Annotated in this window: 18 protein-coding genes, 1 tRNA gene and 1 pseudogene (1 of these 20 running past the window's edge); 11 read left to right on the forward strand and 9 right to left on the reverse strand. The window is 61.1% G+C overall.

Going from position 1 to position 57,671, the window contains the following annotated elements; translation table 11 throughout:
- The first annotated feature begins 96 nt into the window (after positions 1-96).
- Both BMZ40_RS17345 and BMZ40_RS17350 read left to right on the forward strand, forming a co-directional pair.
- Complete coding sequence (locus tag BMZ40_RS17345; RefSeq protein ID WP_092378891.1) at positions 97-798, forward strand: head maturation protease, ClpP-related; 702 nt, start codon at positions 97-99, stop codon at positions 796-798.
- 25 nt (positions 799-823) lie between these two features.
- Positions 824-2,116: a phage major capsid protein gene (locus BMZ40_RS17350; RefSeq protein ID WP_092378894.1), complete on the forward strand. Its 1,293-nt coding sequence runs from the start codon at positions 824-826 to the stop codon at positions 2,114-2,116.
- A gap of 481 nt (positions 2,117-2,597) precedes the next feature.
- Here BMZ40_RS17350 and BMZ40_RS17355 read toward each other — a convergent pair.
- From BMZ40_RS17355 to BMZ40_RS17365, 3 genes are all read right to left on the reverse strand, one after another.
- Positions 2,598-2,674 (reverse strand) — tRNA-Arg (locus BMZ40_RS17355).
- A 241-nt stretch (positions 2,675-2,915) separates the two neighbouring features.
- Positions 2,916-4,445 (reverse strand): DNA recombination protein RmuC, encoded by a 1,530-nt coding sequence (locus BMZ40_RS17360; protein ID WP_177193248.1) that lies wholly within the window; start codon positions 4,443-4,445, stop codon positions 2,916-2,918.
- Between the two features lie 378 nt (positions 4,446-4,823).
- Positions 4,824-5,405: a class I SAM-dependent methyltransferase gene (locus BMZ40_RS17365; RefSeq protein WP_177193249.1), complete on the reverse strand. Its 582-nt coding sequence runs from the start codon at positions 5,403-5,405 to the stop codon at positions 4,824-4,826.
- Positions 5,406-5,671: 266 nt separating this feature from the next.
- Between BMZ40_RS17365 and BMZ40_RS17370 the strand changes: the two genes are divergently transcribed.
- Entirely contained in the window at positions 5,672-6,922 is a 1,251-nt protein-coding gene (locus tag BMZ40_RS17370) for a NupC/NupG family nucleoside CNT transporter (RefSeq protein ID WP_092378902.1), read from the forward strand.
- 14 nt (positions 6,923-6,936) lie between these two features.
- Complete coding sequence (locus BMZ40_RS17375; protein ID WP_092378905.1) at positions 6,937-8,511, forward strand: bifunctional UDP-sugar hydrolase/5'-nucleotidase; 1,575 nt, start codon at positions 6,937-6,939, stop codon at positions 8,509-8,511.
- A gap of 179 nt (positions 8,512-8,690) precedes the next feature.
- Here BMZ40_RS17375 and katG read toward each other — a convergent pair whose 3' ends face one another.
- Complete coding sequence (gene katG / locus BMZ40_RS17380; RefSeq protein ID WP_092378908.1) at positions 8,691-10,901, reverse strand: catalase/peroxidase HPI; 2,211 nt, start codon at positions 10,899-10,901, stop codon at positions 8,691-8,693.
- A 966-nt stretch (positions 10,902-11,867) separates the two neighbouring features.
- Here katG and BMZ40_RS17385 point away from each other — a divergent pair.
- Positions 11,868-13,274 (forward strand): methyl-accepting chemotaxis protein, encoded by a 1,407-nt coding sequence (locus BMZ40_RS17385; protein WP_177193250.1) that lies wholly within the window; start codon positions 11,868-11,870, stop codon positions 13,272-13,274.
- Positions 13,275-13,393: 119 nt separating this feature from the next.
- Here BMZ40_RS17385 and BMZ40_RS17390 read toward each other — a convergent pair whose 3' ends face one another.
- The 5 genes and pseudogenes from BMZ40_RS17390 to BMZ40_RS19390 form a co-directional block, all read right to left on the reverse strand.
- Positions 13,394-14,278: a Tim44 domain-containing protein gene (locus BMZ40_RS17390; RefSeq protein WP_092378913.1), complete on the reverse strand. Its 885-nt coding sequence runs from the start codon at positions 14,276-14,278 to the stop codon at positions 13,394-13,396.
- 295 nt (positions 14,279-14,573) lie between these two features.
- Complete coding sequence (locus tag BMZ40_RS17395) at positions 14,574-15,308, reverse strand: gamma-glutamyl-gamma-aminobutyrate hydrolase family protein (RefSeq protein WP_092378916.1); 735 nt, start codon at positions 15,306-15,308, stop codon at positions 14,574-14,576.
- On the reverse strand, positions 15,293-16,291 hold the full coding sequence (locus BMZ40_RS17400; protein WP_092378919.1) for an amidoligase family protein: 999 nt from the start codon (positions 16,289-16,291) through the stop codon (positions 15,293-15,295). The genes BMZ40_RS17395 and BMZ40_RS17400 overlap by 16 nt, the downstream gene beginning before the upstream one ends.
- Before the next feature lie 23 nt (positions 16,292-16,314).
- Positions 16,315-22,434 carry a PAS domain S-box protein gene (locus BMZ40_RS17405; RefSeq protein ID WP_177193251.1) on the reverse strand — a complete coding sequence of 2,040 codons (6,120 nt, stop codon included), beginning with the start codon at positions 22,432-22,434 and terminating at the stop codon, positions 16,315-16,317.
- Positions 22,435-22,870: 436 nt separating this feature from the next.
- Positions 22,871-23,017 (reverse strand): annotated as a pseudogene (locus BMZ40_RS19390) (IS256 family transposase); the annotation flags it as partial.
- A 772-nt stretch (positions 23,018-23,789) separates the two neighbouring features.
- Here BMZ40_RS19390 and BMZ40_RS17415 point away from each other — a divergent pair.
- From BMZ40_RS17415 to BMZ40_RS17440, 6 genes are all read left to right on the forward strand, one after another.
- Entirely contained in the window at positions 23,790-25,097 is a 1,308-nt protein-coding gene (locus BMZ40_RS17415) for a TolC family outer membrane protein (protein ID WP_245751136.1), read from the forward strand.
- 37 nt (positions 25,098-25,134) lie between these two features.
- Entirely contained in the window at positions 25,135-52,893 is a 27,759-nt protein-coding gene (locus BMZ40_RS17420; protein WP_177193252.1) for a DUF4347 domain-containing protein, read from the forward strand.
- 52 nt (positions 52,894-52,945) lie between these two features.
- Positions 52,946-53,254 carry a DUF3467 domain-containing protein gene (locus BMZ40_RS17425; RefSeq protein WP_245751139.1) on the forward strand — a complete coding sequence of 103 codons (309 nt, stop codon included), beginning with the start codon at positions 52,946-52,948 and terminating at the stop codon, positions 53,252-53,254.
- A 177-nt stretch (positions 53,255-53,431) separates the two neighbouring features.
- Positions 53,432-55,270: a GAF domain-containing protein gene (locus BMZ40_RS17430; RefSeq protein WP_092378941.1), complete on the forward strand. Its 1,839-nt coding sequence runs from the start codon at positions 53,432-53,434 to the stop codon at positions 55,268-55,270.
- Positions 55,271-55,292: 22 nt separating this feature from the next.
- Positions 55,293-57,437 carry an HlyD family efflux transporter periplasmic adaptor subunit gene (locus tag BMZ40_RS17435; RefSeq protein WP_092378943.1) on the forward strand — a complete coding sequence of 715 codons (2,145 nt, stop codon included), beginning with the start codon at positions 55,293-55,295 and terminating at the stop codon, positions 57,435-57,437.
- Positions 57,438-57,608: 171 nt separating this feature from the next.
- Positions 57,609-57,671: the beginning of a preprotein translocase subunit SecA gene (locus tag BMZ40_RS17440; protein ID WP_092378945.1), read on the forward strand. 1,920 nt of this gene lie beyond the right edge of the window; 63 of the gene's 1,983 nt are visible here — the first part of the coding sequence; the start codon lies at positions 57,609-57,611; the stop codon falls past the right edge of the window.

Below are 57,671 nucleotides of genomic sequence, written 5' to 3' on the forward strand. Positions count from 1 at the left end.
AATGAACCGCGACGGGCGATTGACCGATGAGGAATTTACCCGAGCACTGCGCGACCATCACATGCGCAGCTACAGCCTTCCGCAAGGCGGCATCCGATGAGTGCCATGCACATTTCCGCGCGTGAGCTGCTGGCCAAGGCCGAGTCCGAAGCCAGGGAGCGCGTCAAGGCCGGGAAGCCCGTGCAGCTCTCCCCCTCCCCGGTCTTCAATGCGGCCAAGAGTGAGGCCACGCTCTACCTCTACGATGCCATAGGCGCGTGGTACGGAATTGACCCCCGCGAGTGGGTGCCCGCCTTCGCGGCCATCACCGCAAAAACCATCCATTTGCGCATCAACTCCCCAGGCGGCGCGGTGCTCGACGCCGAAGCCATGCGAGTGGCTATTGCGCAGCATCCCAGCAAAGTAATTGCCCACATTGACGGGCTCTGCGCATCCGCAGCAACGGGCCTGGCTATCGCGGCCAATGAGGTGGAAATGGCGTCCGGTGGCGCGTTCATGATTCACAACGCTTGGGGCATTTGCGCAGGCGGCGAACAGGAAATGCTCGATTACGCCGCCCTGCTCCGACAGACCACGGGCAACATCGTGGCGACCTATCAGCGCAGGACCGGGAAGCCCGCCGCGCAGATCCGCAAGTGGATGGACGCAGAGACATGGTTCACCGCCGAAGAGGCCAAGAGCCACGGATTCGTGGACCGGATCTTCACGCCCGGCCAGGCATCGAACGCAGCGGACCCGGGCAAGGCCAAGCGGGCGCGCGCCCTGGCCCTGGCTGAAATTTCCCTCAAACAAATTTAAACCGACCCCGACAGGAGTTTACATCATGAATTACAGTGACATCATTGCCCAACAGACCGGAATCCTCGACGAGTGCCGCGAGTTGCAGGCCCGGGACGATTTTTCCGATGCCGACCAGCGCAAGTTCGACAGCCTTATGTCGAAGGCCAATTTGCTTGCCAAGCAGGCGGCCAACTATCGTCGGCTGAATGGTCTCTCCGACCCCGCCGACGCCATGGCCGTGGCCAACAGCGCCAACAACTTTGACGGGCACGTCAGCATCGTCTCTCAGCCGAGCGTCTACAAGAACCTTGGCGAACAGCTCATGGACGTTGTGGCCTTGACCACGGGGAACGACCTTCGGGCCAAGAGCGCAGCGGCCGAACGCTATCAGAAGGTCATGAACGCGGCCTCCGGTGCCAACACTGGCATTGATTCCGATGGTGGCTATTTGGTCGAAACCGACAAGGCCGCTGACATCATGACCACGGCGATAGAAACCGGCGTTCTGGCTTCTCGTTGCACCCGGCAGCCGATTGGCGCGAATTCCGACGGATTTTCCTACCTGGCCGCCGATGATCGCGACCGTTCCGACGGCAAAATCAACGGGATCTCGATTTATCGCAAGGGCGAAGCGGACGAAATGCTGGCCGGTGGCAAGGCCAAGCTCAAGGATCGCGAACTGCGCTTGGAAGACATGTATGGCCTGGTCTATGTGACTGGCCGGATGCTCCGGGACGCGGCGGCCATGGGTGCCTATGTGAAGCGAAATTTGAGGCAGCAGCTCGCGTTCAAGCTGGATAAGGAAATCTGGTCCGGCAACGGCGCGGGTGAATGTCTCGGAATCATCAACTCCGACTTGCCCGTTTCCGTGGCCAAGGAGACCAGCCAGGCCGCCGGAACCATCGTGGCGGAAAACGTCGTCAAGATGCTTGGCCGGTTCCGTGGCGATCTGACAAAAGCCGCGTGGTATGTGAACCAGGACTGTTTGCCGCAACTGCCTTTGCTGAAGATCGCAGATCAGCCCATCTACGCCCTCGACTTCCGGAAGTTCCCCCTCGGTGGCCTGTTTGGCCTGCCCGTCGTGCCCACTGAGTTCTGCTCCACCATCGGCTCGAAGTGGGACATTATGCTGGGTGACTTCAGCGAGTACATGTTGATCGAAAAGGGTGGAGTCGAAGAGGCGGAAAGCATTCATGTGCGTTTCCTGCACGATGAAGTGGCCTTCCGGTTCATTACCCGGAACAACGGCCAGCCGATCCACGACGCGCCCATCATTCCGCTGAACGGCAGCAACACTCTCTCCCCGTTCGTGACCTTGGACGAACGCGCCGAGTGATAACATAAATTTCTGCGCGGTTTCCCCGCAGTTCCTGCGCAGAAATGTCCTACCTCCTCATGGGACCACAATCAAAACGAGTGAGGCGCTTGTAGCAAATCACGGAGTTTTGGACCCGCCCTGGATGAGAGCCGTCTGGGGCGGGTTTTTTTTTCGGAAGCTGACCGCGATGGACCAGACGCGTGAGGCTGGACCCGCTCTCGATGTGAGGGCGGGTTTTTTATTCGGTGGAGATTGCGCGGAAGATTGAGGAGGCCATGGCGGGGCGGCACGGAAGCAACCAGTACGCTGCAAAAGAGGACGTGCAACACGTTGCACCTGCGTCTCAAGGTGAAAAATCACGCGACATCGCCGCCGCCGTAGGCATGAGCGGGGTTTTTTAAGCAAGTGGACGAAAAAATAAAACTGGGAGAGGACTGGGAGAGGGACGCCGAGGCAAACAAAAAGGGGCTAGACTTTTACATCTAACCCCTTGATTTCGTGGCGCGCCCGGCATGATTCGAACATGCGACCTACTGATTCGTAGTCAGGCACTCTATCCAACTGAGCTACGGGCGCGTCGAGAAGTCGGTGTTTAGGGGCAAGCTACCCGAATGTCAACAGTTTTTCTTGCCGTAATCACGAATGCGCTCTTTTTTTCAATTTGCCCCGCCACATCGCCCCAAATCCAGCACATTCGGCTTTGCAGGCCGCCTTTACTCAGCGGCGCAGTCCGGCGTGAGTCCTATCCTGCCGAAGCGTTCGGGCACCATGCGGTATCGGCTGAATTCCGGTGCCGGTCATGGACCCGGGGCGCATTTCAGTTCGTGGTCGCGGACACTTCCTCGTCTTCTTCAATCTCGACAGGCAATGAAAGAAGGACCGCTGAGTCGGCAATGGGCATCTCCTGGACGCTTTGCAGCTTGCGGCCGATGACCCGCGTTCTGACCTTGGCCTTCTCGATGGTCTCGGATGCCTGATGGATTTTTTTCTGCACCGCATCCAGGATTTCTCCGTACTTGCCCCACTCGGTCTTGACGGCTCCCAGCAGATTCCAGACTTCGCTCGATCGTTTCTGGATGGCCAGGGTGCGAAAGCCCATCTGCAGGCTGTTCAGGATGGACCACAGGGTCGTGGGTCCGGCAATGACGATCCGAAAATCGCGCTGAATGCTCTCGCTCAGGCCCGGCCTCCGGATGACCTCCGCGAAAAGGCCCTCGATGGGCAGGAACAGGATACCGAAATCGGTCGTGTGCGGCGGGCTTACGTATTTGTCGCGGATGTCCTTGGCGCAGGCCTTGACCCGTGTCTCAAGCTGTTTTCCGGCAATTTCCAAAGCTTCCACGTCGCCGCGATCCTGTGCTTCGAGCAGGCGCTGGTAGTCCTCGATGGGAAATTTCGCGTCGATGGGCAGCAGCACGGGCGCCTCACTGTCCTGGCCCGGCAGCCGGATCGCGAACTCCACCCGTTCCGCGCCTCCTTTCGTGGCGACGTTTTTCGCATACTGCTCGGCGCTGAGCACTTGCTCCAAAAGGGCGCCGAGTTGCACCTCGCCCCAGGTTCCGCGCGTCTTCACGTTGGTCAGGACTTTTTTCAGATCGCCCACGCCCGTGGCCAGGGACTGCATCTCCCCGAGGCCCTTGTGGACCTGTTCGAGGCGTTCACTGACCTGCTTGAAGGATTCGCCCAGCCGTTTTTCCAACGTACCCTGAAGTTTTTCATCGACGGTCTGGCGCATGGTTTCGAGCTGCCTGGCGTTGTCGGTCTGGAGCATGTGCAGCTTTGTCTCCACGGTGCTGCGAACCGTTTCAAGCTTGGCGGCGTTGGTTTCAGAGAGGCTTGCGATGGCCGCGACCATGGCGTCGAGCTGCTTTTTCTGCGTTTGACCCAGGTCGCCGACGGTCCTGGTTGAAGTTTCTGAAATGCCGTTCAGGGTGGCCAGTATCTCCTCCCGTAGAGCCTTGGAGCTGGCTGCGGACTGCTGCCCGAGGCTGTCCAGCTGAGCCAGGTTGGAGGCTGCGAAGGATGCGAAATTCTGCGCGAGCGTGTCCAGCTGTCTTGATTGCGCGCAGCCGGCGTCGGAGACCCTGTGCATGAGGCCGCCGCCCAGCTCCTTGAATGCGGCGACCACCTCGCGACGTTGTTCGAGCAGGAGGCGTCCGGTTTCATCCCGGTTCCGGGTGATCTCGTCGTGCAGAATCCGCTCGGTCCTCTCCAGGGATTTTTCGACCGCTTCCAGGCGCGCGCCAAGGAGCAGGGTGTTTTTTGAAGTGCGCAGCATGATGGTCAGCAGCAGGAGGATGGTCAGAGCGGGGAGCGCGATGGGGCCGTAGAGAAGAATTTCGTGCATGAGGACCTCGGAAATTTATTGCCGGATAAAGGAAAATGACCGCGAAACCATTTTAAGCCGTCCCTCAGCGGCAGTCTTCGCCAACGGGCTGCTTGAGGGCTGAACCGGAGCGGCTTGTAACCGCCTTGGTATCAGTCTCCAGGGGACCGAGCCCGGGCTTTTTCGGGGATGGTCCCGCCATGCCGGGACCATGGGCCTGCCGCATGGGCGCGCCATGGCCGGTTGCGGTTCGCGGGCGAGGATGAAGGCAAAAGTGCTGGAAATCAATGATGATGGGTGGGTATTTTTCGGTAGATTCGTCTTGGTCTCGCGCCAGACGCGGTCAATCGTCCCTGGCGGAAGAGGTCGCCCGGGGCGTGAGATATCCGGGATGGGACGTCATTGGCCGGATTTAAGGATATATCCGAGCCAGACGTCGCGGTTGCCCAGCAGGGAACGGCTGCGCGTATGTTCAAGAATGGTCAGTTCCTGCCGTCCGAACTCCCGCCGCAACTCCGAATCCGACCAGAGCTGGAAAACCCGCCCGTCCTCGCTCTTTTCGCTTCCGCCCCAGGCCTTCATGCTCAGAAGCATGATCCCTCCGGCTTTCAGCATGCGCATGACGCTGCGCAGCGCCTGCGGGAACTCGGGCTTGGCGAGGTGGACCAGCGTGCCGATGAGCAGGATGCAGTCGTAATGGATGGGGGGCTGGTATTCGAACAGGTCCGCGATGGAGACCGGACAGTCCGAATGCTCGCTGGCCATGATGGCCAGGGTCGGGGAGCGCTCCAGCCCCGATGGCTTGAAGCCCTTGCCCTTGAGCCACTTGAGGTCACGCCCCGAGCCGCAGCCGATGTCGAGGATCGTGCTGCCCGCGCGCAAATGGCGCAGCAGGGGAGTGAGGATGGGAGCCGGATCGATGCGGTTGGTGCGTTCGAAGTAGGCCCGGGCGTTGATCTCGTAGTAGTCGGTCGTGGGCAAGTGGTTCAGCTCCGCAAGGTTCGGGTTGCGTGTCGAAATTGTCCGGTGCGCCGGGTGCCAGAGTCCTTCTAGCGTTGTCGGCGGTAAAAGTCACCTTGCGTCCTGCCGCAGTGGCCTCGAAAGCCGGGGCCATGTTCTTGGTTTTCGTTTTCGGGGAGTGACGACGCTCAAAAAGGCTTCCAGTCCGGTTCGTGTGCGTGTAAGGAAATCGAGGGGTTGGCAATGCGCATTTGTCACGGTTTTCATCTTCCACAGGAGCGACGTTCATGTCTTTTGCCGTTTTACAGAGCGCGTTTGGGCTGGTGGCCTTTGTGCTCATCGCCTGGATTTTGTCCGAGAACCGCCGGGGCGTGCGCTTGCGGCTTGTCGTCATCGGGCTTGCGCTGCAGTTCGCGCTGGCGGTGATGCTGCTCAAGCTGCCCATGTTCCGGGATGTGTTTCTGGCGCTGAACCGGGCCGCGCAGGCGCTGGAGGAGGGGACACGGGCCGGGACGGGCTTCGTTTTCGGATATCTCGGGGGCGGGCCGCTGCCTTTCGCGGAGCCGTATCCGGGCGCGGCCTATGTCTTCGCCTTTCGCGGACTGCCCGTCATCGTGGTCACGGCGGCGTTGTCGGCGCTGCTCTATCACTGGAAGATCATCCCCGTGCTGGTCCGGGGCGTGTCGTTCGCCCTGCAGCGGACCATGGGCATTGGCGGAGCGCTGGGCATCGGATGCGCGGCCAACATCTTCGCGGGCATGGTCGAGTCTCCGCTTTTCGTGCGCCCCTATGTCGCCTCCATGACGCGCAGCGAACTCTTCACCCTGATGACCTGCGGCATGGCCACCATCGCCGGGACCGTGCTCGTCCTCTACGCCGGGATTATCGGTCCGGTCCTGCCGGGCGCCCTTGGGCACATCCTGACCGCCTCGCTGATCAGCGTGCCCGCGTCCATTCTCATCGCGGGAGTCATGATTCCCGAATCCGGGCAGCCCACGCTGGGCAAGGTTTCGCCGCCCTCGGAAAGTCGCGGCTCCATGGACGCCGTGGTGCAGGGCACGACTCTCGGCGTGAAAGTCTTCATCAGCGTCGCGGCGCTGCTGGTGGTGCTGCTGGCCCTGGTCAGCATGTTCAACCAGATTCTAGGGCTGCTGCCCGCCGCCGGAGGCGAGGCGCTGACCCTGCAACGAATCCTCGGTTATCTCATGAGCCCGCTGGTCTGGCTGACCGGCATTCCCTGGAGCGAAGCGCACGCGGCCGGGGGCCTCATGGGCACCAAGATCGTGCTCAATGAGCTTCTGGCCTATCTGGATCTGGCGGCGCTCCCGGCCGGAACCCTGTCCGAGCGCAGCATTCTGATCATGACCTATTCCATGTGCGGGTTCGCCAATGTCGGCAGCCTGGGAATTCTCATCGGCGGGCTGAGCCGTGTCGCCCCGGAGCGGGCCGCCGAGATCGTCGAGCTTGGCCCCCGGTCCATCCTGGCCGGAGTTCTGGCCACGTTGATGACCGGCGCCATGGTCGGCGTGCTGGTCTGAAAAGGAGGAAGGCAATGCGATTTCAAAAGCTGATCCGGTTCATTCCGGTCCTGGTCATCCTGCTGCTGTGCGGATGCGCCTCGCTGTCCCATGTCGGGCACACAGGCCCCCAGGCTCTGACCATCCTGCACACCAACGACCATCATGGCCGATTCTGGAAGAATTCCGCCGGCGAGTACGGGCTTGCCGCCCGCAAGACTCTGGCCGACGCCGTGCGAGCCGAGGTGCTGGTAGGGGGCGGACATGTGCTCCTGCTCGATGCCGGGGACGTCAACACCGGCGTGCCCGAGTCCGACATGCTGGACGCCGAACCGGACATCCAGGGCATGAACGCCATGGGCTACGACGCCATGGTCGTGGGCAACCACGAGTTCGACAATCCCCTTGCCGTCCTGCGTAAGCAGGAGCGCTGGATGAATTTTCCGCTGCTCGCGGCCAACATCTACGATTCGTCGGGGCAGCGCCTTTTTGCGCCCTGGCATCTGTTCCGGCTGCGCGGACTGACCGTGGCCGTATTTGGCCTGACCACCGAAAGCACGGCCATTGTCGGCAATCCGGAGCATGTCAAAGGGCTCGTTTTTCGCCCGGCCATCGACGAGGCGCGCGAACTGGTTCCGCGACTGCGCAATCAGGCCGACGTGGTCATTGCCCTGACCCATCTGGGCTTCGCCGAAAGCGAAATTCCCGGCGTCCCGCAGACGGGGTCCAGGGCACTGGCCCGGGCCGTGCCCGGCATCGACCTCATCGTGGACGGTCATTCGCACACGCAGCTTGACGCCCCGGTGCTTGAGAGCGGGACTGTCATTGTCCAGGCCGGGGAATACGGCAAACATCTGGGCCGGGTCGATCTGCTCTGGACCGGGAGGCAGGTGCGTCTGACCGGCGGGACTCTCTTACCCGTGAACCTGACCAAGAAGGTGGACGGGCAGACCGTGCCGCCGACTGTGCCGCTGGCCGAGGACCCGGCCCTGCTGGCCCTGCTCACGCCCTTCCAGGAAAAGGGGGGCGAGGCCCTGCAAAGCGTGATCGGTCACGGCAACGGCAATTTCACCGCCGACCGCGCCGTGACCCGTTCCTCCCAGACCGCGCTTGGCACACTGGCCTGCCTTGCGCTCATGGAGAAGACCGGGGCGGATGCGGCGGTGATGAATTCAGGTGGCCTCCGCGCCGGGCTGCCGTCCGGGCCCATCACCTACAAGGACGTGCTGACAGTCAAACCCTTCGGCAACACCATCTGCACCGTGGATATGACCGGGGAGGAACTGGCCGAATACCTGCGGCAGACAGCGAGCTTCGAGCCCGGAACCGGCGCTTTCGCGCAGTTTGGCGGGGTCCGGTTCGTGTTCCGGGAAGGGGTTGTGAGCGATGTGTTCGTGGGCGACAAGCCTCTGGATGCCGGGCGGATGTACACCGTGGTCATGGAAAGCTATCTGGCCGGGGGCGGTGACGGGTACCCGGCGGTTAAAGGGCGGCAAGGCTTTGTGGATACGGGATTCGTGGACGCGGATGTGCTGCGCGAATACATCGCGCGTCATTCCCCGCTCGATCCGGCCGATTATGACTCCACCGGGGCCGTGCGCCGGGAATGAGCCCGGGAGCTGCAACGCCTTCTTGATCTGCATCTGATTTTTGGGAGCCGCGCCCTGCATGCGTAGCGATGCAAAGGCCCGTTTCAGCGAAAAAGGCGTGATGCCTATTTCGCTGAAACGGGCCTTTTGTTGATGTTTTTTCAGGTCGCGGCCGGAAATCCATGCCGCGACGTTTGAAATCAGGCCAGATCGAAACGGTCGAGGTTCATGACCTTGGTCCAGGCCGCGACGAAATCCTGCAGGAATTTTTCCTGGGAATCACTGCAACCATAGACTTCGGCGATGGCCCTGAGCTGGGAATTGTAGCCGAAGAGGAGATCTACGCGCGAGGCCGTCCATTTCAGCTCGCCCGTCGCGCGGTCGCGCCCCTCGAACACTCCTTCCGCGCCCTTGGCGGGTTTCCATTCCGTGCCCATGTCGAGCAGGTTCACGAAGAAGTCGTTGGTCAGCGCTTCCGGATGTTTGGTGAAGACGCCGAGCGCGGACTGGCCGACGTTGGCGTTCAGGGCGCGCATGCCGCCGACGAGCACCGTCATCTCCGGCGCGGTCAGCGTCAGCAGCTGCGCCCGGTCGAGCAGCAGCTCTTCCGTCGAAATGGTGAATCTGGCCCGCTGGAAGTTGCGGAAGCCGTCCGCGGCCGGCTCCAGAACCGCGAAGCCTTCCACGTCGGTCTGTTCCTGCGTGGCGTCCGTTCGCCCGGGACTGAAAGGCACGGTCAGCTTGTGCCCGGCGTTCTTGGCGGCCTGTTCAACGCCCGCGCAACCGCCCAGGACGATGAGGTCGGCCAGGGACACCTTCTTGCCGCCGGTCTGCGCCTTGTTGAAGTCATCCCGGATCTTTTCCAGGGTCTGCAGGACGGTCTGGAGCTGATCCGGCTGGTTCACCGCCCAGTCCTTCTGCGGCGCGAGGCGGATACGCGCGCCGTTGGCCCCGCCGCGTTTGTCGGAGCCCCGGAAGGTGGACGCGGACGCCCAGGCCGTGGTGACCAGCTGGGGCACGGTCAGTCCCGAAGCCAGGATCTTGTTCTTGAGGGCGGCCGTGTCCTGCGCGTCGATCAGCTTGTGATCGACCGCTGGCACAGGGTCCTGCCAGATCAGGTCCTCGGCCGGGACGTCCGGACCGAGATAGCGCGAGCGCGGGCCCATGTCCCTGTGCGTCAGCTTGAACCAGCCCCGGGCAAAGGCATCGGCGAATTCCTCGGGGTTGGCCAGGAAGCGCCGCGAGATGGGTTCGTAGATCGGGTCGAAGCGCAGGGACAGATCCGCAGTGGTCATCATCGGCCGCACTTTTTTGGAGGGGTCGTGAGCATCGACGACCATGTCCTCGGGTTCCACGTCCTTGGCCAGCCACTGATTGGCTCCGGCCGGGCTCTTGACCAGCTCCCACTCGTATTTGAAGAGCACCTTCAGGTAGCCCATGTCCCATTTGGTCGGGTTCGGCTTCCAGGCGCCCTCGATGCCGCTGCCGATGGTGTCGCCGCCCTTGCCGCTGCCGAAACTGCTCTTCCAGCCCAGGCCCTGCTCCTCGATGGGCGCAGCCTCGGGCTCGGGGCCGACATGCGTGGCCGGGCCCGCGCCGTGGCATTTGCCGAAGGTGTGCCCGCCGGCCACGAGCGCCACGGTCTCCTCGTCGTTCATGGCCATGCGCGCGAAGGTTTCCCGCACGTCATGGCCGGAGGCGATGGGGTCCGGGTTGCCGTCCGGGCCTTCAGGGTTGACGTAGATGAGGCCCATCTGCACGGCGGCCAACGGATTTTCCAGGTCCCGCTCGCCGGAGTAGCGGCTGTCGGGCTTGTCGCTCGTGGCCAGCCATTCCTGTTCCGCGCCCCAGTAGATGTCCTGCTCCGGCTCCCAGACATCCTCGCGTCCGCCGCCGAAGCCGAAGGGCTTGAGTCCCATGGATTCAATGGCGCAGTTTCCGGCGAGGATCATGAGATCCGCCCAGGAGATCTTGCGCCCGTATTTCTGCTTGATGGGCCAGAGCAGCCTGCGGGCCTTGTCGAGGTTGACGTTGTCCGGCCAGCTGTTCAGTGGCGCCAGACGCTGCGACCCGGACCCGGCCCCGCCCCGGCCGTCGCCGGTGCGATAGGTGCCCGCGCTGTGCCAGGCCATGCGGATGAAAAGCGGGCCATAGTGGCCGTAATCGGCAGGCCACCAGTCCTGTGAATCGGTCATCAGGGCGATGAGGTCCTTTTTGATCGCGTCGAGGTCAAGGGATTTGAACTCTTCGGCGTAATTGAACTTTTCGCCCATGGGGTTGGAAAGATTTGATTGCTGGTGCAGGATATTGAGGTTCACCTGGTTCGGCCACCAGTCACGATTCGTCCTGCCGCCTCCGCCCGCTGCGGGGTTGGTTCTTCCGGTCACGGGGCACTTGCTGCCATCACTCATTGTCGCACTCCTAGAGGGTTCGGGTTTATACTATGATAGGCTTTTTCAATATAATGCTGTCCGAAGCGCTCGACACGCTTGAAGGTACGTAACCATCGAGAAATCAATGATTCGAATTCCTATTAGCAACTTCTGAAAAAAAAGTCTTCATCAGAGTCTCGCCCATGTCATAATGATACACTTTTGAGGTGTTGTTTTGGCGGGATGGTTCGGAGTGGAGCCGTGACGTCGGGGAGGGTCCACACCATATTAAAAGGGCTCCTCGGTAAAAGCAGATAACCGAATTCTCAACTATATAGGAATCTAAAAAAAACAATCCTCGCATCGGCTCTCCAATAAGGTCCGACTAATCATATTTTCTGACTTATTTATGTAAATGGAATTTTTAAGTGCAAAATTATCACTAAAAAAATAAATTCCATTTTAGACATATAAATAATGTCATACATACAGGAAATCTATATAGTGATTGACTGGTCTCGTCATACGGTTTTGATAAAATATTTGCCCTGTCAATTACAAATATGTATGAGATCGACAAAAATGGAATCATCCAGGGCGCATTAAAAATGATGATTTTGTAATAATAATTATTTCTAATAAAAGTGTTCTTATATTTTTAATTGCATGAATAAATTTTATGAAGATGATTTTTTTTTTATTCCTCCAACAATTCAACAAACGATCATGAACATGAATATCAGAAACAAGCTCGTTATCATCGTATTTTCCATGTGGATTTTAGGGTCTGTTTTGCTTGTCTTGCTCTCCTATCATACTGCAAGCAATCAGCAGATTGAAAGTATTCGCGCCAGGGTTCGTGACTATGCTGCACTTGGTGTCATGAGCATTCCTGTTGAAGATCATGTATTATTGAAAAATTCAGAAGATGAAGGTTCAGATTCATACGCGAGTGTAGTTGAAGCATTGCGCCGAATTCGAGACAATAGTTCTGGTCTCCACTTTGTGTACACGGTACGCAAGGGGGAAAACGGCGAAGTGATCTTTGTCGGTGATGCGGAGGAGAGCGAGGAGGATAAATCCCATATCGGAGAGGTTTACGAAGACGTTTCGCCACTGATGAAAAAGGCCGTGATGGGAGGGCTGCCCGGTCCAGCCGTGGAGAACGAATTCTACGAGGATCAATGGGGTACGTTTCTGAGCGCTTACGCTCCCATATTCACGGCTGACGGGCAAATGGACGGAGTGCTGGGAGTGGACATCTCCTTGGAGGACGTCAATATCATGTCCCGCGCCTTGCTGGGACGCATGGGCCTGTCTTTCACGGTCATCACCGCCATCATGATACCAGCCATCCTCCTTTTTTCACGAGGCATGGTCCGGCCGATCAAGACTTGCGTGGCCTTCACCGACCATTTGGCCCATGGTGATTTTTCCCGCGAAGTGCCAGAAGAATTGCGGCGACGAGGCGACGAACTGGGCGATCTGGCGCGTTCGTATCAGACCATGATCGGTAACAATCGTAACCTTATCCAGAGTCTGAACGTCGGAATACAGACGGTCTCGGCTTCAGTCGAGAGTCTCACGGCCTTTAGCGAAAAATCGAGCCACAGCGTTCACACCCTCGCGGAAAAAAGCTCCACCGCAACGGCGGCGGCCGATGAGTTGAGCAAGGATACCGTTGCCGTGGCAGGCAGCATGCAACAAACCTCCGCGAATCTGGACAGTGTGGCGGCGGCTACGGAAGAGATGACTTCCACCATAGCCGAGATCGCGGAAAATACAGAGCACGCCCGCACTACCACGGATCAGTTTTCGCGCCAGGTAGAAAGCTTCGCCACCCTGTTACACGATCTAGGCGCTTCGGCCCAGGACATAGGCAAGGTCACCGAAGCCATCTCCGGCATATCTTCCCAAACCAATCTTCTGGCCCTGAACGCGACCATTGAAGCCGCCCGGGCCGGTGAAGCCGGGCGTGGATTCGCCGTGGTTGCCAACGAAATCAAGGAACTGGCCAAGCAGACCGCCGAAGCCACCGACGACATCAGGATCAAGATTGGCGGTATTCAGAATGTGGCGGGAAACGCCGTTCAGGACATGGACGAAATCGTTCTGGCCATTCGCGAACTCAGTACATTCGTGTCCACCATTGCGGCCGCCATCGAACAGCAGTCCGCCGTGACCCGCGAACTGGCCGCCAACATCTCCGAGGCCACAGGCGGCGTGCAGGATACCAACGCCCTGGCGTCGGAAATGTCCCAGGCATCCGAAAGAATCGCGGCTGACATCGCCGGGGTGGATGCCGTGGCCGTCGTCATACGTTCCGGTTGCCTGGAGTTGCAGAATAACGTCGGGGATCTCTCCACGCTGGCCGGACAGTTGCAGGCTCTGATGGGGCGTTTCAAGGCTTGAGAACAGGGGGGGATGGACTCCCTTAAGGATGACGGACACGGCGTGCGAGGTGGACCGCGCCTCTTCTTCCGCAAGAAAAAAGAGCCGGGGCGGTCATTCGCCCCGGCTCTTTTTTCGCCTTACACTTCAAGCTGCTGTATCCCTTCCAGCGTCCACTGCGCGGAGGCCGAGCTTTCGTCGCGGCGGATGTGCCACATCTCGCGGATTTGTTCCGAAGGCGCGCCCGGGCCGTCTTCGCGGAGCAGGGCGTCGAAGAGGACGCTGATTACGGTTTCCTGGCCTTCGGTGCGGGATTCCAGGATGCGCGCGTCGACCATCAGGATTTCCGTGCGGCCCGGGGTGGGGTCGTCCGTGGCCTGGCGGGCGATTTCCGCGTGCACCTCGGGGCTTGTGAACTGGCGGATGTCGTCGATGTCGCGGCGGTCCCAGGAACCTTGCAGGCGGACGTAGAGGGCCTTGGCGCCCGACAGGAATTCCTGCTCGTCAATATCCTTCGGCAGCACGGGGGCTTGCTGGGCCTGGGGCTCCAGGCGCTGGCCCCAGCCGCCGCCGGATGCCGTCGTGTGCTCGGTCCCGGCCCCCTGGAAGGCGTACGGGGCGGAGTTTGCCGTGGCGGCGCGTCTCGATCTGATGAACTTGAAGAGCAGGAAGCCGCCTGCGGCCAGGAGCAGCATGTCGAGCATGCCGGGGCCGGCGAAGCCGCCGCCGAAGAGCATGGAACCGAGCAGTCCGCCCATCAGCAGGCCGCCGAACATGCCTCCGAGGCCGCCGAAACGCGAAGGCGAGGCGGGCGTGGCCTGCTGCGTCATGCCGGGGCTTTTATCCGCTGGTTTCGCGTAGCTCTTGTTGTACGAGGACTTGCTGCCGAAGGAGCCGCCTCCGCCCATTCGTTTGGCATCCGCAATGTCGGGCCAGGCGAAGCAGAGTGCCAGGGCGAAGAGGGGAAAAAAGAGATAGGCCAGGGGGAAAGGCAGGGCAGCGGCGCTGCTGGAATTGCTGTTCATGGAACCTCCGGGGTTTGGCTGGAGGTCCAAAAAAAGACCTCCAGCATGTTTGTCATGCTGAAGGTCTGGCTCATCGGTGGAAACCGACGACAGGGCCAAGCGCGTGAGCGCCAGTATTGTTGACCTTGCCTCGTGGAGCTACTCCCCTTCAAGGTTGGTAGCTAGGGTTGTTACGGTCCGTTTGTCAAGAATTTTCGGACAGAAATAATCCGAAATCATTGTCCCGAGGTCGTGGCGGTGAGGTGCGCCCTCTCTGAAAATCCGCCAAAACAGGCTCTTTCGTCGCGACCTTGCGTTACGGCGCACGTTCCGTGCGAGGATGATCCCCTTCGTTTGTCGTGTCTTTGCAGAGGGTGCGCGCGCTTTTGACCAGTTCCCGGAACAGGCCGCGCTGGCTGCCCAGATAGAGCAGGAATTCGGGATGCCATTGCACGCCGACCAGAAAGCATTGGGACGGATCTTCCACGGCCTGCACGATTCCGTCGAGGTCGCGACCGGTCACCAGAAGGCCCGTGCCCACGCGGTCGATGCCCTGGTTGTGCAGGCTGTTGATGCGCGAACATCCACGTCCGAGCAGTCTGGCCACCACGCTTTGCGCGATGGTCGGATCCTGTGGGACGCACAGGGTCTTGAGCGGCAACAGGGTCCGGCGGTGGGAGGTTTTGTGGCGCAGGAAGCGCAGGTCCTGAAACAGCGATCCGCCCCGGCAGACGTTGAGCAATTGCGCTCCGCGACAAATGCCGAGCAGGGGAAGCCCGCGCCTCAGCGCGTCACGGATCACTGCGGTTTCCAGCGCGTCGCGTGCGGTGTCGTAGTTGGGCTCGACCTCCGGTTCGGCGGCATAGAGCACCGGCTCGATGTCATGACCGCCGGTGACCACCACGCCATGATACTCGTGGCGGCGTTCTTCGTCCCCCGGACGCAATTGAAGCGGGCGTCCGCCGTACAGACGAATCGCCAGGGCCGCCAGGGTTCGGGGACCAACGGCGCCGCGCCGTGGACCCGTGATGGCGATCATCGGCCCAGCCATTCTCTTTCCACGGTCGCGGGCCAGTCGCCGAAGAGGCGCTGGAGCGGGTCATCGAGATATTCGAGATAGGCGGCGCAGCAGGCTTCAAGGCGCTGGTTATCGGCGGCCAGGCGCTCGACCTCCACCCAGTCGTTCCAGGCGACATAAAGCCCCCATTCGGGCTTGTGGATGTCGCAATCCGGCAACCGGTAATGAAAGGTGGGGCGGGCCTTGATCAGCACGTCGTCGGCCTTGGCGCGGACGCGTTTTTCGTCGAGAAACATGAACAGCGGCAGCATGTCGAGGGCGCGGTTTCGAGTCGGGTTGTAGGCGAGATAGTCGTCGATCAGGGTCGCAAGGCCGGGCAGGTAGTCTGCCGCGATGACCTTTTCGACATATCCTGCGGGGAACGGGTTGACGTAGCTGGTTACACGGCGCGAGAGGTCGATGTCGGCGCGCTCGAACAACCAGTCGTAAAGGCACAGAAAGGCCTTGAGGCTTGCCGTTATCAGTTCGGGTTCAAAGCTGGGCAGTTCGGGATTGAACTGCATGCCAAAAGCGTTGACGATGCTGTCGGATGTGCCCTTGGCGCCCGCTGCACGCAAACGCACGATGAGCGCTTCGACCTCGTGCAGCCTGGTCAGGGGGAGCGGCGGGCTGATGATTTCAAGCGGCACGAGCAATTCGGCTGCCCACGCCAGGACGTCCTCGGCGGTGCGGCCGAAATCCACAACTGGAGCGCCTGCCATGTGGGGCTCGCGGCCGAGTTTTTTGAGCAGGTCGAAATCGAGTTCGACCACCCAGTCACCGGCCGCATCACCCGTCAGAAGGCGCTCGTAACGCCCCGTGGCTTCCATCCGCAGCCCAAGGAATTCCGCCACGCATCCGGCCAGCGCATCAAGTTCGAGTCCGCTGATCTCCAGCTCGACCCCGACCCGGCGCATCTGTCCCTCGGCGTTTTTCAGCCATGGCGGCTGTTTGAGTTTGTGCTTTTCGTCATGCATTCATGATCCTTCCCAGGCGTATGTTATCCTTTTTTTGTCATGAAGCGCCGTATCGCCTCCGCAAGCTGGTTGGTCTGCGTCGGCTTGCTGATGTAGTCGTTCATCCCGGCGGCCAGGAATTTTTCCTTGTCTCCTGAAAGCGCGTAGGCCGTCAGCGCGATGATCCACACGTCGGAACGTCCCTTGGGCTCCTTGATCTTGCGGATGTTTTCCGTTGCTTCCAGACCGCTCATCACAGGCATCTGGATATCCATGAAAACGCAGTCAAAGGAGTGGCGGCGCACGGCCTCGACCGCTTCTCGACCGTCCCCGACACATGTCACCTCATGGCCCATGCGCTTCAGCAGGGCTGCAACGGCCAATTGGCTCACGACTTCATCTTCGACGACCAGGATGGACAAGACCCTGTCACCGTCTGTCGTCTCGTGTCTTTTGCCGCTTTCCACAACACGGAACTGTCCGTCGATGGGCATCGGCAGATGGAGCATGATAGTCGTGCCCTGGCCGACGGCGCTGTCCACGAAGATGTCGCCGCCCATGACGTGCATGAGCCGCTTGACGATGGCCAGTCCGAGTCCGGCACCCTGGAACTGGCGAGTGTAGGAAGTTTCGTTTTGAGTGAAGCGCTCGAAGACCAAATCGATCTTCTCGTCGGGGATGCCGATGCCGGTATCGCTGACGCTGATGTACAAATGGGCCTTGTCCGGGTCATCGCGGAACGACCGGGTCCATGCCTCCACACGGACCGAGCCTTCGGCGGTGAATTTGACGGCGTTGCCGACAAGGTTGAACAGGATCTGCCGGATGCGTGCTTCATCCCCGACCAGTCGTTCGAATGAACCGGTTTCGACCGAGGTGATGAGGTCGACCCTCTTATCCGCACAGGCCATGCTGAAGATATGGGACACGGAATCGAGGAGACCTTTGAGCTCGAAGGGTTCACTGGCCAGCGTGATCCAGCCCGCTTCCATGCGCGAGAAGTCCAGGATGTCGTTCAGAAGGGAAAGGAGCCTGCGGCTGGAGTCGAAGGCCATCTGGATGTATTTGTCCTGTTCCTCGGGACCGCCCCCAAGGCGCAGGAGCTGGAGCATGCCCAGCACTCCGTTGAGCGGCGTGCGGATTTCATGGCTCATGTTGGCCAGGAATTCAGATTTGGATCGGTTGGCGGATTCGGCAGCCTCCTTGGCGGCCAGTGTCGTGAGTTCGGCGTGTTTGCGGACTGTGATGTCCTCGCTGAAGCAGACGATGCCGCCAACCTCGCCGGAATCCCTGCGCCATGGCCTGATCTCCCAGCAGATCCACTGTGTGGAGCCGTCGGCGTGTTCAAAGAGGTCCTCGGCTGCGGACTCTACCGCGCCGGCCAGGCAACGACGATGGATTTCCTTCCAGTGTTCGGGAATGTCCGGAAATATTTCGTAATGGCTTATGCCGATAAGGTTCCGGTCGCCGAGATTGTAGTCCTCTGCCCAGCGACGACTGACGGCGATGTAGCGCATCCGGGTATCGAACATTGCGATGGATGCGGGTGCGTACTCCACGAACAAGCGCAGTTGTTCCTCCCGTTCGGACAATACCCTGCGCATCCGGATTTTCTGCAGCGCTTCCGAAACGGCTACCGCCAGGGATTCGGCGACCTCCTGGTCAAGAGGGTCGTAGCCTCCGGGTTTGTTGCCCAAACCGACCATGCCGATGACCTTGCTCCCGTGTTTGATCGGCACGCCCAGAAAAGATGTCAGCGGGGGGTGCCCGCCCGGGATGCCGCGCCAATCCGGGTGTTTCGAAGGATCGTTGGTCAGAACGGAGATTCCGTTGGTCATGACCGCGCGGTAGATTCCCCGAACGGGGAATTTCTTGGGCGGCAAGTTCCCCGTGGACTTCGCGGCCAGATACATGCTGCATTGTTCCCAGCCCGGATCGGTCATGGCGAATATTTCCAGCATCCCGGAACTGCCCAGCTCTCCCAAGAAGCCGAAGGAACTGTCCGTGAGCTTCTCCATGATTTTCAGGCAGGCTTTGCCGAAGTGTTCCTCGTTGGTGTTGGTCAAAGCGATGCGGAAGACCTGATTCACGGCCTCCTGCATTGCATTCGTGCGCTGTAAGCGCATCTGAGCCTTTTTGCGGTCCGTGATGTCCATTCCGTAAATATTGAAATAGTCTTTCCCTTTGATGGGCGTGATGTCCATGAACAGGATCCGCTCACCCACATTGATTTCGAACTGGGTATGTGCGTCGCGCCGGAGGGGCATATCAATGTGTGCACGCAATGATTCCGGGACGCGATCACCCGTTTGAAGTCCGAACTGGCGCAGAAAGGCCTCGCTGGATCTGTTGGCATGGGTGATGCTCAGGTCCGGATCGATGCGCATGACCAGGGAGGGGTTTTCGGCCGGGAATTTGGCCCAGCTCTGGGCTTCCAATTCCGCCAGTTTGCGGTCCGTGATGTCACGGTTGCTGATGCGCCGGCCTAGGGGGGTGCCGTCCGGCGCAAAAATGTCCACGCAGTGGTGACTGATCCAGATCACCCGGCCGTCGCGGTGGACAATCCGGAAATCGAGACTTTCGGACGACTTGTTTTTAGTCCTCTTTTTCTTCAAGTGGGCCTGGTACAGCTCTCTGTCTTCAGGGTGTACGATTTTCAGGATCAGATCCGCATCCGCCAGAAACTCTTCGGCGTTGTAACCGGTTATCCGCAGGCAGGCGGGGGAGACCCACAGCAAGCGTTCGTCAGCGGAGCGCCAGTATTCCCAGTCGAAGGTGTAGTCGGCCACGGTGCGAAGCATGATCTCGCTTTCCCGCAGTTGCCGCTCCATCCGTTTGGACTCGCTGATGTCCAGGGCATAGGCCACGCGGGACACGGGGCGGCCGGATTCGTCCCTGAGGACGGTCAAATCCAGCAGGACCGGGAAGGTGCTGCCGTCCTTTCTCAGGTGTTCGGACTCGAACACGCCGTGGCCGTCTGTCTCGACGGTCCGGATCTGTTCCGGCAGAAGAGCGCGGGCTTCGGGCGAGAATAGATCGAACACGGGCAGAGCGACCAGCTCCTCGGGCAGAAAACCGCGTTGGCGGGCGAAGGACGGATTCACGGTCACAAGCGAGTTGTCATCTACTTTGGAGATGGCTATCCCGAATTCGGCGTTTTCGAAGACGTGCTGCCAGCGCCGGGCCTGGCTCTGAGCGCGTTTCAGGTCAGTGATGTCCAGAAACGTCCCTACGGCGCCGGACACGGCCCCCGTGAAATTACGCAATGGGGTTGCGTTGCCGAGAATGGTGCGGATTTCACCGTCGGCGAAGACCAGGTCCACCTCCTGGGAAATTACGACTTCGCCTTTTGCGGCACGCTGCATCGGCAATTCGTGCAGCTCCAATTTCCTGCCTTTGGACATGGTCTTATAGGAGACGCCCTCGAAGGTTTTGCTGGCATTGGTTCCGGGTTCCATGCGCAAAATCCGATAGCTGGCCTGATTGCCGATGATGGTTCTGGCCTCTGTGTCGCGGGTGATCCATATCGCAGCCGGGGCCTGTTCCATGATGGCTTCAAGTTCCATGGCACGCCGCTCAGATTCCATGCGAGCCAGATCCAGCTCCTGCGTACGTTTGGCCACCAGGGCTTCAAGTTCCTCATTGTTCAGCCGCAGCACCTGTTCCGCGGCTTTCAGCTTGCTGATGTCCGTGTAGGTCATGACCACGCCTTCCACATCACCCCGGATGTCGTAGTACGGGAAGACGCGCTTGAGGAAGTATCGTCCGCCTGCGTCTCGCAGTTCCCTATCCAGCTCCGTGCATGTGCGCCGGACCTCCCGGGCGTCATGGAGCAGGTTGTCATCGGCCACGCGGGACTTCACTTCGGAAATGAGGCGTCCCTGGTCCGCAACGGCAAGATGGAAGACTTCAGTGGCCTCCGGCGTCGCGCGCATGACGCGCAGCTCCCTGTCCAAAAAGACGGCGGGCAGCTTGGTGCTGCGCAGCAGGTTCTCCACGAAGCCGTGCGCGTGGGCGAGTTCCTCCACCTTGACCGAGAGTTCCTCATTCAAGGATTGCAGTTCTTCGCGCGAGGCGTCCATCTCCTCGTTGGAGGACTGCAGCTCCTCGTTCATGCTGATCAGTTCTTCGTTGGATGCGCGTAATTCCTCGTTGAGCTTTTCATACTCCTCGATGACTTTTTGCAGCTGCTCCTGTGTGGCCTGAAGTTCGTCCTCATACCGCAGCACAAGGCTGCTTTCGCTCAGACTTTGAGGGACGGCACAGTCGGGTCTGATTTCCCGGGTCTCGATTTCCTTGAAAATGACCAGCACGGAGAGCAGACGTCCCTTATCGTCCGTGACTGGATCGGCGCAGAGGTCCAGCCAACGGGAAGGATCGCCCTGCAGGCGTATCCCACTGGCCGTGCTCGGCTCCAGCGAAGAAAAAGCCTGGTTCAGGACGGAGCGCAGGTGCAGCCGCAGGTCCTTTCGTGCGAGCTTGAGAATGTTCAGGCTTGGTTCGCCCGAAGCCAGCGAAAGATAGGGTGTGGTGTCTCCGGTCAGGTGGAGGATGTGATATTCGGGGCTGACCAGGGCGGCGGCGGGGGAGTAGTGGCGGAGCAGGACTTCGCTGGCCGTTGTCGCCGGACTTTTGATCCTCGGCGGGGAGAATTCAGGCAGGACTGGCAGCGACAGGGAGCGGCGCAGCATGACCGAACTGTTCACGTCCGGTCGTTCGGCGCCGGCACGGCTGCGGAATATCCTCCATTTCTTGTCGATGACTTCCAGGTGCAGGTTGGTGTTATCCACGTTTTCGGCGGATCCGAGGAAGAGAAAGCCCCCGGCGTGGAGGGCGTGCGCCATCAGGGACAGGGCCTTGGACTGCAGAGGGGGCGTGAGGTAGATCAGCAGGTTGCGGCATACCACCAGGTCGAGATGCAGAAAAGGCGGGTCCTGCAGCAGGTTGTGGTGCACGAAGACAATCCGTTCCCGAAGCCGGGGCTGGACCGTCCAGTCGCGGTTGCCGCTCAGGAAATGGCGCTCCAGGCGCTCCTTGGAGACATGCCGCAGCGCCTTGGCGGGGTAGGTCCCTTTTCGGGCCGTTTCGATGGATCGCTGGTCGATGTCGGTGGCGAAGATTTTCACTCCGCAGCGAATGTCCTCCTGCTGCATGTATTCGTCGAGGAGCATGGCGATGGAATATGCTTCTTCACCCGTGGAACAGCCGGCAACCCAGACACGTATGGTCTCGTCGTCGGATCTGTCCTCGAAAATCTTCGGCAGGACCTTCTCGCGAATCACCTCGAATGCATCTGGGTCGCGGAAGAAGGAAGTGACCCCGATGAACATGGATTTGAAAAGTTCAAGTGATTCTTCAGGATTGTTTTCCAGTTCCCGCAGGTACTCGTCCAGGCTCGTCCGACCGGTCAGAAGCCGTCTCTTGTTGATACGGCGGACAATGGTGCTATGCCTGTATCCGGAAAGATCCTGGCCGGTCTGTTGCTGTATGAGGTCGAAAATCTTTTTGATGTGGCACGGCTTTTCTGTCTGAGCCATGGGCATGCCGGCGAGTTCTGTGATCCGTGCGCCCAGTTCCTCAAGGGGCAGAACCGCGTCCACCACTCCTGTTTCCAGGACGCTTGAGGGCATTCCCGGCTGGATGGCGGTCAATGGGTCCTGGACAAGCACCAGACCTTCGGCCTTGGAAACATGGACGGCTCCAATTGCGCCGTCGGACCCCGAGCCCGACAGAATGACGCAGGCCGCGTTGCATCCCTGGTCACGCGCCAGGTTGTCGAGAAAACGGTCAATGATCCTGTAGCGCAGATCGTGTCCGGACGGCAGCAGCCTCAGCACGCCGTTCTCGATGCCCAATTCCCATCCGGACGGCACGGTGTAGATGGTGCCGGGCTGAAGAGGCGTGGTTTCTCCAATTTCTCGCACGGGCAGGGGAGTGAAGCTGGCCAGCACTTCCTGCATGTGGCTCTTCGTATCGGCGGGCTGGTGCGTGACAACCACGAGTGCCGCCCGGAGCGTTGCAGGGATATGAGCTAAGAGGGTGCGCAGGGCTTCAATGCCGCCGGCCGAAGCCCCGATGGCGACGACCGGAAAAGGCAGACGCTTGCTCTTGCGTTTTGATTCGCTGTGGTGGGCGTCTCGGGGGGCCGTGCTCCGTTCGCTCATGGGGGCTCCTGTTTGAGGAGGCGTTCTCCTCCGGGTGTCTGTTTGCAACACGTATTCAAGACACGGAATCCACGGAACGATGCTCTTTCCGCAGAATCTGCGCGCGTCTTGTTCTGGATCGCCAGAAGTTGCCGACGTGCGTGTCGGACCCGCTTTGCACCCTTCCATAAGCCTCAACACGACGACGCTGTCAACGAAATGAATGTATGACAACACTGGGTTGCGAGGTTAGGCGTTTTTTGTATCGGGAGGATTCCCGTAGCGCCGTTCGTCACTTGCGTGAGACCGTTCCATCAAGGCGGAAGATACCGGCGACTTGACCGCTCAAGAGAAGTATCGACAACCGGCCGACAGTCTGTGGTTCCGCATGGGCAGGGCCGGGAGTTGGCTCTGAAATGACGCGCGAGGGTGTCCGGAATTTGTGTAAACGGCAGTGTTAGAGGTTGATCATTCTGTCTTCGAACTGGATGCTAAATCTTGTCAGCGCAGCTTTCCAGTCTCGAATCGGCATAGTCCATTTCCGGCTGATGTTCTGTAGTGCCAGATAGAAGAGCTTGGCAAGGGAGTCGTCACTCGGGACCGATCAACGCCGCGTTTGGGGCGTAAAATGGAGGTTGTGATGTCGCGTTCCCGGAAGCTCGTTTGGCAGGGTGTCCTCTCGCTCGCCATTTGGACCGTGTTCGTTGGGTTTCTCTACAGGGACGCTTCAGAAGAACGTCGCCTTCTTCAAGGTCGCCTAGGCCTGCTCCTGAGCACCAATCAGACTTCGTGGTCTTTCTTCCAGCTTCCAAAGAAAGGTGAACATACAAAAACAAGTCCATTTTTGTGTGCTTGTTTTTGTTTGTGGCGGAGCGTCTTGACCACGAGCTGCTTCGCCCACAAATGTCTTAGCCAAGGCGAACGCACTGTGGACCATCTGATCCAGTCCGTGCGTTCCGGCTAGTAGAGTTTCCACCTGAAGGCTTGTGCAAATTTCCGGGGCCTCTTTTACTTTGTCCAAGAGCGTGAAAAGTGAAAAAAGAGGATGTTTACGTGCGTATAAATATCCTTGCAATGAGTTGTTACTTGGTAGTATTATTTAAAAGTTTTAATTTTGTGTGTACGAATTTTTCCCATTTAGAGTGATATATATCTAGCATTAATGAGTATTTTTTATATTTAATAATAAATACTAATAAATATTTCGGCAGTAAATTTCATTTATGCATTTTCTAAACGTTTTTTATTATATTCCGATATTTTTTTAGAATTTTATTTATTACAGGCGGTTGAATTTTTTTCAGGAGGAAGCAATGAGAGTGTTTTTTTCTTTTTTTGATGCTGCTTTTCAGGCTCACTGCATCAGAATTTTGCTCATGTCGGTTGTCTTCCTTTCTTTTTCAATGCCTGCCGTGGCCACGGGTTTACTGGATACGTACAGGCTGGCCGTTCAGAATGATCCTGTATTTCAAAGTTATCAATTTCGGACCTTTGTTGCTCAGGAAGGAAAACGGCAGGCTCTGGCCGCCATGCTCCCGACGGTGATGGCTACGGGCAGTTACATGCACAAGAGCCAGGACATCGTCAGCAGCGACAACGAGGTCTACGCGTCGGGCAGTTCCGAGTACGGAACGACCGTGTACGGCGTTACCCTGACCCAGCCTTTGTTCAACTGGGGGGCCTATGTCGGGTGGAAACAGGCCGAGGTCGTTCGGGCACGCTCGGAGATGGAGTTCGTTCTGGCCGGTCAGGAACTGATCACCCGCGTTTCGGATCTTTATTTCCAGGCACTGGCCGCAAAGGATCGGCTCGACTACGCCCTCGTCGAGCAGACCGCAGTCGAGAAACACTTCGAACTGGCCCAAGGCCGTTCGGACATGGGCCTCATTCCCATCACCGATCTCTATGACGCCAAGGCGCGCCTCGCGGCCACCGAGGCCTTGACCATCGAGGCGCGCAACAGGCTTGACGACGCCCTGCAAGCCTTGAGCGAAGTGACCGGCGCGCCCGTGGACGGTCTTGGCCCCCTGGCGCAGAACATCACTCTGAAGAGGCCTGAGCCGCCGACCCTTGATTCCTGGCTCGCCGGAGCCCTCGAAGGGAACCCGGCCATCGAACTGAGCAAGAAGGCCGTGGAAGTGGCCGAACTCGAAGTGAATCGTCAGAACGCCGCACATTATCCCACCCTGGATCTGGTCAGTTCCTTCGACAACGAGAACACCGAGGATTCGCTTTTCGGTGGAAGCAGCGAGGTCGACACATACAAGATCGGCGTGCAGTTCAATCTGCCCTTGTACCAGGGTGGGGAAGTCGCCTCCAAGGCCCGCTCCGCGCGGCACGAGGTCGGCATCGCCCGGCAGGATCTGGTCAAGCAGTCCCGGTCGGTTGCGCGCAAGACCCGCTCGGCATTTCTTGGCGTCGACAGTTCGCTCAAGAGGGTGGACGCACTCGCGCAATCCCTTGACGCCAACAGGCTGGCCCTCGACGCCAAACAGGAAGGGTACATGTCCGGGCTCTTCACCAGCCTGGCCGTACTGGACGCCGAACGCGACCTGGCCCTGGTCAGCATCGACCATGCGCAGGCGCGCTACGACTACATTCTGAACAGTTTGCGGCTCAAGCAGGCTGTAGGAACCTTGACCGAACAGGATTTGATGGATCTGGAAAACTGGCTTTTGAAATAGCCTCGTACACGCTGTCGACCACTTGGAGGGTATGGGAATGCTGAAGCATCTGCGCGAAAGATTCGCCGCCATGAGGCGTGGCTCCGTTTCTCCGATTGAACCCCGGCGAAAGATGAGGTTTGAAACCCTGGAGCCCCGCATCCTGCTTTCGGCGGATCTGGGCATGGAGCATCCGGACCTTGCTCAGCAGGACCAGGCAGCCACGGTGGCCATCGAACAGCCTCTGGAGCATGCCGTGGATCCCGCAGCGTCGAGCGCGGGCGATGCTCCTGTGCAAAACAGCACGGGTTCCTTCGAATCCAGGACCGAACTGGTTATCCTCGACGCTTCCGTGACCGACCATCGGGATCTGCTTGACGGACTGCGCGAAGCCTCGCCCGGCAATGTTTCCTACGACGTGTACCAGCTCGACGGTGACAGTGATGGATTCGAACAGATCGGCGACATTCTCGACGGTCGCAGCGGTGTCGATGCGCTCCACATTTTCAGTCACGGGAGTTCCGCCCATCTGACTCTGGGAGCGAGCACCGTCAGCCTCGCCGAACTTGACCGTTACGGAGATGAACTCGGGTCCTGGGCCGCGAGCTTTGACCATGGCGCCGACATTCTGCTCTACGGGTGCGATGTCGCGTCCGGCGAAGCGGGAATCAACTTCGTGCAATCCTTGGCAAATTTGACCGGACTCGATGTCGCCGCGTCCTCCAACGCTACCGGCACCTCGATCCATTCCGGTGACTGGATCCTCGAAGCGAGCAGCGGGCAGATCGCCACTACCACCCTGACCGATTTCGCCTACCCGCACCTGCTTTTCAATCTCAGCGGCACCGCAGGGGGCGACACTCTCTGGCTCGACGGTTGGGGCACTACAACCGACGGGATTATTCAGTACAGTTGGAATTCCGGGGCCAGTTGGTCTCAGCACACCCTGACCGGCGATCTGTTGATCGACCTGGGTGAAGGGGATGACACCGTTGTCATCCAGGGTTTCGATACCTCGTTTTCTTCTCTGTTCCAAATTGTCGGAGGCGGGGGAAACGATACCGTCATCGTCAATCCCGGAGTGGCGATCACCGCCGGCCAGATCGACTGGGGAGCCGAAACCATCACCATCAATCCCGATTCGTCGCTGATCGCCACCGACACCATCAAATTTGAAGCGGTCGCGGTCGACAACAGTTGGAACGGTCATGCCCAGGCGTCAATCACCATCGATGGCGCAACCCTGAGCGGCAGCACCATCAGTATCGCCGCCTCCACGAGCGTCACGGCCGCCGCCGGCCTTGATCTGGGTCTGCCCTTGGATGTGGCGCTCATAAATACCCATTCAAACGCGATTGTTTCCATTTCAGGCACTTCTCAGATCAACAGCACCGGCGCCGTCACCATCACTGCAACCTCCACGACCGCAACCACCGCCCTGGCCAAGGCCAAGTCCTTGGGCGGGTCCGTGACGGCCGACGCCGCCGTGGCGACATCCATCGTCGATGGATCAGCGGCAGTCCGCGTAACCGGCACCACCGCCTTCAGCGTGGCCGGTGCCCTCAGTCTCGGTGCTTCGAACACCAGGAGCGTGACCACAACCGCCGACGGATCGGCTGGCGGGGACACTGCTGCGGGTGGCAGCGTGGCCGTGGCCGTGGTCAGCGGTGATACCGAGGCGTATCTCGGTGAGAGCGCCACGGTGATCAGCGCGGGGAGCCTGTCGATTTTCGCATCGAAGCTGGACAACATCGCCACCTCAGCCAAGTCCACCTCGGGCGGCGCTGGAGAGGCAGCCGGATCGACCCAGACAGAGAGCCGTCTGAGCGAGTACAAGGCGGAAACCAGCAGCGGGGCGGTCACCATTGCTGGCGCAGTGGCGGTGACCGACCTGAAGGGGCACACCCGGGCCTACGTCGCGAGTAATCAGGATGTGACCACAAGCGGTAGCCTGAGCGTGGAGTCCCTGGACAACTCCGATGCCTCGGCCAAGGCAGATGGAAGCTCCGTGGGTTCCGCTTCTGTGGGCGTTGGGGCCGGGGTCGCCATCAACATCGCCAAGATCGACAACCAGGCATACCTCTGCGGGACCGGCACCATCACGGCTAAGGGTGCCGCTGTCCGTGCGGGCTTCGCCAGTGAAAACGGTGAGACCCCGTCACGACACGTCCTGTCTGCCGAGGCCGTGTCCGGGGCAAGCGGCGGGTCTGTTGGTCTGGCGGGTGCCTTGGCTTTGAACATTGTGGATGTATTGAGTGTGGCTGAGGTCAAGAGCGGTGCTGATGTCGCGATCATGGATGGGAAAGACGCGACGTTGACCGCCGAGAGCGCGACGGTTTCTACGGCGACAGCCCAGCCTGCTGGCGCAGGCGCGGTGGCCGGGAGTGTGGGCGTGGGCGCCTCGGTGGCGCTGAACATCGCCAACACCCGGACCGTGGCGGCGTTGGCGGATGGCGCGGTGCTGACTGGAGCCAGGGATCTGTCCTTGAGCGCGACCTCTGACAACAGCGTGATCACTGAAGCCAAGGCGGGCGGCGCGGCCACGGGCGGCAGCGGTGTGGGCATCGGCGGCGCGGTGGCGATCAGCGTCTCGAACAACGAAACCGAGACCACGCTTGGCAGTGGTCTCGATCTGATCCTGAGCGGAGCTTTGAGCGCGGTAGCCACGCACAAGGGAAGCACGACAAGTTTTGCCGATGGTTCGGCGGGCGGGGTAAGCGCTGGAGTCGGCCTTGCATTGGGTTTGAACGTGGCAAGCGACACCACCCTGGCCACCACGGAGCGGATCATTTCCGCCGCCGGCGACCTGATGTTCGCGGCCCATGCGGCTGCGGCCAGTTCTGCGGGTGCCAAGGCGAGCGCGGCGGGTGCCAAGCAGGAAGGTGACACTCCCGATTCCGAGGGCGTGGACAAGCAGGTCGGGGCCCAGCGAGGGCTGGCGGACAAGAAGGCGACCGAGACGGGCACGAAGGGCACGTCCGGGGCGCCGTCCACGCCCAAGGCCGAGACCAGCGAGGGCGGGGTCAGCGTGGCTGCGGCGGTGGGCGTGAACATCGCCGATTCCACGGCCCGGGCCTTTATCCCCGATAACGGCACGGTCAGTTCAGGTGGCCTGTTGACCCTGTCTTCGAGCAACACGACCGACGCCACGGCCAAGGCCGACGGCAGCGCCGTCAGTGCCGCGGACGCCAACGGCGCGGCCAGCGTGAACATCGGCGCGGCAGTGGCCATCAATCTGGTGGACGCGGTCAACGAGGCCTACATCGGCCAGGGTGCCGAGGTAGAGGCCCAGTGGCTGACGGTTGAGGCGAAGCGGACCGAGGTCGCGGACAGAACCTCCGGCACGGTGGGGGCCGAAGCGGTCTCCGGAGCCAGCGGCGGCAAGATCGGCATCGCCGGGTCGGTGGCGCTGAACATTTCCGAGAACACCAGCACGGCGCAGATTAAGGAAGGCGCCCAGGTCACCCTTTTGGGTGGAGACGTGAAGATCGTGGCCGAAGGATCAACGGATTCTACGGTGCTGGCCACGGCCAAGGGCGCATCGGTGGAGCAGGCGGCGAAGGTCACGGCGGCGGGTGACACGGCGCTGATCACTCTGGAGACACTGATCGGGACGGCCGAAGGGCAGCTCGATGTCAGCCCGGCGGGGACTGGTCAGGACGATCTGAAGTTCACGCTTGGCGACGGCAGCAGCTTTATCGTTTCCCTTAACGGCGTCACCAAGGTCGGCGACATCATCGACCGGATCAATGGGGCTACAGGCAACGGCGGCAAGCTCGTGGCCGCCTTCGACGAGGCCAAGCAGCAACTGCGCTTCTCCGACACGACGAACGCCAGTGCGGCGACGAGTGCCTCCACCTCCGTGACCCAGACCGGAAATCCGGTCTTTTATCGCCGGGACGGCGGGACGGAAGTCACCGCGCCGGTGGGCGAAAGCGAGACTCTGAATTTTGCCTTGCGGGTTGGGACGCAGAGCGAGCGCTTCTTCGTCACCGTGGCGGGGAAGGACTACAACACTGGCAGCGGCGATGCCACGACGTGGAAGCAGCAGTGGCTTGCCGACATCAAGGCGGCCATCAAGTCGGCCATGGTGGCTGCCGGCCAGCTTGATGCCTCCGCCGTGGCCGTCGTGGATGTGAAGTTCATCGGCGGGCAACTGATCTTTGATGCGCCCAAGACGCTGACCATCTGGACGGATACGACCGCAGGGTCCGGGGTCCCCTTCAAGGTGGAAGCCCAGAATGCCTCTGCGGCCCTTGGCCAGCTGGGTCTGACGACCCTGACGGCGAACACGGACGGCACGCAGCAGCTCGGGGCCAAACTCACTGCCGTTTCGGGCGATGCGGTGGCAAAGAAGGAATTTGCGGCGGGTGCGGCCAATGTCAGCCTGAGTGGCGACACCATCGCCCTGAGCGATAATCATGGTCTCAAGACCGGCGACGCGGTGGTGTACGACAGCGGCGAGGGTACGGCCATTGGGGGCCTGGTCAAGGGCAAGACCTACTATGTGATTGCCGCCGGGTCGTCGACGGTGAAGCTGGCAGCCACGGCCGCCAATGCCGCTGCAGGCACGGCCGTCAACCTGACCTCGACTGGCAGCGGAACCCAGAACTTGACCCTGGCCAAGTCCGCGCCGGTCAGCGCGGGGGGCAATCTTGGGATCGGGGCTTCCGTGGCCCTGAACATATCCAACACGACCACTCTGGGTCAGATCGCCGACACTGCGGTCCTCGCCGGAACCATCAATGACATCTCCCTGTCGGCAGACAGCATCAGCAAGGCCACGACCACCTCGACGGCGGGCGGCGATGCGGCCGGCGGCAGCGGCGTGGGTATCGGCGGGGCGATCAGCGTCGCGGTTTTGAATACCGAAACCAAGGCTTATATCGGAAGCGGCAGCGCCCTCACTCTGGGCGGTGACCTGTCCGCCTCGGCCACCCATCGGGGTGTCGTTGTCACCAAAGCCGACGGGGCGGCTTCCGGGGGCAGCGCGGCGGTAGGCATCGCGCTTGGCCTGAACGTGGTCGACGACAGCGCGATTGCAACGACCCAAAGAGAGATCGGTGCGGCAGGTGACGTGAGCTTCACGGCGCTCAATTCCATGACCAGCACCGCCGTGGCCAAGGCCAGCGCCAAGGGCGCCGAGGGAGAGAAGGAGGACGGCAGCACACCAACCCACGGGGTGGACCAGCAGGTCGGGGCCCAGCGCGGCCTGGCCGACAAGAAGGCTGGCGAGGCGGGGACCAAGGGAAGCGGCACCACCGAGACGCCAGAAGCCGAGACTTCGGATGGCGGCGTCAGCGTCGCGGCGGCTGTCGGTGTAAATATTACCCTGTCGGAATCCAAGGCGTACCTTCCCGACAACAACAGGGTCGTCGCGGGCGGAACCCTGACCCTGAGCGCATCGAACAATACGGATGCCACGTCCAGGGCCGACGGCAGCGCTGTTGATCCGAATGGCACCAGCGTTGGCATAGGCGCCGCCGTAGCGCTCAACTACACGGACATCCAGAATAACGCCTTTATCGGTACCGGAGCCAACGTAAGCGCGAACGGGCTGGTGATCGAGGCCAAGATGGCAGGGGAGGAAAAACCCTTTGCCCTGACAGATGTCTCCGCGACCAGGGACAGCATCGATGTCGGCGCCGATAACGGGCTCCAGACCGGGGACACGGTTGTCTACGACAACGGCGGCGGCGCGAGCATAGGCGGACTGACCAGCGGCGAGACCTATTACGCGGTCATGGACAACATCCGAAATTTCAACATCCTGCCCTCCACCATCGCAGATTTCGTGAGTTGCCTTCAGGATCTGGGCATAGATCCGGGCGCGGACGTGGTGAACACGTTCAAGACGGTGATGTCCACGCTTGGGGTCAACATCGATGACTCGTTGCTCGGCACGGTTGGCTACAAGGACAACTGGATCGACCTGGGGGTTGATCATTTTCTGAAGGACGGGGATCTGGTGGTCTACTCCAAGGCCAACCTCCTGAACCTTGGGGCCGTTGGCGGGCTGAAAGAAGGAGCGACCTACGCGGTCAAACTGATTGCAGGCACGAACCGGATCCAGTTGCTCGACCCCGATACCAAGGCCGTCGTGGATCTCAAGTTCTCCCTCGATAACATCGGTCTGTTCGATCACAAACTGACCATCGTCAATCCTGCCGCCGTGAAGCTGGCCGCCACGGCAGAGGACGCGCTGCAAGGCAAGACGATAGACCTGACGGCGGGAGCCTCGGGGACCGGACAGAAACTGATTGAAAAGACGCATAGTTTCAGCGCCGATGCCCAGTCGGGCGCAGGGGCCTCGAAGGTCGGGGTTGCCGGGTCTCTGGCCCTGAACATCGTCACGAACCGCACCGAGGCAGTGATCAAGAGCGGGGCAACGGTTGCGGCCGGGAGCGGTGATGTCGTCCTCACGGCCGTCAACACGCAAAATGACTCTGTCAACGCAGCTTCAAAGGTTTCGGGGGGCAATGTGGGTGTCGGGGCCTCCATCGCGCTGAACTCGCTTTCCGTAAACGTCACCCGGGCCGAGATCGAAGATACGGCCATCCTCACGGGCGGAGATGATCTCACCCTCGTTGCCGATTCGCATCATGGCGTCTGGACGACTGCCAAGGCCGGCGCGGCGGGCGGCACGGCGGTGAGTCCGGTAGTTGCGGTGGCCTATGTGGATAACGATACAACCGCGAGAATCGGGTCTGAAAGTGACCTGAGCACCCTCTCTCTGACCGGCGCCCTGACTGTCCAGGCCAGGCACACGGCCACGGCGCAGACCAAGGCGGACGCATCGGTGGCCGGCGACAAGGTGGGTGTTGGAGCGGCTGTCGGCGTCAGCATCATTGCCGATTCCACCACGGCGACGATAGCGCGTGACATCACGGCGGGCGGGACTGCGGATATCATGGCCTCGGCGACGCAAGTCAGCCACGTGGACATCACCGCCAGCGCCAAAGGCAACAAGAGCAAGGAAGACGGCGGGAAGAGCAGCGATGAAACGGCCCAGACCCAGGCCGATTCCGCCACGGGCGGCACCAAGGCCCTGCCCAAGGCCCAGGACAACCTGGCTGAATCCAACACGAACGCCACCAATCAAACCAACAATCCCGGCGGCACCGGTGGCGGTGGAGACAATGACCAGGGAACCGGGTCGGCCAGCGTCGGCGTGGCTGCCGCGATCGGCGTGAACTGGGTGACTTCCGACACCACGGCATCCATCGCTGACGGCATTCATGTCATCGCAGGCGGGGCGCTCGATATTCTGGCTGAAAGCGAAACCGATCTTGCCACGATGGTTGTAGGGGCGTCCATTTCCACGGATGCTGAAAACCAGGACAACAAGACGAACGTGGGCGCCGCAGTCGGCCTCAACGTGGCGGACGTGTCGAACAGGGCGCTTATTGGCGCAGATGCTACGGTGGAGGCCGATGGGATCACTGTCAAGGCAGTAACACCTACTGGCAAGACCAACGACGCCAGAGTCTGGGCACTGGCCATCGGCGGCGGCAAGTCTGCCAACGGAGTGGCCGGATCGGCCGGTATCAATGTCCTGGACATGGACACGGAAGCCTCCGTCGGTGAGGGCGCCGACCTCACTTCATCCGGCGGCATCGCCATAGAGGCGGACAATGCTATCGCGTACCAGAACATCGCGGGCGGCGGCGGTGTCGGCAAGAAAGCCGGTGTCGGCATAGCCGTGGCCGCCAACGTCATCGTTCAAAACACGGATGCGTTCATCGGCGGCAATGTCCATGCGGATGCAAAGGAGATGCTGTCCGTTGACGCCACATCCTCGATAACTCCATTAAAACTGGATATTCCCGGATTGCCTTCAGTCTCTCCGGAAATCTCGTCCATCGCTGCGGGCGGCGGTGTCAGCACGGACAGCGAAGCCAAGGCCGCGGTGGGCGGATCGGCCATCGTGGATGTGCTGGTTCAGAACACACATGCCTCCATCGGTGAAGGCGCGCAGATCAACGCCACAACCGGGTTCACCCCCGGCGCGAACCAGGGCGTCGGCGTCGGCGTCGAAGCCTCCAGCGCCACGCGGATTGTGAACGGCGCGGGTGGCATCGCTGCCGCCTTCGGAGGCACGGGCGTGGGCATCGGGCTGGATGTGGGCGTGATCGTCAAGGACACCAGTGCCTCTATCGGTTCCTCCGCCAAAGTGATCGCCGACCAGGACGTGATCGTCCAGGCGACTTCATCGGAAGACCTCCTGTCGCTGGCCATGTCCGCCGGGGTGTCGAAGCAGAACGGCATTGCCGGGGCCCTGGCGGTCAGCGTTCTGACAGCCGGGACGCGGGCGACCATCGAGGGGAGCACGGTCGATGCCGGCGGGGACGTGTCCGTCACTGCGTCGGGTACCAGCGAGATCAACACCATCGCCCTGGGCGTGGGTGCGTCCGGCAAGACCGCCGTGGGGGCGGCCGGGGCCGTCAATGTCATCACCAACACCATCGAAGCGGAGATTTCCGGCTCCACAGTCACCGCGGGGGGAGATGTTTCCATCGAGGCCACGAATTCCGCGATCATCCGCGCCCTGGGGCTGGCGGTTGCGGGTTCCGGTGAAAATGCGGTGGCGGTGACCGGTCAGGGCAACGTGGCGGTCAACACGGCGAGAGCCGCGATCACCGGCGGGTCAACGGTCACGGCCGTCGGGGATGTTATCCTGTCGGCCAGGGACGAGGCGCCGTCAATGCTCCCGGACTGGATGATTTCCGAGGAGCAGCAGGACGCCCTTGACGAATATCTGGAAGACTCACCCATTGATCTCAGGGCAAGCATCCTGGCGCTCAATGTCAGTATTGCCGGGACCGGACAGAAGGCCGTCGGCGTGTCCCTGATGGGTAATGCGGTCGCGAACGCGATTCAGGCGGAAATCAGCGGATCAACCGTACGGGCGGGCGTGAGCAGCACCGGGACTATAGTGAACGAAGACGCCGATGTGTTCCTTGACGCATATTCCAAGGCAGGCATCCTGGCTGTCTCGGTGGGTGTGGGAGCCTCCGGCGACCTTGCGATCCAGGGAACCGCCTTTGGCAACGTGATCACCAACAGGGTGGAAACTTCGATTATCGGTGGTTCGAATGTCAGGGCTGCCGATCAGGTTGGGCTTACCGCTGAAGATGATTCGTCGATCCGTTCCATTGGCCTCAGCATCGCCGCATCCGGCAGCAATGCGATTTCCGGCATTGTCGGTGCCAACGTGATCACCAACCAAATTGCGGCCCAGATATCAGGGTCGGAGGTGGCGAGCGGTGGAGCTCTAAGTATTACGGCGCTCTCCGACGACGATATTATGGCTTTTGCCGGCGGCGTGGCGGCATCGGGCTCGACGGCCGTACAGGTGACCCTGGCCGGCAATGTTATTGCCACTACCACCAAGGCGGGCATAACCACCGGGGCAGGGCTAACGCACAGCCTCACTGCCGCAATGAACGGGAAGAAGCAGTTCGACCCGTCCACCAAAGTAGACCTCGCTCATGATACCATCGATCTGGGCACAGCCCATGGGCTGAAGACAGGCGACGCCGTTACCTATAGCAGCGGAGGAAACTCGGCCATCACCGGTTTAGAGGATGGCGAGACCTATTACGCCATCGTGAGCGATGCCAGCGGAATGATCAAGCTGGCTGTTTCGAAAGGCGACGCCGATGCTGGCACGGCGATCAACCTGACCGCTGTCGATGCGAGTCGCTCAATCGTGACCGCCGGAGGTGCCGTCTCCATTTCCGCCAAGGACAGCTCCACCATTGATGCGCTGGCCTTCGGCGTTTCGGGAAGCGGCAGTACGGCCGTGGGCGTTGCTCTGGCCGCCAATGCCATTGTGAACACCATTGAGTCCGGGATTTTTGGTTCGACGCTTGAGACCGGTTCGACGCTGTCACTGACCTCCGAATCCTCCTCCATTATCCGCGCGCTGGCCATCGGCGTGGCCGGTTCCGGTTCCACGGCCGTTCAGGTTTCGGCACTGGGCAACGCGGTGGCCAACACGGTGAGGGCCGCGATCAGTGGCGGGTCCATTGTGACGGCGGTCGGGGATGTGACGGTTCTGGCCAAAGACATCGCCCCCAGCTCGATCCCGGACTGGATCGTGCCGGCAAACAGGGCTGCGGAACTCAACGGCAACCTTGCAGGCTCGCCCATCGATCTTTCCGGCAATATCCTGGCCGCGATGGTCAGCGTGGCCGCATCCGGATCAGAGGCGTTCAATGCCGCTCTTGTCGGCAATATGATTGCCAACACGATAGATGCGGAAATCAGCGACTCTAAAGTTTCAACCGACGGCGCGGTGGTTGTCGATGCCTTGTCCAAAGCCGGCATCATGGCGCTGACCATCGGCGTCGCCGGATCAGGATCGGTGGCCGTGAACGTCACGGGTTACGGAAACGTCATCACCAACCGGGCCAAGGCAGCCATCTCTGACGGCTCCACGGTCACGGCCGGCGGTCTGGTGGATCTGACCGCGAAGGATCAGTCGATGATCCGTTCGCTGGGCGTCAGCGTGGCCGGATCGGGCGCTGTGGCCGTCGGTGCCCTGATCGCCGCGAACGTGATTACCAATACGGTTGTGGCGGAGATTTCCGGGTCCACGGTGACCAGCGACGGGGCCCTTGGTGTCGCGGCAATCAGCGAGTCGAGCATCCTGTCCTTGGCCGGCGGCGTTGCGGCATCCGGCACTGTCGGCGTGCTGGTGTCGCTCACCGGCAATGTCATCACCGCCAAGACCAACGCCCTGGTGTCGGGCTCGACACTCGAAGTCGGCGGCGCGATGACGACTCATGCTTCGAACACGTCCACCATCGACGCGCTGGCCTTCGGCGTGGCGGCGGGCACCGTCGGGGTTGGCGTAGCCTTCTCCGCCAATGTCATCGTCAATACCACCGAGGCCCTGATCAGCGGTTCGACCCTGACCAATGCCGCCTCGCTGCAAGTTTTGGCCGAGTCCTCGGCCATCATTCGTTCCCTGGCCGTCAACGTGGGCGCGGGCGCGGTGGGCGTCAACGTCAACGTGCTTGGCAATGCGCTGACCAGCAAGGTCCTGGCGACCGTGAAGGATTCCACCGTCACTGCAAACGGGGATATCGTCATTTCCGCCCAAGACCTGGCGCCTAGCATCATTCCCGAGTGGATCATCCCGGACCAGTACCAGGAAGATCTTGAGGCGATTCTTGACGACACCCCCATCGACCTGGATGCCAACATCCTCTCGGCCACCATCAACGTCGGGGCCGGCGCAGTGGGTGTCAACGTGGCCTTGGTGGGCAACCTTGTCTTGAACACCACCGAGGCGAAGATCGACAAGTCCATCGTTACGTCGACCACCGGCAAGGTGGCAGTCGGTTCCTCCTCAGAATCGGGCATCACCTCGTTCAATGTGGGCGTGGGCGGCGGCGCCGTGGCCGTCAACGTGGTCGGCTACGGCAACGTGATTACCAACATGGTCGGATCGACGGTTGAAAATGGTTCAGTTATCAATGCCGGCGGAGCGGTGGCGATCACCGCCGAAAACACGGCGAGCATCCGCGCTCTGGGGATAGGTGTAGCGGGTGGTGCAGTCGCTGTCGGCGTCATGGCGGCGGGGAACCTGATCGTCAGCACGGTTGATGCCAGAGTGGATGCATCCGGGATTACGAGCGGCACAACCCTTGATATCACGGCTCTCTCCGATGCGAATATCATCGCCCTTACCTGTGCGGTCGGCGCCGGTGCGGTCGGGGTCAATGCCAGTTTCTCCGCCAATATCGTCACCGGAACCACCAAGGCCGGAGTGGTTGCCGGGTCGGTACTTGAGTCTGGCGGTGCCACCACCATCGAGGCGGTCAACAGCGCCGCCATCGATGCCTTGGCTTTCGGGGTCGGAGCAGGTGCGGTCGGGGTCGGCGTAGCCCTCTCCGCCAATGTCATCGACAACAGCACCGAGGCCCTGATCAGCGGTTCGACCCTGACCAATGCCGCCTCGCTGCAAGTTTTGGCCGAGTCCTCGGCCATTATTCGTTCCCTGGCCGTCAACGTGGGCGCGGGCGCGGTGGGCGTCAACGTCAACGTGCTCGGCAATGCGCTGACCAGTAACGTTCAGGCGACCGTGACGGATTCCGCCGTCACGGCAAACGGGGATATCGTCATTTCCGCCCTGGACCAGGCGCCAGACAACATTCCCGACTGGATCATTCCGGACCAGTACCAGGCCGATCTTGAGTCGATTTTTGATGACACCCCCATTGACCTGGATGCCAACATCCTTTCGGCCACGATCAACGTTGGTGCCGGTGCCGTGGGTGTCAACGTGGCTCTGGTCGGCAACCTCGTCATCAACACCACCGAAGCGAAGATCGACAACTCCATCGTTACGTCGACCACCGGCAAGGTGGCGCTGGATTCCGCTTCCAGTTCGGGCATCACATCGCTCAACGTGGGCGTGGCGGGCGGTGCCGTGGCCGTGGGCGTGGTCGGCTACGGTAATGACATCACCAGCATCGTCAAATCGACGGTTGAAAAGGCGTCCGTGATCAATGCCGGCGGAGCGGTGGCTATCACTGCCGAAAATTCGGCGAGCATCCGCGCTCTGGGGATCGGGGTCGCGGGTGGCGCTGTCGGCGTCGGGTTCATGGCGGCTGGCAATCTGATCTCTAGCACGGTTGATGCCAGGGTTGATGCATCCACGGTGACGAGCGGCACGACCCTTGATATCACGGCACTCTCCAATGCGAAGATCATGGCCCTCACGGGCGGGGTTGCCGCAGGGGGGGTAGGTGTTCATGTTGCCTTATCCGGCAACTTTATCACCGGCTTGACCACGGCCGAGGTGATTGCGGACTCGGTCATTCATGCCGGTGGGGCGATGACGATCCAGGCGGAGAACAGTTCTGTCATTGACGCCCTCTCCTTCGGCGTCGCGGCGGGCGGCGTCGGGGTCGGCGTGGCGCTTTCGGCCAATGTCATCGTCAATACCACCGAGGCCCAGATCAGCGGATCGACCATTACCGGCGATGCATCGCTGAGCGTTCTTTCCGAATCGTCGGCGGTCATCCGCGCCCTCGCGCTCAATGTGGGAGCAGGCGGCGTGGCCGTCACTGTCGGCGTTCTCGGCAACATGGTCACCAGCGATGTCCGGTCGGCCATGTCGGGTTCCACTGTCACGACCAAAGGCGATATTTATGTTTCTGCGCAGGAACTGGCGCCGAGTTTCATTCCTGCCTGGATCGTTCCGGTCCAATACAAGGCGGATCTTGCCGCGAGCCTTGCGGATTCCCCCATCGAGCTGGATGCCAACATCCTGGCCGTCAACGTCAGCGTGGCGGGTGGCGGCGTGGCCGCGAGCGGTGCCCTGACCGGCAACGTCATTCTCAACACCGTGCAGGCGGAAATCAATGATGCCGACGTGACCTCCGCAGGCAGCGTGACCCTGGATGCCTCCAGTTCGTCCGGCATCATCGCCCTGACCGCCGGCGTGGGCGTCGCCGGCAGCGTGGCCCTCAATATCACCGGCTTCGGCAACGCCATCGAAAGCACGGTGGACGCGTCCATCAGCAACGGTTCCAATGTCACGGCCGCCACCACGGCCTCCCTGTCGGCCACGGACTCCTCGTCCATCACCTCCGTCGGCCTCGGCCTGGCTGGTTCAGGAGTCGCTGCCATAAACGGCACAGTGGGCTACAACCTCATCACCAATTCCATCACCACCGAAGTGTCGGGATCGAGCCTGACCAGCATCGGCGCGGCCAGCCTAGTGGCGACCTCGGAAGCCGACATTCTGAGCTTCGTCGGCGGCGTGGCTGGTTCGGGCCTGGTGGCGGCACAGCTGTCTTTGACCATCAACGAGATCGCAAATACGATCAGCGCCTCCATCGTGGACGACGATGCCGGAGCCTCCACGGTGACTGCGGGCTCCCTGTCCCTGTCCGCCACGGACGCAGCGACCATCGACTCCATTGCAGTTGGGCTGGCGGCTTCCGGAACGGTCGGAGCCGGGGCAGCGATCTCCAAGAATTTCATCGGGAACACCGTCACCACCTTGGTGACCGGCTCGACCGTGGTCTCCGATACCGGTGACGTCATCCTGAACTCTTCGTCACCGGCCACCATCCGTTCGCTTGCGGCAGGTCTGGCCGGTGCGGGAGTTGCCGGCGGAAACGCCTCCGTGACCCTCAACGAAGTGCGCAACACCGTGTCGGCGTCGATCAAGGATTCTTCAGTGACTGCCCAAGGCTCGGTGCAGGTTGAAGCCAGTGATACCGCCCCGGGCAAGAACTTCCTGACCGGCATGCCTCTGCCCAGCAAGGTGCTGGGCTCCAAGGCCGTGACCCAGAGCGAGTTCGACAAAACGGCCAACATCGTCTCCTTTGCAGGCAGCATCGCGGTGGCGGGAGGCGTTGCGGGCAGCGCAGCCATTTCCGACAATCTGATCAAAAACACCGTCCGCGCCACGATCGATCATTCCGCTGTGACTGCCGAAACCGGTGGCGTCTCTGCCTGGACAAGCTCGAGCTCCAAGATTCTCTCCCTGTCGGCGGGCATCGGTGCGGCGCTTGGCGGAGCCCTCAGCGCCTCGGCATCTATCAACACCATCTGCAACACCATCGAGTCGGGCGTCCTTAATGGATCCACCATTTCAGCCGGTAACGACGTGCAGGTCACCGCATCCGATACTGCGGTCATAAATGCTTTCTCGCTGAGTCTGGCCGGGGCGGTGGGTGCGGCATTGGGCGGTGCGGTCGTCACCAACAACATCGGCTTTGATCCGAAGGACGTGGCCGCAACAGGTTCTACCAGGGCATTCATCAGCGGCGCATCGGCAACGGAAATAACCCGGGTGGTCAAGGCCGACGAAGTGCTCGTTCAGGCAACCAGCAACCAGAATGCGACAGGCAAGACCCTGGGTGCCACAATAGGCATCGTCTCAGGCGGTGCTTCCATCGCCACGGGCACGATCAAGGGGGAGACAAGCGCCTTTGTCGACAATCATGTCGAGATCGGAAAGCACACCGACGACTCGGTTCACAACCTGAACGTCAAGGCAATTTCCACAAGCACGATCTCCTCCAGATCCACAGCCATGGCAGCAGGGATCGGTGCGGGCACCATCAATACGTCAAGCGCGACCATCACACCTGACATAACAGCGTTTATCGGGTCCGATGTCGATGTGGAACTGACCGGCAGCGGCTCGATCATCGCAGAATCCAACGTCAAGGTCGACGCCTGGACGCAAGGGGTAACCCTGTCCCTGGTCGGTTCTGTGGGTGGTTCTTTCGCAAAATCAACGGTCTCTCCCAAGGTTACTGCCTATGTCGGCGGCGGCTCGACGATAAGGAGCGCTGAGTCGGCAAGCGGACCTAACGATTTCGTGATCAGCGCCAGCCGCACCCCTGTCAGTGGAGATTCGGCCACGGCAAAAGCCTATGGCTCGGCCGGAGGCCTCCTGCTGGGTGTGGTCGGGACTCGAGCCGAGGTAACGGATGAGGGGCAGGTCAGGGCCTATGTCGGCGACGACAGCGGCAAAACGACCAGCATCGCCATGACCGGAACCACGAAGGTCCACGCCGATCTGCAGGCAAAACAACAGGCAGTGGCTAGCGGCTTCGCTTTCGGCATTGTTGCCGTAGGGTCGAACAAGGCATTCGTCACCTCCAACACCCTGGCCCATGCCTCTCTGGGCCGAAATGTCACCATTGGTGGGGGCGGGCTGGACATCCATGCCGTGGGCAACGAAAACAACACTGCCCATGTCGTTGCCGGAAGCGGCGGCGTGGTGGCGGGTGCGGCAGCCGAGGCGACGACCCGCAACACCAGTAACACTCAGGTCGTCATGGGTGTGGATGAGACGACCCGCGTCGACATCAAAAACGAATTGCTGATGCTCTCGCAGCACACCGCAGCCTTTGGGGCCAGCGCCGACAGCATCGCGGCGGGAGTCGTGGGCGCGAGCGGATCCACTCTCGTCAACATCGCCGATGCCAACGTGGGCATCGGCTTCGGCCAGGGTGTGGCCATCCAGGCGGGCTCTGTCGTGGCAAACGCCAACAACATCGTCAACAAGAACTCGATCGGTGACTACGATGTCACCGCCGGAACCGGAGGCCTGGCAGGAGGGCCCGCCGCATCGAGTTCCACGGTCATAAGCAACAGGACGACCATCTCGGTTGCCGACGACGTCAACATCGCCACCACCGACGGCATCAGCATCGCCAGCAGCAACCAGGTCAACGCCACGGACAAGGTCAAGCTCGATTCCGGCGGGGCCATCGCCTGGGCCAAGGCCAAATCGAGCATCGTCAACAATACCAACACCAACACCATCACCATAGGCGATGCACTCCTGTCCGCCGACGGAAACATCTCCATAGCCACCCGTTCTGGCGCGAACGTCTACAGCCTGGCGAACGCCAAGACCTACGGCCTGGCCGGGGCAGCCGAAGGAGAGTCCTATGCCTCGGTCCATGCCGACACCCGGATGATCCTCGATGATGGTGCCCGCCTCATGTCCAAGGGCGACATCGTCCTCAAGGCCGGGGTCGGGAACAGCTTCAACGTGAAGGCCAGCACCGATCTATGGAACAAGACGGTCATCCCCATCGAGAACGATCCGAAAGCCCACGGCGAAGCCGTGCAGTCCAACCTCATCCACATCAAGACAGGGGCGACCGTAGCCGCCGACGCGAACGTTTATCTCGATGCGCAGAAGGGATACACCTACGCAAGCGGTAAAGGGGAAGCCACGGACCTTTATCGGGAAGTCCTGGCTGCCATCGCCAACTTTTTCGGTTCACTCTTCGGCCTCGATCCCGTCTCTCTGAAGATCGAAACGTCTTCGTCCCGTCAGGACGCCAGCGCGAACGTTCGCGTCGATGGGTATGTCCGTGCCGGCGCCCACAATATCAGATGGCTGACCGTCGCCAACACCAATCAGCAGTTTGCCCCCATCCAGTTGACCGATCAGGACGCAGTGCCCACACGTCTGAACTTCACTGTCGATCCCCTGAATGCGGACACGATCTCCCGGAGTTCTGGAAGCTGGTTGAGCGACGGCTTCGAAGCGGGGCAATACATAGCGGTCAGAGACTCCGCAGGCAACGACGGCATCTACAGGATCAGCTCCCTTAACGACGTGGAACTCGTCCTCGAAAGCGAACTCATGGCAGATGTCCTGGATGACCAGGCCGTAATATTTGTCGTCGAGCAGGTAACCTCCAACGATCCCATCCAGCTTGGTCTGGCCACGACCCTCCTGAATTTCGGGGCCGCCGGAACGATCACGAGAAACGACGGGCTGGACTGGGCAACCGCCGGGTTCGCCCGGGGCCAGTACATCCGGGTCGTCGGCTCGACCGGAAACGACGCCAGCTACAGGATTGCCTCGGTCTCCGGCGACACGCTTTCGGTATATGGCACGCTGACTGCCGAGTCGGACAGCAACGCCAACGTCCTGGTTCAGGCCGTGCGCCAAAGCCCCGACCACGCCCAGATGGCTATCACCCCCAGGCCGGACCTGGAGTTCATCCAGAAGCGCACCTCGCTCATCCGGACCGACGGGGGAAGCTGGCTGGATGATGGTTTTCTTTCGACCACCAGCGAAATCACCATCGGCGGCACGACCTATAACGTCGTCACAGTCACTGCTGAAGAGATTTTACTGGAAGATACGTACGGAATTTCTCCCGCTTCGGCCGCCGGAGTCGAAGTAACTACCGAGATCGATTCGGGAACTGCCAGCCTGCACTTCGTCGAGGCCCGGCCCGAAATCGAAGTCGGGAGCTCCGTCTGGACCAGCCAAGGATTCCAGAGCGCGAACAGGGTCATCATCAGCGGTGCCTCCGACGCGACAAACAACGGAACCTACGCCATCGAATCCATTGATGGGGGCCTCATCCGTCTTGTGTCCGGGAACCTCGTGGACAACGGCACGGACAGCAACGCCACAGCCGTGGTTCAAAAGGACGTAAATCTCGCAGCCGGGGTACGCCTGACCTTTGTCTCGGAAGTGACTGGCTCCGACCCTGCAGCCGCGACAATCACCAAAAGCGACGCCAACTGGGACACCTCGGTTTTCAAGGCCGGACAAACGATATCCTTTGCCGATCTCGGTGGCTTCAATCCGAATACCGGCGTCTACACCATCGCCTCAGTCAGCGGCAAAACCATCACCCTGGCAGGCGGTTCGGGCATCGTGAACTATACCGACAGCGATACGGAAAACAACGGCGCGACCGTTACCCTCTCCGTCACGATCACCGACGACATCGGCTTTGCCGAGGCGCGCGCCAAGATCAAGAGGGCCGCAGGCAGTTGGTCCTCAGACTATCAGCCAGGCCATACGATCACCATCAGCGGGGCCGATATTTCGGCCAACAACGGCAGCTACCAAATCCATTCGGTATCGGGCAATACCTTGATCATCACTGGCGCCGTGCAATCCGACACCGTCGACAGTGGTCAGGCGACCGGATTCAGGGTCACCGCCTCATCTACCGCCGACATCAACTATGTGACCAACAAGGCCAAGATCATCCGCAGCACAGGATCGTGGACCACCGACGGGTTCAACTCCGGGCAGACTCTCTTTATTGAAAACTCGAATGCCAATGACGGTGCCTATGTCATCGATGGGGTCACGGGAACCGTTCTCGAATTGAGTTTCGACTACGACCTCACCCAGGGCACGGAATCGGCCAACTCCAGCGACACGGTCATCCAGACCTCCCCGGTGCAGACCTTCAAAGTGCCGGACAACAGGGTGATGAAGTTCGTCAAGGGTGTCGACGGCGCCCGAGACATGATCGAGCTCACGGACGATGGTGATAACTGGGAGGATATGAAATTCCTCGCGGGCCACTCGATCCAGGTGGTCGGCTCGGCAAATGACGGGCTGTACCGGATAGACTACGTCGCGGCGAATGTGATCTTCCTGTCCCACGGAGGGCCAACCTTTGCCCAAGACGAGGCGGGATTCACCACTTCCGGCGACAAAGGCGTACTCGGGGTGGCGACCAGGATCGTTGAGAAGCAGGTTGTTCTGCAGCCCGGGACCAGCCTCGCCATCGGCGTCACGGAGAACACGATCGCCAGGAGCTCCGGCGACTGGTACGCTGAGGGCTTTCAGGAATTCCAGTATATCGTCATTGCCGATGCGAACGATGGGAACAACGGCACTTTCCGTATCCTGTCCATCGACGACCTTGACAACGACGGACTCTTCGAAACGATGACCCTGGACGGCAGCCGTCAGTTTCAGACCAACGAGAGCGGCACATCGATCAGCGTCTACGGCGCCAGGGTACAGAAGGGCGACGTGAATTCGCTGATCGATGTCAGTGACGGCGTGAAAATGCCCACGGTCAGCCAAGAGGATCTTGCTGCCAACATCGTCGCCGAGATCAGGCAGCTCGAAGCGGACAAGGGAAAGTTCGGCATACAGGGCACTGCCGCAGCCGTGGGCATCCAGGCCCAGATCGACCAGTTGTGGTATCAGCTGACCGAACTCGGTCTCGTCGGTCCGGGTGGTGTCAAATCCATGCCCGTCACCTACATCGAGGCTCCAGAGATCACCGCCCAGTCCGGCGACATCATTATCCGGGGCGACAGCCTCACCGGCCGCGGCATCCTTGATGCTCCCGGCGACGCCCGGATCACCATCGAGAACCACAGTCCCTATTACCTGCGCATCACCAACGATCTGACCATCAAGGATGTTGGAGGCACCATCACCTTCAACGGCGCGCAGGTCCATGACAACGCTTCAATCCAGGCGAGAAACGGCTCCGGACTCTCCCAGTTCAGCGCCGTTACCACAGCGAAGAACACCCCGGTCCCGCTGATCGAGATCCGCAACACCTACAACCCGCCGCCGACCGGGGACCTGGCGACCGCCCCCGCTCCAGACATCGAGATCAAGGGAGCCACTATCCTGAACAATCTCGGAACGGTCAGGGTCTTCAACAAGGAAGGCAGCATCTTCATCAAGGATCTCAAGGACAGTGACGGCAACCGCATTTCCAGGTCCACCATCCAGGCCAAAACCATTGAGATCAAGGCCGGGCGCGACGTGGTCATCGCAACGGACACCTATCATGTGGGCGGCGATCCGGTCTCCCTGTGGACACCGGTTGCCGATGCCAACGAGGCCACTGTCAAGTTCGATCAGTACGGGAACAAGATCAACCCGGATGATTGGGAAACGAGCAATACGACACACCGTACCGACAGCGGATCGGTCATCGCCGGTAACAACGTCTTCATCACCGCCAGGGTGTTGAACATCAACGGTCCGATCCAGAGCGGATTCGAGAACCACTCACTAACGCTGACCGACGACATGCTCGTGGTTCACGACCAGATGGATACGATCCCTCGGACGCTTGCCGAACAGATCGCCCTTCTCGAGGACGCAAGCGAGACCAAATGGATCACCCTGGTTCATCCCGATCCGTCTGTCAGGTTTCAACCCATCGAAGTCCAGTACAATCATGAAACCGACAGGCTGATCATCGACGACGTCGCCACGGCAGGCGGGCTCATACAGCTCACCGGCCATATCATGGCCACGGACAAGGACGGCCTCCTGAAGGTCATGGATGGATTCGGCACCATCGACATCGACAATCAAACCCAATGGGCCATTGAGGTCCAGAGCCTGAAGACCGGCGAGGATAAGGAACTCGTGCTCGCCGGGACGGATTGGCGTGTCTCGGGCCGGGATTTCCTGGTTTCGTCCTCCCAGAACCTCAGCTTCAAGAACAATGGCGACGAGCGCGATACGATCGTGCGCGAAAAGGGCAGCTGGCTGAAGGACGGCTTCTTCGTGGGGCAGCAGATTCGGGTGACGGGGGCCGATCTCGAGGAGAACAACGGGTATTTCATTGTCGCCGAGGTCAACGACAAGGTGTTGATCCTTTCTCTAGGCGGCATCCTGGCGACCGACTTCAACACCTCCTCCTCCCTTGAGATCAGTGGCAACTGGATCACGCTGTCAGACGAGGACACCATCAGCCGCAGCGCAGGAAGCTGGATCGAGGACGGGTTCGAGGTCGGGCAACTGATCCGCATCGTCAATGCGGCCAATGCCGGAAACAGCGGCGAGTACCGGATTGCTTCGCTGACGCATGACATGATCACTCTCGAATCCGCGAACCTGACTTCCGAGACCAGCACCGCATCGTCGCTCGAGATCGTCGGCAACTGGATCACCTTCACGGACAACGACGGACAGGCTGACGAGAACGACACCATCACGCGCAACGCAGGCAGCTGGATCACCGAAGGCTACCGCAGCGGCATGACTATAGTCATCGCCGGTTCCGGAGGCCAAAACGACGGCGAATACACCATCTTGAGCGTTGCGGACAAGGTCTTGACCCTGGTCGGCACGGCAGAGCTTGCGTCCGAGCAGATCGCGACCGCCGGTCTCGAGGTCAGAGGGCTGGGCAATGGCATCGAGGGCAAGGTGGTCATCACGGATACGGCATATGATCTCGATCTGGACCCGCTCGTCTACAAGCCGCTGATCACGACCTACACCCGCATCGGCGACACCGTCCAGGTCACCAACAACGATACTGACGGGGTCATTGCCTCCGCCACCTCCGGGATAACGGGCAGCCGAAATGCCACCTACCAGCCGCTCGAGGGGCAACGCTATTACTGGGTGAACGGAATGCGCGTGGCTTCGGAGCTCGTCGAGTATTGGGTGAGCCGGAGCTTCTGGGGATTCACAGTGGCCGAAGGCAAGCCATACACCGGCTACTCGTTCAACGAGGCAACACCTGTCGACCTCCAGCCGTACAGCAACTTCATCGAAAAAAGCTCGACAACAAACAACGAAGGGTATCAGTACAATTTCGTCGTCACTGATAACATAGTAAATGTCCATGAATCCGAATGGGTAACCACCAATGGCTGGTGGATATTCTCCACAAAGGACTATCATCTGCTGCGGACCACCACCATCGGACGGACCAGCTTCAACTATCACAGCGTGAAAGCCGACTACGGCATAGGCATCCAGTTCATGGGCTCGGACGCGGGGTTGATCAGGGTGAGCTCACAGAGCGACATCTATCTTTCCGGAACGATCAGCAACACCTCCGGCAGCACCACGATCACCTCGCAATCCGGTTCCATCCATCAGGGCAACACCCGGGCTGTCATCCGCAGCGAATCGATAACCCTCCAGGCTGAAAGCGGAAATATCGGCGTTTACGACAGCATCGAGGACGTGCTCACGCCGGTCCGGACAGACCTCTACGGCGATGTGCTCAATGCCACTGCAGCCGGTTTGGTGGCCATCGACGAGATCGACCAGAAGCTGACCGTGGGCACGATCATCTCTTTGCTTGGCGGCGATGTGATCGTCACCGTGGAAGGCGACATCTTTTCGCAGGACGGCAACTCCCTCATCAAGGGCAACAACATTAACCTGACCTCGCGCGCAGGCGGAATCGGGTCCGCATCTCAGGAGGTGCGCATCGACTCCGACGCCAATGGCGGAGTCGGCACGCCAGGCGCGCTGACCGGACTCGCCCAGGGCGACATCTTCGTGCGTGAGACGACCGGGGACCTGCGTGTCGTGACCATCGAGTCCCTGGACGGCGACGTCCACGTGACCACGAATTCCGGCAATCTGATCGACGCCAATACCTTGGAGAGCGTGGATGTCCGCACCGAGGACGAGCTCCAAGCTCTCTGGGACGCCATGAACCTGCTCGACGGTGATGGCCTCGAGAACCAGAAGGCGTACCAGGACGCCGTAACACGCGAGTACCACACGTACTGGGCGTACCGGACGGCTCAGACGCACCTTGTTGATGGCGCTTCCCAGGTGCTCGGCGATGGAGACCTGATCGATTTCGGCACCGATCACGGACTGAGCACGGGCGACGCCCTTGTCTATCGGAAGGTGGACTCCGGCGACCCGGGAATCGGAGGCCTCAGCGACGGCAGGACCTACTACGCCATCGTCGTGGACTCCACGACGATCAGGCTGGCGGACTCCATGGCCGACGCCGCTGGCGGCAGTGCTCTCGACATCGAACCCGGCGAAGGTAATGTAAGTCTGACGCGCATGATGGCCTATGAACCCGCGTATCGGATCGTCTTCTCCCCAGCTGAGCGGGGCGCCTATGCCGAGGCCCTCGACTGGGACGATGCCCGGATCGACCTCGAAGAGGCCAAGCGGACCCAGGAGTTCCATACCCTTCATGCCCGATATGACGCCCTCGGCGCAACGTATATGCCCGGCTGGAAGTATGAACCGGGCAACGCCGGCTACAGGCCTTCTTTCGACCCGTCCGATTTAGTTGGCGACAACGGCAGGATCACCGTCGGCACCCACCTGTTCACCACCGGCGTCGGCGTCGTCTATAACGCCAACGGCGGGGATGCCATCGGTGGCCTCATCGATGGTGAGATCTACTATGTAATCGTCATAAACGACACGACGGTGCAGCTGGCCGCCTCGGCGGAGGATGCCGCGAACGGCGTCTTCCTGCAGCTCGACGCATCCGTCGCGACAGGCTCGGGCCATGACCTGTCGGATGTCGACGCCCTGGCCGTGGGCGCATCATGGACCGAAGGCCAGTTGCGCTATGCGCTGGGCATCGGCTGGCTCAAGGAGACCACCGACACCGAGACCCGCATCGAGGCGCCCAACCTGATCGGCAACAGCATCGTCATCGATGTCTCTGGATCCGTCGGCGAGAAGCTTCCAGAGCAAAAGATCCTCATTCACGAAAGCGGTGCCATGGAAGTCGTCGGCAGCAGCATCGACGACTCCACGCCCGAAGGGATCAAAGAGCGGACCAGGGAGGCCAAGAACGTCCTGGCCGCTTCAGAGAGGGACGACCTGATCTCCATCAAGGCCGACACCGATACGATCAGCTTCGGCAGCCTGCATGGGCTTGCCACCGGTGATACCGTCAGCTTCGGAGACCAGGGCACGATCAGACTGAGCGACATCCCCGGCGTAGCCAGCGCCGACGGCCATGACAATGCGTTCTACTTCGTCAGGGTGATCGACGAGTTCACCATCCAACTGTTCGATTCCGCAGAGAACGCCGGGAGCACAGGCAGCGTCGGCCTTGTCGACATCACCGCGACCGAGGCGAGGGTTGCCCGGTTCGAGGACATCGATATCCAGGCCGGTGGCAGGGTGACCTACGTCACGATTCCCACCTCCGAAGGGGATATGGGCAGCGCCGGCACAGCCATCGAGCTGACTCCGGCCGAACAGGACGCCATTGCGGCCACTCCTGCCGAGAACGTGACCATCATCGACTCCGCAGCCGACTCCATCCGTTTCGGCTCGCCCCATGGGTTGACAACGGGTGCAAGGGTCACCTTCGGCGCCCTGGGCACCGTCACTCTCAGCGCCCTTCCCGGCGTGACCGATGGGCAAGTCTACTACGTCAGGGCTATCGATGCGAATACCATCCAGCTCTTCGACACCGAAATGAATGCCCTTGGCGAGGGCGAAAACGGACGTATCGACATCACACGCAGCGAGATCCGCCTCACGCAGCGTCCGAGCGAGACCTTCCGGGTCGATGTTTCCGCAGACACCTATGTCCTGCTCGGCGCCGAGTCGGATATCCACCTCGGTCGCGTAATCGCAGGGCTGGCCGACATCGACGACAGCGAGATCCGGATCAAGACCAGCGGCGGGATCTACGATTTCGACAATGACGACGCCACCGTGAACATCATCGGCGGCAGGCTCGTCCTCGAGGCTGCAAGGAAGAGTATCGGCGTCGAGGGCGCACCGGTGACCCTCGACCAGCACCCCGGCGCCCCGTTGACCGCCAGGGCCGAGCAGGGGATCTTCCTGATGGAAACAGCCGGGGACATGCTTGTGGATACCGTCTACTCTCCGGAACGTGTCGACCTGTACGCCGAGGACTCCATCCTTGATGCCTTCGACGGCAACTACCTGAACGTCCGAACGAAGTTGCTGAACCTCCATGCAGGTACAACCATTAACGGTATCGACGATGGAATGGGAGGCATTGGCACGGTCGACAACTTCTTCGACATCGACCTTTTCTACACCGATGGGCCCATCGGTGTGGTCAACGCCACGGCCAACACCGGAATACACATCTTCGAGACAAACGGTCCGCTGTACGTCGGCAAGATCGTGTCGAAGCTCGGGGACGTCAGCCTGCGCGCCCCAGGCGACATTCTGGACTATCATGATGACCCGGAAGCCGATGTCATCGGAAGGAGCATCGTCCTCGAGTCGCACTTCGGCGGCATTGGCACTTCAGGAAACGACCTGGACATCGACAGCTCCGTGTCCGGTCCGGGCACGCTGACCATCTCCAGCCGCCGGGACATTTGCCTGACTGAGACGGATGGAGACCTGAGTATTGCCAGGGTGGTCACCGGCGCCGGGCACACCGTCTTCGTCGGCAGCGACGGCGCAATCCTGAACGGCCGGCTTGACGACGAGGACAACATCGTTGCCGGCGCGACCTGGCTGTACGCCACGGGTAATATCGGTTCGCCGGATAGGGCCATAAGATCGATCATGGGCAGGGTCGAGGGTATCTCCATAGAAGGCGACATCTGCCTGCACAACACCGGTCACCTGGTGATCGGGGGCATCAGCGCAACGGAAGGATTGAACGCGTACAGGAGGGTGGTCATTTCGGCCAGCAGTCCGGTCACCGTCGCCGAGACGGTCCAGGCCTCCGATATTCTGATCACCGCCGCTGACAGCCCGGATAGCGGCGACGACCTGATCGTCAACTCCGGCGTGACCGTGCACTCCACGGCCGGCAATGTGGCGCTCCGTGCGGGCGATGACCTGATCATCGAGGCCGGGGCATCAATCCTGGCATCCGGGACCATCGCACTGTACGGCGATTATGGGAACGTTGACCTGGGCGTCGGCGGTATCATCGATCTCCAGGGGACAATCGCAGGGAGCGCGTTTGAGATCCACGGCGAAAGCGACGACGATACGATCGTGCTGACGGGGCTGACAGCGGGAATGCCGACTACGGTATGGATGGGCGCGGGAGATGACGTCCTGCGTGTTGGCAGCATGGCCACACCCGTTTCGAACGAGGGTGGCGTGGTCGACACGATCGACGGCTTGCTGACTGTGCACGGGGAGGATGGGTTAGACACCCTGAGCGTGGACGACTCCGGCGACCAGGACGGCGACATCGGAACCATGACCGACAGCACCATCAGCGGGCTGGGCATGGCCACGGGTATTGTCTACGCCACGGTCGAGCGGATCGATATCGCCCTGGGTGCCGGTGACGACACGTTCAATGTTCTGGGCACGGCGACGGGGACGACCACGACCGTCGCGGGCGGCGCAGGCGACGACGAGTTCGTGCTTTCATCCGATCTGGACAAGGACTTTGGCACCCTCGACACCATCCGGGGCGACATCCACCTGTACGGCGGACCCGGAGCGGATAAACTTGTTCTGAGCGACCGGGGCAACACCACTGGCCGCGCGGTTGTCGTCACTGAAACCGGCATGACCGGTTTCGGCGACGCGGGTGGCAGCGGCACCGTCACCTATGAAAGCCTGAACGGAGGGCTGGAACTTTGGCTGGGCAGAGGCAACGACTTGGTCACCGTGACCGGGGCGCACAGGGAAGAGGTGACTGCGGTACTGCTCGGCGGCGGAGACGACACGGCTTTGCTGCGAGACGAGAGCCCCGGCGAAGACGGGCTGGTGATGGTCTTCGGCGAGGGCGGCTCCGACACCATCGACGCTTCTGCCTGGAAGAGCGGGGCTGTCCTTTTCGGCGACGGCGGCACGGCCACGGGCCGGGGTTCGATGACTCCACAAACCCTGCTTTCCGTGGAATCCACGGCCCCTGCCGCTGACGGCAAAGACATTCTCATTGGCGGTTCCGGCGACGACGTCCTTGTCGGCGGCGGGGGCGACGACAAGTTGTGGGGCGACGGGGGCAACGACGTGCTCATTGGCGACGCAGGCCGTGTGACCTACAGGAACGGCGTACTTTACGAGGCCGGAACGTTGGGCCGCTATAGTTCTTCCGACGGAAACGACACCCTCGTCGGTGGAGCCGGGAACGATTTCATGTTCGGCGGGGCGGGGTCCGACCTGTTCTACGGCAACCTGTCCGAGGACGTGATTATCGGCAAATACGGCAAAGTCACTCTGAGCGGCGGCAAGGTCGATGAAGTCATTGCCATGGGTGATTTGATCAGCCGGACCATGATAGACCTCTACAGCATCGAGGAAACGCCTGGCGATTCCAGGGGAAGCACGGGCGGACAGGATGCGCCCCTCATCACGGAACCCACGCCCGAGGCCCTTGAGATCGAACAGGTGCGATCCGAATCGGGCTATTCCCGCCGCGTGAGCCATCATGGCGGCCAGTCGGTTCCGGCAGCCCAGGCGCAGCCCGGAAAGGATGCGGCCCCGGCGGACGACCCGGCCCAGGAGCAAGGGGCTCCCGCAGAGGCTGCGGCGGGGCTGCGGCCCGCCGTTTTCGGCCTGCGGCAGTCGGGCGGCGAGCCTTTCGCGTCGGCGCAAGAGCGCGAGGAATCGCTCTCTGCGGTCCGGGAAGACGGGGAGTCAACGAGTCTCCAGGGCGCCGTGGCCGGCTTGACCTGTCTTGGAGCGCTGTCGATCCGGGGCAGGGAGGAAAAGCGTCGGCTGTCCTCCGAGGAACTGGAGCGTATCACCAAGCCCAAGGGCCGGAGCTGGAACTGGGACGGGGAGAGGCTGTGCGACGAGGAAAAAACGGATTCTTCTCCTGCGCGGCTGGTCACCATATCGGGATTCACCTTCGAAAAGAAACGTCAGGCTGTGGACGCATAGTCCGGCCTTTTTCATACGGAGCCTGCAACATACAAGGAGTGTACACGTGACAATGGAAGACAAGACGCCTCAGGAAAAGACGGAAGACCACCAGATCCGCTGGGACGGGAGCCGCATGCGTACCACGTATGCCAACGTCTGCAACGTATCGAGCACGCGCGAGGAAGTGGCGTTCATGTTCGGCGTCAACAAGAACTGGCACCCGTCGCAGAAGGAGTTGGTCATCGAGCTTTCCGACCGCGTCATCATCAACCCTTACGCGGCCAAGCGCCTGGCCCTTCTCCTGACTAACACCATGGCCGAATACGAGAAGCGCTTCGGCGTGATCAATCTCGAAATGCCCGACGTCACCCCGCAATAGGGCATGACGCGGACTTTCGCATCAGGCCCGGCACGGGGATGTGCCGGGCCTTCACGTGTTTGAATCCGGGTTTTCCCTTGTTTTTTGACCAGATAGCTGGTTAACTGAGTAGGTTAAAGGGGTTTGGTCTTCTGCCTGCACCGGCGTCGCCGTTGCAGTGGATCAGGTTTCATCATTATGGGCAGCAACACTACCACACAGGAATCCGCGCCTACCGACACAGGCCCCGTCCTGTCATGGGCCGAGTTCTCATCGGCTTCGAGCACCCGGGAGTATTGCCAGGGGTGGATCGGGCTGCAAAGCGGCATGATTCCAGGCGTGATCCAGGGAATTCTGGTCACCGAAGGGGAGGACGGGCAGTTCGCCCCCGCCGCCGTGTGGCCCTACGGCGGTGCGGACCCGGTCCGCCTGGCTGCGGCTCTGGAACGGGTCATCGACGACGAGCGCGGCCTGGTGCTGGAACTGGACGCCGCAGACCGGTATGCCATGGTCTACCCCGTCCGGGTGGATGACAGGCTGTTCGCCGTGGTGGCCATGGAACTGGCGGCGGACAGCGAGGCCGATCTTAACCGGGCCATGGAGCAGCTGCAGTGGGGTTGCTCGTGGCTGGAGTTGCTTCTGCGCCGCCGGGAGGCCGACAAGGACAAGGCTCGCCTGCTGCGCCTCGGGACGGCGGTGGACATGCTGGCCCTGACCCTGGACCGGCCATCCTGCCGCGAGGCGGCCATGACCTTCGTCACGGAACTGGCGGCCGCCGCCCAATGCGAGCGGGTCAGCCTGGGCTTCGTGCGCGGGCGGTCCGTTGTCCTCGAAGCGGTTTCACACAGTGCCGAGGTCGACCTGAAGATGAACCTGACCCGGACCATCGAACGGGTAATGGACGAAGCCCTGCTGCAGCGTCGCGAGATATCCTGGCCCACGGACGACGCCACGGTCATTTGCCGCGAGCACGAGGCCCTCTCGCGCCAGCAGGCCATGGTTTCGGTGTTGACCCTGCCTCTGTACGGCCAGAACCGCTACTACGGCGCCCTGACCGTCGAGCGCGCCGCGGACCAGCCGTTCACCGAACGCGATGCGGAATTCTTTCGGGCCGTGGGGACCCTGGCCGGTCCCATCCTGGAGGCCAAGCGCCAGGTCGACCGCTCCGTCCTCGACCATGCCCGCGCCAGTCTGTCCGAGGCGGCCGGGCGGTTGCTGGGCCCCCGGCACTACGGCCGCAAGCTTGCGGTGGCGGCGCTGGCCTGTTTGGCCGTGTTTCTTTTCTTTGCCCACGGGGACTACCGCCTGCGCGCGGATATCGCCCTGGAAGGGGGCATCCGTCGGGCCGTGACCGTGCCCTTCGACGGCTTCATCCATCAGGCCCCGTTCCGGGCCGGCGACCTGGTGAACGAAGGAGATGAGCTCTGTCTCCTCGACGACAGGGACCTGCGCCTGGACAGAATGGTCACCGCCAGCCGCCTGCGGCAGCTGGAGCAGCAACTCCAGGAAGCCGTATCCCAGCACGATCGGGCCCAGTCCAGCATCATCCGGGCGCAGTTGAACCAGGTTCAGGCCGAGTTGGACCTGGCCGACGCGCAACTGGCGCGCACCCGCCTCACGGCGCCGTACTCCGGCCTCATCGTCAGCGGGGATCTGAGCCAACGCCTCGGCAGCGCCGTGAAGCAGGGCGACGTGCTCTTCGAGGTCACGCCGCTGGATTCCTACCGGGTCATTCTCAAGGTCGACGAACGGCGCATCGCCGATGTCCGGGTCGGACAGCGCGGCGAGCTGGTCCTTTTTTCCCTGCCCGGCCAGGAGTTCGGGTTCACGGTCAGCAAGATCACGCCCATCGCCAAGGCCGAGGATGGCAGCAATCATTTCCAGGTCGAGGCGGCGCTGGACAGCGTGGACGAAACCCTGCGCCCCGGCATGGAAGGCGTGGGAAAGGTCGCCGTGGATCGGCGCAAACTGGTCCGGATCTGGATTCGGGACATGCGCGAATGGCTGACGCTCTTCTTCTGGAAATGGTTGCCTTGAAGCGCAGGAGCGGGGTTCGCGCATGAGCGTTTCGCTGCTCAGTCCTTCATGGTACAGGGTCGCCCCCCTCAAGCCGCGTCTGCGCAGCCATGTGCGCATCGAGCGCCACGATTATCGCGGCCAGGACTGGTATGTGATTCAGGACGGCTTCACGGGGCGCCATCACCGTTTTTCCTCCGAGGCCTACCAACTGGTGGGCATGATGGACGGCCGCCGGACCATGGACCAGATTTGGCAGGCCGTTTGCGCCCGCCTGGGCGACCACATGCCCACCCAGGATGAGGTCATCGAACTCCTGGCCAGACTGTACCGGGCCGATCTCTTGCAGACCAGCGCCATCCTCGACTTTTCGGATCTGCACCAGCGCAGCGTGAAGGGCAGGCGCAACCGCCTGTTCACGCAGCTGGCCTCGCCGCTGTCCCTGCGCTTCCCGCTCCTGGACCCGGACCGCTTCCTGACCCGGACCATGCCCTGGGTCCGTCCGTTTCTCGGCTGGCAGGCCTTGGCGGTCTGGATAGCGGTAACGCTCACGTCCGCCGTCCTGGCCGTGCTGCACTGGGACTCCCTGCAAGGCGATTTTTCCGACGCGCTTCATGGTATGGAGAATCTGCTGCTGATCAGCCTGCTCTATCCCGTGCTGAAAGTCCTGCACGAGTTCGGCCATGCCTACATGGTCAAGAAGGAAGGCGGGGAGGTGCACGAGATGGGGGTCATGCTGCTGGTCTTCATGCCCCTGCCGTACGTGGACGCGTCCTCGTCGACGTCCTTCCGGGACAAGCGTCAGCGCATGCTTGTCGGGGGGGCGGGTATCATGGTGGAGCTTTTCGTGGCCGCCGTCATGCTGCTGATCTGGCTGAACGTGGAGCCGGGAATCGTGAGCGCCCTGGCCTACAAGACCCTGCTCGTGGCCGGGGTGTCGACGGTCCTCTTCAACGGCAATCCGCTGTTGCGTTTCGACGCCTATTACATTCTTTCGGACTGGCTGGAGATTCCCAACCTGGCGCAACGCGGCGTCGGCTATCTGGGATACCTTTTCAAGCGGTATCTGCTGGGAGTGGAAAGCGCCGAATCACCGGCCCGCAGTCCCGGGGAAGCCCGCTGGTTGTTCTTTTACGCCGTTGCCGCCTTTTGCTATCGGATTTTCATATCCGTGCGCATCGTGCTTTTCGTGGCCGGGCAGTTTTTTTTCGTGGGAATCGTGCTGGCCATCTGGGCGGTGTTCATGATGCTCATCATGCCTACGTGGCGCGTGGCCGCTTTTCTCGTCAAGGATACTCATATGCAACGTAAGCGCCTTCGCATCATCATGACGGTGGTTCTTCCCCTGGCTCTGCTGGCGGTGGTTCTGGCTGTGGTCCCGGCGCCGCTGTACACCAACGCCGAAGGCGTGGTCTGGGTTTCGGAGGAATCCCGGGTGTACGCCGCTGCCGGCGGGATGGTGGAGGCCGTGGTCACTCCCGGCGGGACCGCCGTAAAATCCGGCGATCCGCTGATCCGCTGCGCGGACCCGTTGCTGGAAACCCAGGTCCGGTTGCTGCAGGCCCGCAGGGAGGAATTTCAGGCCCGCCGACAGTTGAGCATGAACAGGGCCCGCGCCGAGACCGCCATGCTGGAAGAGGAACTCCGGAGCATCGAAACTGAGATCGATCGCGCCCAGGAACGTCAGGCGGCTCTGATCACGCGCAGCCCCGCGTCCGGGATTTTCGTGCTTCAGGACGAGGCTGATTTGCCGGGCCGATTTCTGCGGCGCGGCGAACCTGTGGGCTACATCCTCGACCCGTTGCGCATGCAAATCAGGACAGTGGTTCCCCAGGCCGACATCGAGCGCGTCCGCTCGGATGTCCGAAGCGTCGAGGTGCGGCTGGCCGAGAACATCGGGCAGGTGCTGCCGGCGCGGGTGTTCCGCGAGGTACCCGCCGCGAGCCGCGTGTTGCCTAGCCTGGCCTTCAGTCTCGACGGCGGTGGCCGGTTCGCCCTCGACACTCGGGAAAAAGACGCCCCACATGTGCTGGAGCGCCTCTTTCAGTTCGACCTAGTGCTTGAGGGACCCGTGCCAGGCAACGTGGAGGAGCGTGTCTACGTCCGCTTCGAGCACAGCTCCGAACCCTTGGCCTTGCGGGCCTACCGGGCGTTGCGGCGCCTCCTCCTCACCCGCTTCGCCTTATGATTGCGCCCAGAATGCATTCTGGCTGCGTTGCTGCGGGAAAAATGGAAACCTCATGTAGACGGCTACACTTCGGCTTCCATTTTTCCCTTGCGCCTTGCCACAATGCATTCTGGACGCAATCACCGAGAAATGGTCGGCAAAGGGTTTGAGAATGTGTATAGAGGAGTTTTCATGCTGCATCTGACTCATCCCCCAGCCAGCCGCGAAGCTCGGGCCGAGAGGCCAGACCGGGTC

It is taken from the genome of Desulfomicrobium apsheronum (assembly GCF_900114115.1).
In the GTDB taxonomy this organism is placed as follows: domain Bacteria; phylum Desulfobacterota; class Desulfovibrionia; order Desulfovibrionales; family Desulfomicrobiaceae; genus Desulfomicrobium; species Desulfomicrobium apsheronum.

Excerpts from the sequence above, each read along its gene's own strand:
- BMZ40_RS17360 (WP_177193248.1), bottom strand. The coding sequence starts at position 4,445 with ATGCACGAAATTCTTCTCTACGGCCCCATCGCGCTCCCCGCTCTGACC.
- katG (WP_092378908.1), bottom strand. The coding sequence starts at position 10,901 with ATGAGTGATGGCAGCAAGTGCCCCGTGACCGGAAGAACCAACCCCGCA.
- BMZ40_RS17415 (WP_245751136.1), top strand. The coding sequence starts at position 23,790 with ATGTCGGTTGTCTTCCTTTCTTTTTCAATGCCTGCCGTGGCCACGGGT.
- BMZ40_RS17375 (WP_092378905.1), top strand. The coding sequence starts at position 6,937 with ATGCGATTTCAAAAGCTGATCCGGTTCATTCCGGTCCTGGTCATCCTG.
- BMZ40_RS17395 (WP_092378916.1), bottom strand. The coding sequence starts at position 15,308 with ATGGCTGGGCCGATGATCGCCATCACGGGTCCACGGCGCGGCGCCGTT.
- BMZ40_RS17405 (WP_177193251.1), bottom strand. The coding sequence starts at position 22,434 with ATGAGCGAACGGAGCACGGCCCCCCGAGACGCCCACCACAGCGAATCA.
- BMZ40_RS17390 (WP_092378913.1), bottom strand. The coding sequence starts at position 14,278 with ATGAACAGCAATTCCAGCAGCGCCGCTGCCCTGCCTTTCCCCCTGGCC.
- BMZ40_RS17370 (WP_092378902.1), top strand. The coding sequence starts at position 5,672 with ATGTCTTTTGCCGTTTTACAGAGCGCGTTTGGGCTGGTGGCCTTTGTG.
- BMZ40_RS17435 (WP_092378943.1), top strand. The coding sequence starts at position 55,293 with ATGAGCGTTTCGCTGCTCAGTCCTTCATGGTACAGGGTCGCCCCCCTC.
- BMZ40_RS17400 (WP_092378919.1), bottom strand. The coding sequence starts at position 16,291 with ATGCATGACGAAAAGCACAAACTCAAACAGCCGCCATGGCTGAAAAAC.
- BMZ40_RS17425 (WP_245751139.1), top strand. The coding sequence starts at position 52,946 with ATGGAAGACAAGACGCCTCAGGAAAAGACGGAAGACCACCAGATCCGC.
- BMZ40_RS17430 (WP_092378941.1), top strand. The coding sequence starts at position 53,432 with ATGGGCAGCAACACTACCACACAGGAATCCGCGCCTACCGACACAGGC.
- BMZ40_RS17350 (WP_092378894.1), top strand. The coding sequence starts at position 824 with ATGAATTACAGTGACATCATTGCCCAACAGACCGGAATCCTCGACGAG.
- BMZ40_RS17420 (WP_177193252.1), top strand. The coding sequence starts at position 25,135 with ATGCTGAAGCATCTGCGCGAAAGATTCGCCGCCATGAGGCGTGGCTCC.
- BMZ40_RS17345 (WP_092378891.1), top strand. The coding sequence starts at position 97 with ATGAGTGCCATGCACATTTCCGCGCGTGAGCTGCTGGCCAAGGCCGAG.